This window comes from Xenorhabdus eapokensis (assembly GCF_001908105.1).
Window position 1 is genome coordinate 120,841 of record NZ_MKGQ01000001.1, and the last position, 45,883, is coordinate 166,723.

Here is a 45,883-nt window from a genome sequence, read left to right on the forward strand (position 1 = left end):
AACATTTTCGTGCAATAGCAACAAGATACGATAAGCTTGAACGGAATTACGCCAGTATGTTGGCTCTGGCGTTTATCATTGTCTGGTTGCCCATGTGGGTTGAATGAATTATGACCTTAAAACATCAACAGACCCTAGCAAAAAATCATAATTAAATGGTAAATAGTTTTCCTCTGTGCTAAAAACTTGTCAAAAGCCAATCAACGGATATGATGGCATTAGTTTCAGCACTAACTCAGTAAGAGCCTGCATCATAAGGCTCTGTAGTGTCGTAAAAAATAATGAATTTTTAGTGTTATCACGCTTGCTATTTCTGGTCTTGAAGTGCAAAATGCGTGCACTAAAAATAACTGGTGCGTAAATATGCACCAGTTATTTTTTTTGCTTTGAATTATTTTTTACAACACCAAGAGGCCGGATTCTGTTCCGGATCGATATTGACCACAAGCAACCATTATTGAAACAGGGTTGCTGTACTGAGGAATGCAAATATGGAGCAATTATTCTCTTTTGCACTTGTGCCAATCGGCGCTCGTTGCTGCAACGATGACTATGGAGCACGCTCTTCTGTCAATTCACCATTTTCCAATTCTTCTTTCTTTTCTGTTTATAGACAGATGCGAAGTCTGCCCAGTAACTATCGATTAAGTAGTTGTATCAGTACCCAGATCGAAGTTATGGGAGGTTTTGCTCATGTTGCATAATACCACCACCCCTACTGCACTTGGTATTAATCAAGCCAGTTCTGACAACCGCGTTCAACTGAGAAGAACATTGACTTTGTTCCAGGTAGTCATGATGGGGCTTGCCTATCTGCAGCCAATGACTATTTTTGATACATTTGGAATTGTTTCTGGTTTGACCGGTGGGCATGTTGCGACCTCTTATGCTATTGCATTGACCGCAATTTTATTTACAGCATTAAGTTATGGAAAATTAATAAAGCGTTTTCCATCGGCGGGTTCTGCTTATACCTACGTACAAAAATCAATGAACCCCCATCTTGGATTTATGGTAGGTTGGTCTTCTTTACTGGATTATATGTTGATGCCGATGATCAATGTGTTATTGGCAAAGATTTACCTACAGGCTTTGTTCCCTGGTATTGAACCATGGATCTTTGTGGTCATGCTGACTGTACTTATGACAATCATCAATCTGAGTGGCATCAATGTCGTTGCTAATATCAATAGCATCGTTGTGATTGTCCAGATTGCTGTTATGGTAATACTTGTTGGGCTAATGATCCGTGGTGTTTATAATGGAGAAGGTGCAGGAACGTTACTGAGTATTCAGCCATTTACATCAGAGGAAGCACAATTAATTCCGATGATTACTGGCGCGACAATACTTTGCTTCTCATTTCTTGGGTTTGATGGCATTAGCTCTTTGTCGGAAGAAACACCAAATGCAGGTAAAGTTGTCCCTAAAGCGATTTTCCTGACTGCATTAATTGGTGGTATGATCTTTATTGCAGTATCTTATTTCTTACAGCTCTATTTCCCTGATATTTCTCGGTTTAAAAACCCAGACGCTTCCCAGCCAGAAATTATTCTTTATGTTGCTGGTGCGTTATTCCAATATGTGATTCTCATATTCTCCAGTGTCACGGTAATGGCTTCAGGTATGGCTGCACATGCAGGTGTATCTCGTTTGCTCTATGTTATGGGACGTGACGGTGTACTGCCTGAAAAAATATTTGCCTATATTCACCCTAAATGGCGTACTCCGGCAATCAACGTGGTATTGGTTGGCATAATCGCCTTGTCAGCATGTTGGTTGGAGCTAGTGACGGCTACGGCACTAATCAATTTTGGTGCGTTGGTTGCCTTTACGTTCGTTAATTTATCAGTGATTTCTCAATTCTATATTCGTGAACGTCGTAATAATACCTTGAAAGACACCTTGAATTTCCTGATCTTGCCACTTCTTGGTGCTGCAACCGTGGGGGTTTTATGGGTGAATTTAGAATCAAATTCTATGGAGTTAGGCTTGATCTGGGGAGGCATTGGTCTTATTTACATGTTTTTCCTGACTCGTAGCTTTCGTCAACCCATGCCGCAGTTTACTGAATCATAATTAGAAAACATCTTAGGTTACTGCTATTACTAAAAAACAGCATCGTCAGGTGCTGTTTTTTTATTTGAAATAACAAAGGAGAGTGTAAATTATACAAATCTTGGCAAAAAGCATCATATAATAAAAAACTTTCCATGCCTGTTTTCATTAAAAGCTTGTCTGGCCTGAGTGAGGTAAGAGAACTATTATGAATGATGCTAGAAATTCCCAAAATCAGCGATTAATCACCACTCTCACGAATATTGTTGGATCTTCTCATATTCTCACTGAACCTCGAAAAACGGAACGTTATCGCAAAGGCTTCCGTTCTGGGCAAGGGGATGCTCTTGCAGTTGTATCTCCGGGTTCATTATTAGAACAGTGGAAAGTATTTAAAGCCTGTGTTGAAGCTGACAAAATTATTTTGATGCAGGCTGCTAATACTGGATTAACGGAAGGGTCAACACCGAGTGGCAATGATTATGACCGCGATATCATCATTATTAGTACCTTACGAATGGATAAAATTCAGGTTCTTCAATCAACGAACCAAGTTATTGCGTTCCCTGGTAGTACGTTGTGGCATTTGGAAAAAGTGTTAAAACCATTGGGACGTGAACCACACTCAGTGATTGGTTCGTCCTGTATTGGTGCATCCGTTATTGGGGGAATATGTAATAACTCAGGGGGCTCTTTGGTTCAGCGTGGGCCAGCTTATACTGAAATGGCGCTTTATGGCCGTGTTAATGAGAAAGGCGAAGCTGAATTGATTAACCACTTGGGAATATCGTTGGGTGATCAACCTGAAGATATTTTGACTTGTCTGGAAGAACAACGTTATCGAACCGAAGATATTCAGCATAATGACAGAGTTGCATCTGATCATGAATATTCACAGCGTGTACGGGATGTTGAGGCAGATACACCATCACGATTCAATGCGGATGAACGCAGACTGTTTGAAGCCTCTGGCTGTGCGGGTAAATTGGTTGTTTTTGCTGTTCGACTTGATACTTTTCCGGCAGAACCATCTTCGCAGGTTTTTTATATCGGCACGAATCAACCCGAAGTATTGACCGAATTGCGTCGTCATATCCTATCGAATTTTCAGCATTTGCCAGTTGCCGGGGAATATATGCATCGGGATATATTTGATATCGCAGAAATATATGGGAAAGACACTTTTGTCATGATTGATAAATTAGGCACAGATAAAATGCCAATGTTTTTTAATTTGAAAGGACGAATCGATGCCATATTAGGTAAGGTGCCATTTTTACCGGTACATTTAACAGATCGTGTTATGCAGGGAGTGAGTCGTTTATTACCCTCCCATTTACCCGCGCGCCTGAAAGAATATCGAGATCGTTTTGAACATCACTTAATGCTGAAAATGTCAGGCGAAGGTATAAAAGAGGCGAGTGAATGGCTGGAAAATGACTTTAGGCAGGTTGATGGGGAGTATTTTGTTTGTACCCCAGAAGAAGGGGCGAAAGCATTTTTGCACCGTTTTGCAGCCGCCGGAGCAGCTATTCGTTACCAGGCTGTTCATAGCGATGAAGTGGAAGATATTTTGGCATTGGATATTGCCTTGCGGCGTAATGATCGTGAATGGCTTGAAACCTTACCAGCCGACATCAATGAAGCATTAGTTCATAAATTATATTACGGGCACTTTATGTGCTATGTATTCCACCAGGACTATATTGTTAAAAAGGGCACAGATATCCATGCATTGAAAACAAAAATGCTGGAAATTTTGCATCAGCGCGGAGCTGAATACCCTGCCGAACATAACGTTGGTCACTTGTATAAAGCTAAACCCCAGCTTAAGCATTTCTATCAATTTATTGATCCCACTAATACCTTAAATCCGGGAATTGGGAAAACCTCCAAGCTAAAAAATTGGGGGGGAGAATGTGGTTGTCAAGTTGCTGACCATTCACATGATTAGTTTGCTTTGATTACGGAGTAAAAAGAGAAGAAGACAAAACATCGGTGCTCGTCTTCTTCTCTTTTATTGGACAGAGAATTTATATAAAAGCCTTATCCGGCTATTTGGATTGCATAATCAACCAATGCTTTTAACTGGCGGCATTTTTCTTCATCGGACTGATATTCAATAAAAAGTGCTTCAATAGCTGCAAGGTATTGACTGATATTTTCCGGTGTTAATGTATCCTGCCGATGACGTAACCAGCGTTGTTGTTCGTCATCATCTAAGGTTGCTGGATAATTTCTCGCCCGATAGCGGAATAACAGCGGCTTAATGCGTGCATCATGGAACGTTAAATCCAGGGCAGGCAAGTTCTGGGGAGATGTTTCCCTGATAATTTCCATTGCTGTTTTATCGGCATCGCTGAAAAAATCGCTGTATAGTTTAGTATCGACATTATCAGATTCTGGAAATGCTTCTGGATGGGAAAATAGTTCAACAATTTTCTCTCTGATTTGCGGATTATTGCGCAAGATAGCCAGATTTTGTGCACATCGGTTGCGATCTAATCCCACTCGCTCTGCATCTTTTGGCCGCAAGGTATTTTCTGGCGCAAGGATTGGGCATTTATTAATGTGCACGAGTTTAATTGGCACTGGGCTTTGATCTGGCTGTAATTCATCCCGTCGGGTATACAAGCGCTCGCGTAATTCATTGACGCTGAGTTCCAAAAGTGGAGTGATATCGCCAGCCAAATCGCACATGATAACCGCATTACGGTTACTCGGATGCCACGCCAAGGGAGCAACAAGGCTGACATTGCTGCGCAGACGCCCAAACATGCCTGATACATGCACTAAAGGTTTCATTTGTGGGATATCAATTTGATGACTGACTTTCTGTTTATTTCTTAACTGGAAAAAGTAATCAAACAGTTTAGGTTGAGCTTTTTTTACCAGCTTTGCCATTGCGATAGTGGCATAAACATCGGACATAGCGTCATGAGCATGAGTATGCTCAACTCCATTGGCTTTTGTCAGGTGTTCTAATCTGAAGCTAGGTAGCCCCTCCTCATTGTCTGGCCAGACAATACCTTCTGGACGCAATGCATAGCAGGCGCGTAATACATCGAGCAAATCCCAGCGAGAGTTGCCTTTTTGCCAGCTATAGGCATAAGGATCGTAAAAGTTACGATAGAAAATATTGCGGCTGACTTCGTCATCAAAACGGATGTTGTTATACCCAAGAATACATGTATTGGGTTTGCTGAATGCCTCGTGGATTTGTCGGGCGAATTCGGCTTCATTAACGCCTTTTTTCAAGGCCAACTGGGGGGTAATTCCTGTGATCATGACAGCTTCAGGATCGGGAAGATAATCGTCAGCGGGAGCACAATACACCACTAAAGGCTCTTCAATAATATTGAAATCATTGTCAGTGCGAACTCCTGCAAATTGTGCTGGGCGATCTAAGGCCGGATGTTTACCGAAAGTTTCATAATCATGAAAGTAGAAACTTTGGTTTTCTTTATTGGTATTCAAGGTTGTGTATTCTCCGCTATCGCCAATTTAATTACGATTAATCAATGAATTATTATTTCTATTGGTATCACATTTATCTAACTCTTTGCTAGGCTGCACACCAAAGACGCTCATTCTCGATGACGTTAACTTACGGTTATACATGGTAAACCATAATAAGATTTGAGCGAAACAGTTCGTATGGCTATCCAAACTCAAACTTACCGTTGCCGTGGCGGTTGTTGTTCACCGGATATATGGGAAAAGAAATTTGAGCCAGAAATGTATCTGAAAGGGAGTTTGTATCAATAAATTGTTGAAACTGACTTGTCTATGCGCTACTTGAAATTGTATTGTGTATATCGGTCTGATTAAAAAGGTGTAAAAAATGGACAACACAAATAAACCAACATTCCAAAATGTACTGGAATTTGTGCGTATATTTCGTCGCAAAAACAAATTACAGCGCGAAATTGTAGACAATGAGAAAAAGATCCGAGATAACCAAAAACGTGTACTTCTGCTTGATAACCTGAGTGACTACATAAAACCAGGAATGTCGATTGAAGATATTCAAGGAATTATTGCCCATATGCGCAGTGATTATGAAGAGCGCGTTGATGAATATATCATCAAAAATGCCGAGCTATCTAAAGAACGCCGTGAGTTATCCAAAAAACTTAAGGCAATGGATGGTGGAGTTAAGTAAGTTTTGTTGTTTAAAAGGTATTAACCACGCCTAATGGCGTGGTTATTTTTCTATATATAAAAAAATGGCTCCCCTGAATTGGGAGCCATTTGATTCAAATCACAGTATCCAATTATTCGAATGGCTGTGGTTTAGACATAGCAGAAGTTGCAATATTTGTTGCGGAATGTCCACCTGCGCCGCCTTTGCCTTTGAATGGGAAAGCAGGGCGTTGCCATTCAGTAATAATCACCGGCTTAGCCATCATATCTGGTGCTGGTGCCTTCGTCATTGGGGAATAAGCATGATGATATTTTTCCACGATAATCGAAGACTCAACAACTTTTTCCTTTTCCGTTTTAACTTCCTCTGCCTTAGAGCATGTTTCCGTTGCGACAGATGGCTGTTCTTCATGATGTTCCTGTTCAACAATCGACGTCATAACGATGGGAGCCGCAGTGTGAGGCATTTTTTCAGAATCAGGTGATATTAGAATCTGTGACTCTTCATCCCTTAAAATTTCTGACCAATGTTTCTCATCATGATTGATGGCAGCTTCCACGCTAGCAGGTTCCGCATTATTCTCAGTGATGTTGTCTTGTCGCTCTGCTACTTTCAGTTCTGCTGTTTCGACATGAGCCACTGTTGTAGTTGGCGCCGATTCTGTGACTGATGGCATCAGAATCGCTTTTTCCTGCTGTACAGGTAGTGTCTTTTCTTCAACCGTTTCGCTAATTACATCAACAGAAGCGGGGATTTCAGGTACATTAATTGTCACAGGAGTAACAGGATAACGAACCCATACTTTGCCTGATGCCAGTTCTGGCGATACAACAGCCATGTTCAATGGTACTGGTGATTGGGTCAGATTGCGTTCATCACGGTAGCGACGACGACGTTGACCGCTGACACGCAAGTGGCGTGGAGAACGGCGGGAACGACGAGGCATTGTGTTGTCTTGCTGTTCATTGTTTTGTGAGTTAATAGCTTGTGAATTAACCGCTTGTGAAACCGAAACTGCGGCTGATGATGCAGCATGTCGGGGATCTGCATGTTGTGGCATTTCAGCTTGGTTAGCTGCCTCAACATGAGTATCAATAACGGCTGGTACAGGCGCTTTTGCCTCTTTATGAACGTTTTCTGATACAGGTTCAGGCATCATAGCAGGTAAGGCCACAATGTTGGTTTCTTGTTTCAGTTCGTCAGTGATACGTACCTTTTGCTCAAGCTGGCGGCGTTGACGGCGAGGCATGACTGGCTGACGCTCTTCAATTTCTTCTTCGACAATGTCAGGTCGATTGATTGTTTGTTGAGCTTTAGCTTCCAGTTGTTGCTGCCGTTTTTCTTCTTGACGACGACGTTGACGTTCAGCACGTTGTTCACGGCGTTGCTGCTGCTGTGCTTCACGAGCTTCGTTATCCAGCACAGTGCTATCCTGAACATTATTTTTCTGTTGGATATTACGGCTCTTACGTTGTTCATCACGTTCACGGTTATTGCGTGTTTCACTTTCGCGACGCTGATTCTGACGGCGTGGGTTACGACGTTCTGATGAGCGGCGATTATCATTGCCAGCCGATTTTTTGCCCTTTTCTTGGGTTTGCTTCTCTTCTTCACCGCTGAACATCTTTTTCAGGGCACTTAAGAAGCGGCTGAACAAACCAGCTTTTTCTGTCTGTTTCTGGTTATTGGTAACGACCTTTTTCTCTTTTGTTTTTACTTTTGCTGCTGCCGGTGCTGTTTCTGCTGGCAGATCAAAAGTTGAAATGGCAGGTTGCTCTGGACGTTTGCGTTCATGCTGAACCTCGTCCTGAATATTTGTCATTTCCGCTTCATGCAATTGTGGAAGCAGATAGCTCAAAGCTGAAATTTCTTCGCCTTTACGTACACGTAAGACAGAGAAATGTGGAGTTTGCATTTGATCATTTGGAACAATGACAACGCCAACACCACCTTGACGATGCTCAATGGCACTGACTGCCTGACGTTTTTCATTCAGTAAGTAGGAAGCGATCTGTACAGGAACAATGGCATGAACCTGATGTGTGTTCTCTTTCAGCGCTTCTTCTTCGATTAAACGCAGAATTGACAGGGACAGTGATTCGTTATCACGAATAGTTCCGGTGCCGCTACAACGCGGGCAGACATGGTGGCTGGATTCACCCAAAGATGGGCTTAAACGTTGGCGCGACATCTCAAGTAAGCCAAAACGGGAAATTCGGCCGATTTGAATACGAGCACGATCTTGCCGCACAGCATCACGCAGCCGGTTTTCAACTTCGCGCTGATGACGCACTGGAGTCATATCAATGAAATCGATAACAATAAGACCACCGAGGTCACGCAGACGCAATTGGCGTGCAATTTCATCAGCCGCTTCCAGATTGGTATTAAATGCTGTTTCTTCAATATCACCACCGCGAGTTGAACGGGATGAGTTGATATCGATAGCCGTTAAAGCTTCAGTCGTATCAATGACCACAGAGCCGCCGGAAGGCAACCGAACTTCACGCTGGAAGGCCGATTCGATTTGCGATTCTATTTGATAATGGCTGAACAGGGGAACTTCACCACTGTACAGTTTGATTTTACTGGCAAAATCTGGGCGTCCCAGTGCAGTGATGTGCTGACGCGCCAAATCAAGGATTTTAGGGTTGTCGATCAAGATTTCCCCAATATCTGGGCGCAGATAATCACGGAATGCGCGCACGATAACATTGCTTTCCTGATGGATCAGGAAGGGCGCTGGGTGGCTGTCTGCGGCTTTTTTAATGGCTTCCCAGTGTCTCAGGCGAAAGTTTAAATCGCCCTGCAAAGATTCGGCAGATTTGCCAACGCCAGCAGTACGTACGATAAGCCCCATGCCTTCTGGAACCTCAAGAGAAGAAAGCGCTTCTTTTAATTCGATACGGTCATCACCCTCAATACGGCGAGAAATTCCGCCTGCCCTTGGGTTATTTGGCATCAAAACTAAGTAGCTGCCTGCTAAACTGATAAAGGTTGTTAAAGCGGCACCTTTGTTGCCTCGTTCTTCTTTATCAACCTGGACGATGACTTCCTGGCCTTCTTTAAGGATATCCTTAATATTAGGGCGACCATGAGAGTGATAATTACTTGGGAAATATTCGCGAGCAATTTCTTTTATGGGGAGGAAACCATGACGTTCCGCTCCGTAATCAACGAAAGCAGCTTCCAAGCTAGGTTCAATTCGAGTAATTTTACCTTTATAAATATTTGCCTTTTTCTGCTCGTGTCCAGGGCTTTCAATATCCAAATCATAAAGACGTTGCCCATCAACAAGGGCAACACGCAACTCTTCCTGCTGGGTTGCGTTGATTAACATTCTTTTCATTCAAACTTACTCATTATTTTTTACATTAATATAGAGCTGCGAGTAAAAAAGAGGTGAGCTACTAGTGACCGATGGCCTCGTGTCTTTTACAAAACCGTCAGCCTCACGGCTATCGTCTGTATAGAGGCGCCTATTTGTCGGCGAGTCCGAATTTCATTTGAATACAGTACTCTTTATTGGGATGCTGTAATAAATAGGTACAGATTTTGCCCAATCCAGTAAGCTGCCACCCGCAGCCCATAAATTATTTGATAGAACATTACGTCTTATGCCATTGCTGCGTTTTGCTCGATCAAACAGATAACAAACAATTTCAATCTTGCCATTCATAGTTTAGTAAACCGTGGGCAGAAAGCATTATTCCATTGCTATTGGGGTGATAGCAAGGTGACTTTATCGCTTTACGGTTTTTTTATTAGGAAATAGTGATAAGTTGTTAATATTTAGTCTTTATCCTAAGTCACTTGGAACAATAAAATAGGAATAATGAATATTATTTAGACATAGTTAAAAATGAGTGGCGCTCTGTTGGTTGGATTATTAGAATCTTGCCCATGAAAACAGATAATCAAATTGTACAGTTTGTCACGATTGATGACGAATATGCCGGTCAGCGAATTGATAACTTTTTACTGACCCGTTTAAAAGGTGTACCTAAAAGCTTGATCTATCGGATCTTGCGTAAAGGTGAAGTTCGAGTTAACAAAGGAAGAATCAAGCCTGAATATAAATTGACAGCAGGTGATGTCATCAGAATACCGCCGATCAGAGTTGCAGAAAAACAAGAAACAGCTATCTCTATCAAGCTGGATAAAGTTGCGATTCTGGCGGAGTGTATCTTGTATGAAGATGACCATATTTTAGTCATAAATAAACCTTCAGGAACCGCAGTACATGGCGGCAGTGGTCTGAGTTTTGGTGTAATAGAAGGGTTACGAGCTTTGCGTCCTGAAGCACGCTTTCTTGAACTAGTACATCGGCTTGATCGCGATACATCGGGTATTTTGTTGATTGCGAAAAAACGTTCTGCATTACGCGCACTGCATGAACAATTGCGCTTGAAACAGATGCAAAAAGACTATTTGGCGCTAGTGCGTGGGCAATGGCAATCCCATTGTAAAGTAGTAGAAGCCCCTTTATTGAAAAACACCCTGCAAAGTGGGGAAAGGGTGGTCAAAGTCAGTAAAGAAGGCAAACCGTCTGAAACACGTTTTAAAGTTGAAGAACGGTATGCGTTTGCGACATTGGTGCGAGCGAGCCCAGTGACGGGGCGAACCCACCAGATCCGCGTGCACACTTTACATACTGGTCATCCCATTGCGTTTGATGATCGTTATGGTGACAGAACATTTGATGCCCAGCTTGCAGAAACAGGGCTTAACCGATTGTTCTTGCATGCCAGCTCATTAAAGTTTACCCATCCATCCACGGGAGAAACACTACGTTTCGAAGCCCCAATGGACGATAGGTTGCGAAAATGTTTAACAAAATTGCGGCATAATAATCATTGAGAACATACCGTCAGTGGGTTTATCCCCTGACGGATAAGCATCGCTGTTAAAGTGATTAGTGGTAAGCCGATAAGTGTGTTTGGATCTTTGCCGTCAAGTTTTTCGAATAATGTAATACCTAAGCCTTCGCTTTTAAAACTACCAGCGCAATTGAAGGGCTTTTCTTTGTTTAGATAATGAATAATTTCTGTTTCTGTCAGATCTCTGAAATAGACATGGAATAGCTCACAACGAGTATCAACCCTCTCTGTTTTGCTATTGAATAAGGTAATGCCGGTATAAAAAGTGATACATTTTCCACTGGCTTTTTTCAATTGTAAGAAAGCATTCTCAAAATTATGGGGTTTGCCGGTAATCTTATCATCTAAAACACAAACTTGATCTGACGCTACAATTAGATGATTAGAGTACTCCTGCTGTAATGCGCGGGCTTTTGCATGTGACAGCCGCATAACTAATTGTTTTGCACTTTCATTTTCCAGTGGACTTTCATCAATATTGGGAGAAGCACAGGTAAAAGGTAATCCTAACTTTTCTAGTAATAGGCGGCGATATTCGGAAGTTGACGATAAAACAATCGGAAGCATCTTTTTTTCCATAAAATACGTAGAGAAATATTTGTAGGCATTTTAAACTATACGTCGCTTAATAAGCGAATATTTGACGGAAAGGCGCAGATGTGTGGCCTTTTTCTTTGACTATGTCTCATTACAAAGATAATATGCGCGCCTTATGCAAAAGGTAAAATTACCCCTGACCATCGATGCACTTCGAGCAGCCCAGAAAAGATTGGATTACTATGGTAGTTATTCTGCTGGGCAGGTTTCTCGTCTTACAGAGTCCGTGGTCAGTGTGGATAGTGATGTAGATAGCTCATTATCATTTGAAATTGATAATCAGCGTCTGGCAGTTGTAAAAGGGCATTCTGAAGTGGATGTTACGCTTACCTGTCAGCGTTGTGGCAGTAATTTCAGTCATCATGTTCACACAACGTATTGTTTTAGCCCGGTCGTCAATGATGAACAGGCTGAGGCATTACCGGAAGAGTATGAGCCAATAAACGTTAACGAATTTGGCGAAATAGATTTGCTGGCAATGATTGAAGATGAAATAATTCTATCTCTGCCGGTGGTTCCGGTACATGATTCTGAACACTGTGAAGTGTCCGACGCGGATATGGTGTTTGGTACACTGCCTCCTGAAGCAGAAAAACCAAACCCGTTTGCCGTATTAGCCAGTTTAAAGAAAAGTACTTAAGGAGTAAGGTCAATGGCCGTACAACAGAATAAACCAACTCGTTCCAAGCGTGGTATGCGTCGTTCTCATGACGCACTGACTGCAACACTTGTCTCTGTAGACAAAACTTCTGGTGAAACTCACCTGCGTCATCACGTGACTGCTGATGGCTACTACCGTGGCCGCAAGGTAATCAACAAGTAATTTCAGCTAACTATTAGCAAGTTGATATCTTGGCTAATCTAACCTTAGCGTTAGATGCTATGGGTGGGGACTTTGGTCCTCACGTTACAGTGCCTGCTGCATTGCAGGCACTGGCATCTAATCCACAACTGAAGCTATTGTTGGTCGGCAATCCCGAAACCATCTCTCCTTTGCTTGCAAATCAAAATGCCGAGCTGCTTAGCCGTTTACAAATTGTTCCGGCGGAACATGTCGTTTCCAACGATGCAAGGCCATCTCAGGCCATCCGTTCCAGTCACGGAACTTCGATGCGTATAGCACTAGACTTAGTTAAATCAGGCAAAGCACGGGCTTGTGTCAGTGCGGGAAATACAGGTGCTTTGATGGGATTGGCTAAATTGATGCTGAAATCCATTGAAGGCATTGAGCGGCCTGCTTTGATGACAGTGATACCTAATCTAAAACAGCAGAAGACAGTTGTATTAGATTTAGGCGCTAATATTAATTGTAATAGTCGCATGTTGGTTCAGTTTGCGATTATGGGTGCCGTCATGGCAGAGTATGTTGTTGGTGTGGCGAATCCGCGTGTTGCGTTACTCAATATTGGGGAAGAGGAATCCAAAGGGCTGGATAATATCCGCGAAGCCGCTATAACCTTGCGTAATATCCCAACGATTAATTATATCGGATATGTGGAAGGAAATGAGTTACTGACGGGAAAAACGGACGTACTCGTATGTGACGGCTTCGCAGGTAATGTTACGCTAAAGACGATGGAAGGTGCGATCAGAGTGATCCTTTCTCTGGTAAAGTCACCGGATGGTCAGCAGAAACAATCATCTTGGTTAATGAAACTCTTCAAGATGAAGATAGTTAAAAAATGGTTGTTAAGACAGATAACTAAACGATTTGGCCATCTCAACCCTGACCAGTATAACGGAGCAACGTTATTAGGTTTGCGTGGCATCGTCATAAAAAGTCACGGTGCTGCCAATGAACATGCTTTCAAAGCGGCTATTGATCAAGCCATTCAAGCTATAGAGAAGCAGGTTCCAGACAGAATTGCTGCCCGGCTGGATGCAGTATTACCCAAGAGTGAATAAACATAAATGTATACAAAGATCTTAGGTACGGGCAGTTATTTGCCTGCGCAGGTGCGTACAAACGCAGATTTAGAAAAAATGGTAGATACGTCTGACGAGTGGATTGTCACTCGCACGGGCATTCGTGAACGCCGTATTGCGGCTGAAGATGAAAACGTTGCAATTTTGGGCTTCAAGGCTGCTGAAAAGGCCATTGAAATGGCGGGCATCGATAAAGCACAAATTGACTTAATCGTTGTTGCCACAACAAGCTCAACTCACGCCTTTCCAAGTGCGGCTTGCCAAATTCAGCAATTATTGGGCATTCAAGGCATTGCGGCTTTTGACGTTGCGGCGGCATGTGCTGGTTTTACTTACGCATTGAGCGTTGTAGATAAATTTGTTAAAACGGGTGCAGCTAAACATGCACTGGTGATCGGTTCTGACATTATTTCAAGAGTTGTCGATCCTAAAGATCGCAGTACAGTGATTCTTTTCGGCGATGCCGCAGGAGCGATGGTAGTCGGGGCTTCAGAGGAACCTGGTATCCTATCCACCCATCTTCATGCTGATGGCCGTTATGGCGAATTGCTATCATTGCCTCATCAAAGTCGAGTGAAGTGTGATACACCAGAATATGTGACGATGGCTGGCAATGAAGTCTTTAAAGTTGCAGTGCGTGAATTAGCGAATATTGTTGATGAAACATTAGAAGCTAACCATCTGCCTCACTCCCAGCTTGATTGGCTAGTACCTCATCAGGCGAATTTGCGTATCATTGCGGCAACGGCCAAGAAATTAGATATGACAATGGATAAGGTGGTTGTGACTTTGGATCGTCATGGCAACACCTCGGCAGCATCTGTTCCGACTGCATTCGATGAAGCGGTACGTGATGGAAGAATCCAACGCGGCCAACTTATTTTACTTGAAGCATTTGGCGGTGGCTTTACCTGGGGCTCAGCGCTGGTACGTTTTTAATTTAACAGGAAAATAAACATGTCTGATTTTGCAATGGTGTTTCCCGGTCAAGGTTCTCAATCTCTGGGGATGTTGGCAGATTTAGCCGCAGAGTTTCCACTGGTTGAACAAACGTTCGCAGAGGCTTCTGCGGTTTTGGGATATGATTTATGGGCATTAGTTCAACAAGGACCCGTGGAAGAACTGAACAAAACCTGGAAAACTCAACCTGCATTGCTGGCTGCTTCAGTGGCGATTTGGCGTGTATGGCAGGAGAAAGGTGGTAAAACACCATCCATAATGGCAGGTCATAGCCTTGGCGAATACTCTGCGCTGGTTTGTGCTGGTGTGATTGAATTCCAGCAAGCCGTTAAACTTGTTGAGTTGCGTGGGAAGTTGATGCAGGAATCTGTACCAGAAGGGCTGGGAGCAATGTATGCCATTATCGGTTTAGATAATGAATCCATTGCAAAGGCATGTGCGGAATCAGCGCAAGGTCAGATTGTTTCGCCAGTTAATTTCAATTCTCCTGGGCAGGTGGTTATCGCAGGTGAAAAAGAAGCTGTAGAGCGTGCGGGAGCTGCATGTAAGGCCGCTGGGGCAAAACGCGCATTGCCATTATCCGTTAGTGTGCCTTCACACTGTGCGCTGATGAAACCTGCCGCTGAGCAACTGGCGGCTGCACTGCAAGACGTTGAGTTTAACCAGCCACAATTTCCTGTCGTGAATAACGTCGATGTAAAAGTAGAAAAATCTGCTGACGCGATGCGGGACGCGTTGGTGCGTCAGTTGTATAATCCAGTGCGTTGGACAGAATCAGTTGAATATATTGCAGAGCTTGGGGTTGAACAATTGGTGGAAATCGGACCAGGTAAGGTACTCACTGGGTTAACGAAACGTATTGTTGATACTTTAAGTGCTGTAGCAGTAAATGATGTATCATCACTCACAGTTGCTCTGAACAAATAACTGGGGAAAACATGAGCTTTGATGGAAAAATTGCACTGGTCACTGGTGCGAGCCGTGGCATAGGTCGCGCGATTGCAGAATTATTGCTTGAACGTGGTGCACGTGTTATTGGCACCGCAACCAGTGAGCAGGGAGCTGAAGCAATCAGTGCCTTCCTTGGTGATAAAGGCAAAGGTTTTGTACTAAATGTCACAGATTCAGAATCTATTGAAAATGCACTATCGAATATTCGTGCTGAATTTGGTGAAATAGACATTTTAGTTAATAATGCAGGCATCACTCGTGATAACTTGTTGATGCGCATGAAAGATGATGAGTGGCAAGATATTGTTAACACTAATCTTTCTTCAATTTTTCGTCTGTCAAAAGCAGTAATGCGCTCTATGATGAAAAAACGTTATGGACGTATTATTTCCATTGGCTCTGTTGTTGGAACAATGGGAAATGCGGGACAGGCAAATTACGCGGCAGCGAAAGCAGGGGTTATTGGTTTTAGTAAATCATTGGCTCGTGAAGTCGCTTCCCGTGGCATCACTGTTAACGTTGTTGCACCTGGTTTTATCGAAACTGATATGACCAAAGCGTTGACAGACGAACAACGTGCGGGTATTGCTGCTGGAATACCTGCTAATCGTCTTGGTGATGCAAAGGAAATTGCCAGTGCTGTAGCGTTTCTTGCTTCTGACGAGGCCGCTTACATCACGGGTGAAACATTACATGTCAATGGTGGCATGTACATGATCTAAAAATGAGCGAACCCACTGTTTTTGATGTATTTTTTATACAAAAAAAGCAGATTGTGGTTCGACCAGCCGGGATTTGGTTGCATCTTTTCCTGTATTTTATAAACTACGAAAACCATCGCAGAAGCGAGTTTTGATAGGAAATTTAATAGTATGAGCACTATCGACGAACGCGTTAAGAAAATCATCGTTGAACAACTGGGTGTTAAAGAGGAAGAAGTTGTGAACACAGCTTCATTTGTTGATGACTTGGGCGCTGATTCTCTTGACACAGTTGAACTGGTAATGGCTCTGGAAGAAGAGTTCGATATCGAGATCCCAGACGAAGAAGCTGAAAAAATCACTACAGTTCAAGCTGCTATTGACTACGTTGAAAACGCAGGTAAATAAGCATACATACCTAGGCGGTCGTTCGACCGCCTATGTTTTTCGTCCCAAATTTTTTCCCTCCCTGGAGGATAACCGTGTCTAAGCGTCGAGTAGTCGTGACCGGACTAGGCATGTTATCTCCTGTCGGCAATACAGTAGAGTCTTCTTGGAACGCTGTTTGTGCCGGACAGAGTGGTATCGGCCTTATCGAACATTTTGATACCTCTAACCATGCAACGAAGTTTGCAGGTTTAGTGAAGAATTTTAATCATGAAGATTTCAATATTTCGCGTAAAGAAGCACGAAAGATGGATCTCTTCATTCAGTATGGTATTGCTGCGGGCAAACAAGCCATTGAAGATGCAGGAATCGAAGTAACAGAAGCCAATGCTAGCCGCTTTGGTGCTGCTATTGGTTCTGGTATTGGTGGATTGGGTCTGATCGAAGAAAATCACAGTACACTGTTATCGGCAGGGCCTCGTAAGGTCAGCCCATTCTTTGTACCTTCAACCATCATTAATATGGTGGCAGGCCATTTGAGCATCCTTTATGGCCTGCGTGGTCCGAGCATTTCCATTGCAACTGCCTGTACTTCTGGCGTACATAATATAGGCCATGCAGCTCGCATTATTGCCTATAATGATGCTGATATTATGCTGGCAGGTGGTGCAGAAAAAGCGAGTACTGAGTTTGGCGTTGCTGGATTTGGTGCTGCCCGTGCATTGTCAACCCGTAATGATGATCCTGAAGGTGCAAGCCGTCCTTGGGATAAAGATCGTGACGGTTTTGTTCTGGGCGATGGTGCAGGGGTTGTTGTGCTTGAAGAGTATGAGCACGCAAAAAAACGTGGTGCAAAAATCTATGCTGAAGTTGTTGGCTTTGGCATGAGCAGTGACGCTTACCACATGACATCGCCTCCTGAAGATGGCGCAGGTGCTGCTTTAGCGATGCAAAATGCCCTGAAAGATGCGGGAATTTCACCAGAACAAGTGGGTTACATCAATGCTCATGGGACTTCAACCCAAGTTGGTGATATTGCGGAAGCGCGTGCAGTGGAATCTGTTTTTGGTGAAGGCACTAAAGTATTGGTGAGTTCCACCAAATCAATGACAGGCCATTTGTTGGGTGCAGCAGGGGCAATTGAATCTATTTTCACTGTTCTTTCTCTGCGTGATCAGATTATTCCTCCAACCATTAACCTGGAGAATCAGGATGACAATTGTCGTCTGGATTTAGTTCCAGGTAAAGCGCGCAACGTGGAAGGAATGGAATACGCATTGTGTAACTCTTTTGGTTTCGGTGGCACCAACGGGTCATTGATTTTCCGCAAGATCTAAAATCACTTTGTGTTCATGAAAAGTGTTTATGAAAAGCCCCAGCAAATGTTGGGGCTTTTTTATCAAAAATAAGAAGTTAACATGACGTATTGGATTAATGGTAATCAGTGCGATCATATCCCTGTTAATGATCGTGCGGTACAGTTTGGTGACGGCTGTTTTACCACAATAAGGGTTGAGCAAGGGTTGCCAGCTTTGCTACCTTTGCACATAAAACGATTGCAGAAAGGTGTTGAAAAACTCTTTATGCCAGCACTGGATTGGTTCCAACTTGAGAACCATATTAAACAGGTAGTGAAAGGGTGTGGATCCGGTGTGTTGAAAGTCATTCTTTCCAGAGGTTCGGGAAACCGTGGCTATGGTTTTACTGATACGATTGAGCCTACACGGATCTTGTCTCTGAGTTCATATCCTGAACGATATATTACTCAGCGTCAAACAGGTGTGTCATTGACCCTTAGTCCCGTTCCAATGGGAATTAATCCCTATCTGGCGGGTATTAAGCACTTAAATCGTTTGGAGCAGGTTTTAATTAAACGGTTCATTGAACAATCTGGAGCAGATGAAGCCCTGGTACTTGATAGTGATGGTTTATTGGTTGAATGCGGTACTGCCAATATTTTCTGGCGAAAAGGAAAAAATGTTTATACGCCTGACCTTAACCAGTGCGGGGTGGAAGGCATCATGCGACAGAAGATCATTGAATTGTTGGCGAAAAGTGATTATCACTTATTTTGTGTTATGCGTTATCCCGAAGCTTTGGCTTATGCAGATGAAGTGATTATCTGTAATTCCTTAATGCCAGTGGTACCAGTAAGCCAAATTCAAGCGCATAAAAATCAACCTGAGTGGAAATATCAATCAAGAGAGTTGCATGAATATTTATTACCTGAATGTTTAAAAGTTTAGTGAGTATTCAGAAGCACCAATAAAAGTGATTATCGAATGAAACTAAAAAAGCGCATTTTCATTCTGCCTGGATTGTTGATTGCGATTGTTGTGATGGTATTTTTTTCTTTTATGAAGAAAATCGAGAACTTTGCTGATCAAGAGATTAATCTTAGTCAAGAGCTGATATTTACTGTGCCGGCGGGAACTGGACGAGCTGGACTGGAAGCCTTACTGATTCAGGATAGATTGATTGAAGATAACCAATTACTGCCATGGTTATTTCGCGTTCAGCCAGATCTGGCGAAGTTTAAAGCCGGAACTTACCGCTTGCAAAAAGGCATGTCCTTAAAGGCTGTTCTGCAATTATTTTCCAGTGGCAAAGAAGCTCAATTTGCTATTCGCTTTGTTGAAGGTAGTCGTCTTTCTGATTGGTCAAAAATATTGCAGAGTGCGTCATACTTAAAACATGAAATAGAAAACAAGACATCGAAAGAGCTGCTTGATGCTTTAGGCATGAAAGAGGCTGAGTCACTGGAAGGCTGGTTTTATCCTGATACCTATCTGTATACAGCAGGCACGAGTGACGTGGAATTGCTTAAACGAGCCCATAACAAAATGAAAACAGTCGTCGGGCAGGAATGGGAAAACAGGGAAAAGAACCTACCATATAAAAGTGCCTATGAAATGTTGATCATGGCCTCCATTATTGAAAAAGAGACGGCAATTGAAGCTGAACGAACCAAAGTTGCCTCTGTTTTCGTGAATCGTCTACGGTTAAAGATGAGACTGCAAACTGATCCGACAGTGATTTATGGATTAGGGGAGAAATATACGGGGACGATTTTTCGCAGCAATCTCAACACACTTACACCATACAATACTTATATGATTGATGGGTTGCCACCAACACCTATCGCCATGCCTGGTTTGGCTTCCATTAAGGCAGCAGCGCATCCTGCTGTCACAGAATATTTATATTTTGTGGCGAATGGCGATGGGGGGCACACATTCACCACCAATCTGGTAGCACATAATAAGGCAGTAAGCCTTTATCGCCAAAGGTTAAAGCAGGATAAATGAGTAGCAAATTTATTGTCATTGAAGGGCTTGAGGGTGCTGGAAAAACAACAGCAATCCAAACAGTGGTTGAAACCTTGAAACAGCAGGGTATTTCTGATTTGGTTCTTACCCGTGAACCTGGCGGGACACCGTTAGCAGAAAAATTACGTGAGTTGATTAAGCAAGGGGTTGAAGGCGAATCCCTGACAGATAAAGCAGAACTATTAATGTTATATGCCGCCAGAGTTCAATTGGTGGAGAATATTATTAAGCCGGCTTTGGCAAAGGGAACCTGGGTCATTGGTGATCGTCATGATCTCTCTTCCCAGGCTTATCAGGGAGGCGGCCGAGGTATCGATCAGCACTTAATGGCATCACTACGCCAAGCGGCATTGGGCGATTTTTCTCCGGATTTAACCCTTTATCTTGATGTGCCTCCAGAAGTGGGCTTACAACGTGCTCTTGAGCGCGGAGAATTGGATCGGATTGAAAAGGAGTCCTTAGACTTCTTCCAGCGTACCCGTACAAGGTATCTCGAACTTATGGCGAAAGATGACAGTATCAAAAAGATTGATGCAACCCAACCGCTGGAAAGCGTACAGGATGATATTCGCCATACCTTACTTGCCTGGTTAAAGAACATTGGTTAAAGAACATTGACTAAAAGTACAGAAAATTCAGGTATGAATTGGTATCCGTGGCTTAATCATGCATACCGTCAGTTAGTTGAACTCCATCAACAAGGGCGTGGGCATCATGCTATTTTGTTTCATGCTTATGTGGGAATGGGCGCTGATGCATTATTGTATGGTCTGAGCCGTTGGCTAATGTGTCAGAATAAACAGGGCATTAAAAGCTGTGGCAAATGTCACGGCTGTCATTTGATGTTGGCGGAAACGCATTCGGACTGGCATGTTCTTGCTCCTGAAAAGGGGAAAAATGCCATTGGGGTCGATGCAGTACGTCAACTCAGCGAGAAGCTCTATGAATATTCTCAGCAAGGGGGCGCTAAAATTGCCTGGATCACATCCGCAGAATCCCTGACGGATGCTGCTTCTAACGCCCTATTAAAAACGTTGGAAGAGCCGCCGCAAAACACGTACTTTTTGTTGCAATGTCAAAGCCCTGTAAACTTGCTGGCAACATTACGCAGCCGCTGCTTTTACTATTTTATTCCGGTTCCTGAATCCTCAATGGGGCTTTATTGGCTACAAAAACAGCTTCCAACGCTATCCTCTTTGGATGCACAAACAGCATTAAGGCTTTCTCAGGGAGCGCCATTGGCAGCGGAGCAGCTACTCCAAACTGAAAAATGGCAGCAGAGGAGTTCACTTTGCCAGGCGATTGAACAGGCATTACCTAAGTGTGATACCCTGTCACTTTTACCATTATTGAATCGTGATGATGTGCAGCAATCTTTGCATTGGTTGATCAGCCTATTATCCGATGCAGTGAAATGGCGGCAGCAGTCGCAGAATTACTGTATTAACCAGGATCAGCAGTCTTTGATTCATTATCTGGCTTCTAGCCAAAGTATAGAAACATTATTAAATTCCGTTGATGATTGGGTACACTGCCGTCATCAATTATTATCTGTGGCGGGAGTCAATCGGGAATTGTTGCTAACGGAGCAATTACTCAATTGGGAAAGACAATTTTGCCCTGCACAGTCACTTAGTTAGATACGAGCAATATTATGTTTTTAGTTGATTCGCATTGTCATCTCGATTGCCTTGATTATGAAACGCTGCACCAAAGTGTAGATGATGTTGTGGCGAAAGCGGCTGAGCGGGATGTGAAATATATGTTGGCGGTGGCAACCACGTTGCCTGGTTTCCGGCAAATGAAGGAATTGATTGGCCAGCGGGAAAATGTCGCGTATTCCTGTGGCATCCACCCATTGAATTTGGATGAAGGTTACGATTTCGAAGAACTTGCCCGACTGGCTGCGGATGAAGAAGTTGTCGCAATGGGGGAAACGGGTCTGGATTATTATTATCAGCAAGAAAATGCTGAACTCCAGAGAACTTCATTTCGTGAACATATTCGCATTGGCCGTGAATTACATAAGCCAGTGATTGTGCATACCCGTGACGCAAGAGACGATACCTTGATGGTTTTGCGGGAAGAAAAAGTACAAGATTGTGGTGGTGTGTTGCACTGTTTCACGGAAGATAAAGAAACGGCAAGGGCTTTGCTGGATTTGGGTTTTTATATCTCTTTTTCTGGTATTGTCACCTTCCGTAATGCCGAACAGATCCGTGAGGCGGCAAGATTTGTGCCACTCGATCGCATTCTGGTAGAAACTGATTCACCTTATCTGGCACCGGTTCCCCATCGAGGTAAACAGAATCAGCCGGCTTATGTACGTGATGTTGCTGAATATATGGCAGTATTGAAAGGTGTCAGTATTGATGAATTGGCGGCGGTGACGACAAGAAATTTTTGTGAACTGTTTCATATCAATATTAAAGAAAACTAAGTGAGTCATGTCACACGGTGTTTTTAGGCCTCACAATAAACAGGAGAAGTAAAATGGCAGAAGAAACTATTTTTAGTAAAATCATCCGTCGAGAAATTCCTTCTGATATTATTTATCAGGATGATTTGGTCACTGCGTTCCGCGATATTTCCCCTCAGGCACCAACCCATATTTTGATCATACCTAATGTACTGATCCCAACGGTTAATGATGTTACCGCTGATCATGAACTTGCCTTGGGACGTCTGTTTACCGTAGCAGCAAAAATAGCAAAAGAAGAAGGCATTGCAGAAGATGGCTATCGCCTGATCATGAACTGTAATCGCCATTCTGGACAGGAAATTTTCCATATCCACATGCACTTAGTGGGTGGACGTCCATTGGGACCGCTATTAGCAAAATAATAACCTCATTTATGAATATCGGTACAAAGTAGTGATGTAACTGGAGTAGATTAATGAAAAGAATTCTCTTTGTTATGCTATCAGCAATGTTGCTGGCGAGTTGTGTCGTTACAGAAACACAGCCGCCTGCTCCTGTTACACCGGTGGAGCCAAAGAAAAAACCGGAACCGTCGGTAAGGCCATCAGAAAAAGTTCCTCAACCGCCTAAAATTCAATCTATTAATTGGGATAGTATCGTTCAGCCGTTAGCTGATCAGATGATTAATGCTAATGGTGTGGAAGCGGGGAAATTACTGCTTGTTGATTCGGTCAAGAACAACACTAATGGCTCATTGCGAACCCTGAAAGCCACAGATGTGATCACAAGTGTCATCAGCAATAAACAGGTTTTTCAGGTTGTACCGAAATCTCAGGTTCATTTAGCCAGACAGGCGTTAGGGTTATCATCGGAAGATAGTCTGGGATCGCGCAGTAAGTCCATTGGATTGGCACGTTATTTAAACGCCGATTATGTTCTCTATTCTGCTGTCTCCAATAATCATGGTCAGCGTGAACTGGAGATGCAGTTAATGCTGGTTAAAACGGGTGAAATACTTTGGTCAGGTCGTGGTGACGTTAACTAACAGTCATATTTTAACTAACGACGATGCTTTGCTCAGGATGCTATGTCAGTTATGGCCTGATATGCCCGTAGGCTCTTGGGAAATTAGGCCATTAACGGGTTTGACACAGGGAAGTTACTATATTGCTAATACCACCACAAATGAAGTGCGCCAGATGGTTGGACGCGCGCAAACACCGCAGAATGAAATGCTCGGTGTGGATCGCCAACGAGAAAATCAGATCTTGCGGCGGTTATCTTCCAGCGGTATTGCGCCTAAGGTAGTGGCTATGCACGGAAACTGGCTGTTGCTTGAGTGGTTCACTGGGACAAAAGTAAAACCAGGCACATTGAATCAGCCAGCTTTACAGCAACCCTTGGCTCAAACTCTTGCTATTCTTCATAGTCACTCTCCATTGGGTTATCCCCTTCAATTAAAAAAACAAATTGCATTTCAGTGGCAGCAGATTGACAGAAGACGCTTATCTCCTCGTTGGTTACGCCTGCACAAATCTTTTATGGCAGCCAGATTACCCACCGTACTAAAAATAGCGCCTGCCCATATGGATGTTCACTCGGATAATCTATTACTGACTGAAAAAGGGTTAAAATTGATTGATTGGGAGTATGCTGCGGATATCGATATCGGCTTTTCACTGGCTGTACTATTCAAGGGAAATCAATGGGATGAGGTACAGCAAAACACTTTTTTGGATTATTATTGTACCCAGGCATCAGGATATTCAGATATCCAATTATTACAGCAACAAATTAAGCGATGGGAGCCTTGGGTCATCTATATGATGTTGATGTGGTATGAAGTGCGCTGGCAGCAGACGAGAGACCAACAATTTTTGTCGCTGGCACATCCCTTACGCCAGGCTTTTAACCTGTCGTAATGAATCTAATAACCAATATAAAGAGAAGTGAGGAAGGCTATGGGGCCAGTAATGTTGGATGTTGTTGGCTATGAATTGGATAACGAAGAGCGCGAAATTCTACAGCACCCATCAGTGGGTGGCTTAATTTTGTTTACCCGCAACTTCCACGATCCAGAGCAATTACGTGAACTGGTGCGCCAAATTCGCACAGCTTCCCGCCACCGTCTGGTGGTGGCGGTTGATCAGGAAGGCGGACGTGTTCAGCGTTTTCATGAGGGTTTTACGCGTTTACCTGCGGCACAATCTTTTGCTTGTGTACATGACATGTTGATGGGGGCACATCTGGCAAAAGAATCTGGCTGGTTAATGGCATCAGAAATGATCGCTATGGATATCGATATCAGCTTTGCGCCAGTATTGGACTTAGGACATCAATGTACAGCAATTGGTGAACGTTCATTCCATGAAGAGCCTGAGCCAGCGATGATAATGGCCGAAAAATTCATCCAAGGAATGCACTCTGCGGGCATGAAATCGACGGGAAAACACTTTCCAGGACATGGCGCCGTGACGGCTGATTCCCATAAAGAAACACCAAGGGATAACCGTTCTATGGATGCCATTAGCTGCCATGATATGGTGATTTTCCGCGATTTTATCCAGCGTAACTTGCTGGATGCCATTATGCCTGCGCACGTTATTTATCCTCAGATAGATCACCGTCCTGCCAGTGGTTCACCCTATTGGTTAAAATCCATCCTGCGTGAACAATTAGGATTTAAAGGCATTATTTTTTCCGATGATTTGTCGATGGAAGGCGCAGCAGTGATGGGCAGTTATGCTGAACGGGCTACAGCATCATTAGAGGCCGGTTGTGACATGATCTTAGTGTGCAACAATCGAGAAGGCGCGGTCAGTGTGCTGGACAACCTGCCGATAATTGAATCATCCAAGGTTAAACGGTTATACCATCAAGGCAAACAACTTAGTCTGGAAGATTTACAGAAATCTGAACGTTGGCAAAAGGCTAACCAGGCGTTACAGAGTTTGTGTGAACAATTTTTGTGATTGATGTCTAATTAATCAAAAGAGTTTGGTTGTGATTATTTTTGGTATGACCAACAGACCTGCCATGATATTCTGGAGATATTTGCAATATGAAATTTGTTTAGCTTGAAGTTATTTAAGGACGTTATTTAAGGTTTTTTACTCAAAGAAACGAACTTAGCGCCTTACATAACATTATGTTGTATTTTCAGTGGGGTATTCATGACAACGCCAAAGACAAGAATTGTCATCATTGGTGGGGGCGCTGGTGGTTTAGAGCTAGCAACGCGTTTGGGACACAAATTAGGGCGTAAGAAAAAAGCCGAAATTACTTTGGTGGATCGTAATAATAGCCATTTATGGAAACCACTATTGCATGAAGTGGCAACGGGATCTCTCGATGATGGTGTTGATGCATTGAGTTATTTGGCCCATGCAAGTAACCATTATTTCAATTTCCAGCTAGGTACACTCACGAATATCAATCGTGAAGGGAAGAAAATTACTCTGGCTGGGATCAGTGATGAAGATGGTGATTTGTTAGTACCAGAGCGTGAACTGGCTTACGACATTCTTGTCATGGCATTGGGCAGCCGATCTAACGATTTTGGCACGGTTGGTGTGAAGGAAAATTGTATTTTCCTTGATAACCCGCAACAGGCACATCGTTTCCACAATGAAATGTTGAACCTGTTCCTGAAATATTCTGCCAATCACTGCGCAGAAGAAAAAGTGAATATCGCGATTGTTGGCGGTGGGGCGACTGGCGTAGAGCTTTCCGCGGAACTCTACAATGCAGTTAAGCAATTTAACAGTTATGGCTTTGAAAGCTTGAATTCAGACGCCCTTAACGTGACTTTGGTTGAGGCAGGGGAGCGTATCCTGCCTGCATTGCCGACCCGCATTTCCAGTGCAGCCCATCAGGAGTTGACTAAGCTGGGTGTTAAGGTATTAACCAAGACAATGGTCACCAGTGCTGATGAGCATGGGTTGAATACCAAAGAGGGCGAGCAGATCAAAGCGTCCTTGATGGTTTGGGCTGCGGGAATTAAAGCCCCTGACTTTATGAAAGATATTGGTGGATTGGAAACAAACCGTATCAACCAATTGGTTGTAAAGCCAACTTTGCAAACCACACGGGATGATCATATTTTTGCTATTGGGGATTGCGCATCATGTCCGAAAAAAGAAGGTGGTTTTGTTCCTCCTCGTGCGCAATCCGCTCATCAGATGGCAAGCCGTTGCTATGACAATATCTTGGCACTGTTGAATGAAAAACCATTGAAAGAGTATGTTTACAAAGATCATGGTTCATTGGTTTCATTATCCAAGTTCAGTACTGTCGGTAGTCTGATGGGGAACTTGATGCGTGGTTCAATGATGGTTGAAGGCCGTATTGCTCGTATGGTTTATATCTCTTTGTATCGTATGCATCAGGTAGCTCTGCATGGATATATTAAAACAGGTTTAATGATGCTGGTCGGTGGAATTAACCGCGTTATTCGTCCACGCCTGAAATTGCATTAATTAGCCGAAAAATGGCTCATCTTGAGTAATTTATTGAGATGAGTCATTTAACTACTCATTATGTTTATTATTATACATATCATAATTATTCTTCTCTAAATTTGTCTTGGTTATTTACTATATTGAATAAACCTGTATTTGAATCAAGTTCAGGCCTTATTTTAATAAATTAATTATTGTTATATGTGATAACTTTTTAAAATAATGACCAATAATTATATTGATATGTTAACAAAATACATTTAATTGACTTAGTTATGCATACCTATCTAATAGGCAATCAAATAATTTATCAGTAGATTTAATTAATCGTTATAATAGAGCCTGTTTTAGTGAGGTTACCTTGGCATTATAAATTTGCTACAGTCTGTAGGATCAGAACATTAGGATAGATAACTTATATTTTTTATGTTGTATGTGCTTTTTATATAGCAACCTTTATTGTGATAAATCCCCATGTATTAACGCTTAATGAAATAGGATTTTTCTCAATAATGAATTTAGCGCATTTTTAGCTTACTTAAAATCGTGGTGAAATATTCTTTTAATAAAATCGTGTGGAAAACTATTAATATATCAAGGTGCTATGTGGTTAAGCTAACGATAAGACAGTATATAATGAGTTCTATAATAACTATTATCACTATTGCTATCATCGGTGCATCTGCAACGTTTTATTTTGAATCCCCACGCCCCAGCGTTGCGCATGTATTATCTGCGGAACCCATCAGGTCAACGGTTGTTTTTCGTCAATCCTATTGTCATATCGCAGTATTTCCCATTCCTGATATAGGAAAAAATATGGCCCATCATCATTTGATTAAAAATGAATATCGTATTTTAATTCTCATTAACCAATTGAAAATTAATAGAAACTATCCCGCTTTAATCCACTCGACGTTAAAAAACTGCATAGAACTTCATTTTAAAAAACCCCGTGTCGTTGCCTATGACGTAAATTATGTCATTGGCGAACAACCAGGAAAAATCAGGATGGCGTACAAACCTGATGACACTATCCCTTTAAATGAGAAAGGCCAATTGATCCTGGGATCGTATTCACAACAATGAGTTTCTCTTAACTATTAGTCGAAGGTTAAAGGTAAAAGTGATTGCACTATTTCGCTTGTCGTTCGCATAAAGTTGTATATTGGCGAACTGGGCAAACAAAATAGTGCAATCATGGTATTGCTTTTTTATCGCTTAAGTGGCTCGATTAGGCATCGCTCTGGTGCAGATCGAAATTTTCTAATAATTGCTGGATAAACGATAAACGAGTAGCTCGCTCAGTTAATTCAGTAATAAATTTCAATTTATAGGAACCATCCAATCGGTAAACATTGGGCTGCGTTTGCAACAAACCAATGAGATAATTCGGTTCGACTTTATTATGACTACCAAACTCAATGAAACCGCCTTTTTCATGTGCTTCAATGCGTTTGATACCGAGTTGTTGGGCAAGCAGGCGAATAGCAGCAGATTGCAGCAGTTGGCGTCCTGAATCGGGTAGAATACCAAATCGGTCAATAAGTTCGACTTTCAATTCATCCAATTCGAGATGATTCCGTGCGCTGGCAATGCGCTTATAGAAAGACAAGCGCATGTTGACATCAGGGATATAGTCATCCGGTAACAGCACAGGCATACGCAATTCTATCTCAGTCTGGTTGTTAGTAAGATCTTCCAGCGAAGGCTCCCGCCCATTTTTAAGGGCATCAACGGCGCTTTCCAATAATTCCATATAAAGAGTGAAACCGATGCTGGTCATCTGTCCACTTTGGTCTTCACCCAATAATTCGCCAGCTCCCCTAATTTCCAAATCGTGGGTAGCCAATGCAAAACCAGCGCCCAAATCTTCGAGAGAGGCAATGGCTTCCAGCCGTTTTTGCGCATCACTGGTCATAGCTTTTGGATGGGGTGTTAACAAATAGGCATAGGCTTGATGATGAGAGCGCCCGACCCGTCCGCGTAATTGGTGTAATTGGGCTAAACCAAAATGATCGGCACGTTCGATGATGATGGTATTGGCACTGGGAATATCAATACCCGTTTCGATAATAGTGGTACACACCAAAACATTAAAACGTTGGCGATGGAAATCCGTCATCACGCGTTCCAGATCACGCTCACGCATTTGCCCATGCCCCACAACAATTCTGGCTTCGGGAACCAACTCTTCCAGTCGGGCTTTTGCCTTTTCAATGTTTTCAACATCGTTATATAGGTAGTAAACCTGCCCGCCGCGCAAAATTTCGCGCAGGATAGATTCACGTACCACGAGGCTATCATATTCGCGTACAAACGTTTTCACTGCCAGACGGCGGGCAGGGGGAGTGGCGATAATGGAGAGATCGCGTATGCCACTCATTGCCATATTGAGTGTACGAGGGATTGGGGTTGCGGTCAGTGTCAGAACATCAACATCAGCCCGAATAGCTTTGATACGCTCTTTATGGCGAACCCCGAAGCGATGTTCCTCATCAACGATCAACAAACCGAGATCTTTCCAGCGCAGATCACTTTGCAGGAGTTTATGAGTACCAATAATGATATCCACTTTACCTTCTGCTGCCATATCAATGACCTGCTGTTGTTCTTTTGCACTACGAAAGCGTGACATCACTTCAATGTGCACAGGCCAATTTGCAAAGCGATCGCGGAAATTATCATAATGCTGCTGCGCTAATAAGGTTGTTGGCACAAGGACTGCCACTTGCTTCGTGTTGATGACGGACAGGAACGCGGCACGCATCGCTACTTCTGTTTTCCCAAACCCGACATCGCCACATACCAGCCTATCCATAGCGATAGGTTTGCACATATCATCAAGTACTGCATTGATGGCCTGTTCTTGATCGGGCGTTGTATCAAATGGAAAACTTTGGCAGAACAGTTGGTACTGTTCGCGATCGTTCTTGAAAGCAAAACCTGGTTTGACGGCACGTTGGGCGTAAACATCCAGGAGTTCGGCAGCAACATCACGCACCTTTTCAGCCGCTTTCTGGCGTGCTTTGTTCCATGCCTCCCCTCCCAATTTATGCAAGGGAGCACTCTCCTCAGCACCACCCGCATAGCGGCTGATGAGATGAAGAGAAGAGACAGGCACATACAATTTATCTTCTCCGGCATAAGTCAGGATAAGGTACTCTGCCTTAATGCCACCTGCTTCTAACGTTATTAGCCCCTGATAGCGCCCAACGCCATGTTCAAGGTGAACAACCGGTTGTCCATGTCGTAATTCAGCGAGATTACGGATCAATGTCTCGGTATTGATAGTACGCCGATTATCTTGACGACGACGGCTGACACGTTCGCCAAGCATGTCACTTTCACAAATCAGGGCAAGATTGTTGTCTGCATCAATAAAACCATGCTCTGCGGCTCCAACCATCAAGTAATGGCCTGGATTATTGGCGTCAGCTAACTGGGTTATTTTTTGGGGTTTGATTTTGATGCGAGATAATAACTCTTGTATGGATTCTCGGCGTCCTTCGCTTTCCACTGAAAACACTACCTTACCCTCGCCGCTGAATTGCTCTATGAAACGGCGTAATTTATCCAATGGCGCTTTTTGCTGGGCAGCAACCGATAAATCAGGCAGGGGATGATAGGCTAAGTTGGTATTCCTTGCTTTTTGGGGCAAGGGTTCATTATCAACTTCAATACGAGGCCAATTTTTCAATTCCGCGAAGAGATGATTGACAGGCAACCAGAGTTGTTCAGGAGCGAGCAACGGGCGCATGGGATCAACTTTGCGGCTTTCAAAGCGAAGTTTGGTATCTTGCCAGAAACGCTCCGCCGCACTGACCAAATTCTGAGTAATCAACAGGGTATTTGCAGGCAGATATTCAAAGATGGCAGGCAAGGGACGTTCAAAGAACAACGGCTGCCAATATTCAATGCCAGCAGGGAGCATTTTTTTGCTGACTTGCTGATAAATATGTTCAGCATCACGACGGACTTCGAACTGTTCGCGCCATTGACTGCGAAACAGCTCAATCGCATCTTGATCGGTTGGGAATTCGTGTGCTGGTAATAAACTGATCTTTTCCACCTCAGCCAATGTGCGTTGGCTATCCACATCAAAAGTGCGCAGGCTGTCGATCTCATCATCAAAAAAATCAATACGATAAGGATACTCACTGCCCATCGGGAAGAGATCAAACAAGGCACCGCGTGTCGCAAATTCGCCATGTTCAAGTACCTGTTCAACACTGCGGTAACCCGCTTGTTCCAATTCTGCCCGCAGTTTATTACGTGAAAGACGTTGCCCCTTGTGCATGACCAACGCATGTCCTTTGAGATAATCGTGTGGGCAGACACGTTGCATCAACGTATTGACGGGAAGGATTAATGCACCTTTCGCCATAAATGGTAAGTGATAAAGCGTGGACAGGCGGTTGGAGATGATTTCTTGGTGAGGAGAAAAACTATCGTAAGGCAAAGTTTCCCAATCTGACATGATATTTATTGGTGCGTCGGTGAACTGTTGAATTTCATCACGCAATCGTAGAGCATTTTGCATATCTTTGGTCACCAGCAGAATTATTCCTGGGTGACGTTCAATGATTTCAGCACATTCAACGGCACAGGCTGCACCCGTTAAATGGCCTAAGTAGCGGGTATCACCGCGGCTTTCAGGAAGTTGATAACGATATTTTGCTGACATAAGCGTTTGATGTGTTCTCTAAGATTCAGTCCATTCCCAACACATTTTTGCCCCAGTGGCCTTACAATAAATACGCTGGCAGGTTGAGAGAAAGTAAAAAAAACCACAGAACCGGGATACGGGTGGTTCCATAAAGTATTGCTACCCTTTATTATCCTCGAACACTTTGCTTTGGCAACAGGGGCGTAACAGATTTCATGTTTCAATCTGTCTCATTATTTATAGGATTGCGCTATATGCGCGGGCGGGCGGTCGATAAATTTGGCCGTTTTGTTTCATGGTTGTCAGCGATTGGCATTACGCTAGGCGTGGCGGCATTGATCACAGTATTGTCAGTCATGAACGGTTTTGAGCGTTCATTAGAAAATAGCATTCTGGGCTTTATGCCGCAGGCTATCATTACATCGGAAAAAAGCTCTATTAACCCCGTTGAACACCCAAGTCATCAGCTTGCTGGGCTAAAAGGCGTGAGCCGCATAACGCCGATTGTACAAGGAGATGTGGTACTACAGAGTCACCACAATGTTGGTGTTGGTGTCATGCTCGGTATTAACCGTGATGAATATGTGCCGTTGGCGGAACATCTTGTCAATGTTGATCGCAGCCAACTACAACCCGGACGTTATTTTGTCATTCTGGGCGAAAAATTGGCGGCCAAATTAGGGGTAAAACGGGGTGATCAAATCCGTATTATCGTGCCGAGTGCCAGCCAGTTAACGCCAATGGGCAGAATTCCCAGCCAGCGTTTATTCACTGTCGCGGGCACATTTTTCGCCAACAGTGAAGCTGATAGTACAGAAATGCTGGTTAATCAACAGGATGCAGCCAGATTGTTGCGCTATCCCGTTGGTAATATTACGGGCTGGCGTTTGTTTCTTGATCAGCCTCTATTAGTAGATGAGTTGAGCCAGCAAACCCTGCCAAAAGGGCTGATATGGAAAGATTGGCGCGAACGCAAAGGGGAATTCTTTCAGGCGGTTCGCATGGAGAAAAACATGATGGGATTATTACTGAGCCTAATCATTGCCGTCGCTGCTTTTAACATTATAACCTCTCTCTCCTTGTTGGTGATGGAAAAACAGGGTGAAATCGCTATCTTGCAGACACAAGGGCTGACCCGCCGTCAGGTCATGACTATTTTTATGATCCAGGGAGTGGGAGCCGGCATTATTGGCGCTGTATTGGGAACGGGATTAGGAATATTGCTCTCCAGTCAGTTAAATAACCTCATGCCAATTATCGGTTTGCTGGCTGAGGGCATGCAATTACCGGTTGCGATTGATACTACGCAAGTCATATTGATCGCTATCAGTGCCATGCTGATCTCCTTAATATCGACGCTATACCCTTCCTGGCGCGCGGCTGCCACCCAACCTGCTGAGGCTTTACGTTATGAGTAATCACCCTTTATTACTGTGTCATCAACTGTGCAAAAAATATCAGGAAGGAAAAATTTCTACAGAAGTACTCAAGGATGTCACTTTTTCCATGCAACAAGGAGAAATCATGGCCATTGTCGGTAGTTCTGGCTCTGGTAAAAGTACGCTTTTGCACTTGCTTGGAGGCCTGGATTCACCGACGTCTGGTGAAGTCCTTTTCAAAGGGCAATCACTCAACCAAATGTCTTCATCGGCACGGGCAGAATTACGTAACAGAGAAATTGGTTTTATTTATCAGTTTCACCATTTGTTGCCTGATTTTACGGCATTGGAAAATGTGGCGATGCCACTCCTGATTGGTGGTCAGAAACGTCGTGCTCAACCAAAAGCATTGGATATGCTGGCGGCGGTTGGGCTGGAAAATCGGGCGCATCATCGGCCATCTGAACTGTCAGGGGGAGAACGCCAACGTGTCGCAATTGCCCGCGCATTGGTAAACGAACCTTCTTTGGTATTGGCGGATGAGCCAACGGGTAACCTTGACCAACGAAATGCTGACAGTGTGTTTCGGCTTTTACAAGAATTGAACCAACAGCAAGGCACTGCCTTTCTTGTTGTCACCCATGATCTGAAATTAGCCAATCAACTGGCACGTCAGGTAGAAATGCATGATGGATATTTACAGGATAAATTAACCCTGACGGCGGGGGAGATGTAATGGTAAATCTGCCTCTTGCATTATTTACCGCATTACGATTTAGTCGTGGCCGACGTCGTTCAGGCATGGTTTCTCTGATCTCTGTCATTTCGACGCTGGGCATCATGCTGGGTGTTGCGGTGCTGATTATTGGCCTGAGTGCCATGAACGGTTTTGAACGAGAACTGCAAAATCGGATACTTTCCGTTGTTCCGCATGGGCAGATTTATGCTGTGGAGCAGCCTTTTCAGGATTGGGAAACCGCCCTCAGGCAGGTAAAACAGACACCAGGTATTGCAGGAGCTTCTCCCTATATTGAGTTTACTGGCCTGATGGAACGTGGTGAAAAACTGCATGCTATACAGGTACGTGGGGTCGATCTGGATACCGAGATGAGTGTGAGTACTCTGCCGCAGTTTGTGCGTCATGGGGCATGGAAAACGTTCAGGGCAGGAAAGAATCAGGTGATTTTAGGCCAGGGAGTGGCTGATTCACTGCACGTGAAACAGGGTGATTGGGTGACTGTCATGATCCCCAATAATGAGGCAAGCCTGAAACTTTTGCAGCCTAAACGTATTCGTTTACAAATTGCGGGTATTTTCCAGTTAAGCGGCATGTTAGATCACAGTCTGGCTCTTGTTCCTTTGGCTGATGCACAGAACTATCTGGATTACGGTAGTGCAATCACAGGTATTGCCATTAAAGCGGATAATGTTTTTGCCGCAGAGCAACGTGTTTGGGACGCAGGTAACGCGACAGGAAAATATGTGTATATCAGCACATGGATAAAAGATTACGGTTATATGTACAACGATATCCAGATGGTACGTAGCATCATGTACTTGGCGATGGTTCTGGTGATTGGTGTTGCTTGCTTTAATATTATTTCAACATTGATTATGGCCGTGAAGGATAAAAGCAGTGATATCGCTATTTTGCGCACGCTGGGAGCCAAGGATAGCCATATCAGGGCAATTTTTTTATGGTATGGATTACTGACAGGCATGATAGGTAGCATAATCGGTGCCGTTGTTGGAATTTTCATATCATTAAATTTGACGACTATCATTAAAGGGATAGAAAAGCTGCTTGGACACCAACTCCTTTCAGGAGATATCTATTTTATCGATTTTCTACCGTCAGAATTGCATGTTATGGATGTGTTTTATGTTCTGTTAACGGCACTGGTATTAAGCTTGTTGGCGAGTTGGTATCCTGCTCGTCGAGCCAGTAAACTTGATCCAGCGCGAATTTTGAGTGGGCAATAGTATATCGGGGTATCAATGCGGGTTCTTCATCGGCACAGTAAATTTTACCGAATGAGGCGATTACGGCGTCAACGATCACATAGACAAAATTTTTACAGGGATATCCGATTGGCAAATAAAATAGAAAAACCTTATGTGGTGGTACTGACGGGAGCAGGCATTTCTGCTGAGTCAGGTATCCAAACATTTCGCTCTTCTGATGGCTTGTGGGAAGAACATCGTGTCGAAGATGTTGCGACGCCGGAAGGTTTTCAGCGTGATCCCGATCTGGTGCAGGCGTTTTATAATGCACGTCGAAAGCAACTACAGCAACCGGATATCCAGCCTAATGCTGCACATTATGCTTTGGCCGAACTCGAACAGGAACTTGGCGACCATTTTTTATTGGTGACACAGAATATTGATGATCTGCATGAGCGTGCGGGAAGTCATCGTGTTCTGCATATGCACGGTGAATTACTGAAAGCTCGGTGTTGCCAATCTGGACAAGTCGTTGAGTGGAAAACTGATCTAACAATGGAAGATCGTTGTCATTGTTGCCAGTTCCCATCTCCATTGCGTCCTCATGTCGTGTGGTTTGGCGAAATGCCATTGGGGATGGAACAGATTTATTCTGCTTTAGCTGATGCTGATATCTTTATTGCTATCGGAACATCGGGCCACGTTTATCCGGCAGCCGGTTTCGTACATGAAGCTAAATTGTCTGGCGCACATACTGTTGAGTTGAATCTTGAACCTAGCCAGGTCGAAAATCTGTTTGATGAAAAACATTATGGTCATGCCAGTAAAATAGTTACGCAATATGTTCAATCCTTAATTCAGCAGATGAAGGCAAACAAAAGCTGACTTGACGCAATGTCTACGCTATCCATCTTTCTCATAATGCATTTACCTGAATTAGGGAGGAGAAGATGGATAGATTATTAGAGCGTTTTTTTAAATATATTGCATTTAATACCCAATCAAAATTATCCGCAAAAGCCATTCCTAGTAGTAACGGTCAGTTGGATCTTGCGAAGGTATTATACGAGGAGCTGAACCAGCTTGGTTTTGCCGATGTCACTCTCAATGAACGGGGATGTGTTATGGCAACATTGCCAGCAAATGTGGCAACGCCTGTTCCTGTCATTGGTTTTATTGCCCATCTCGATACCTCACCGGATTTTTCTGGTAAGCATGTGAATCCCCAGATTGTGGAAAACTATCGTGGCGGTGATATTGCGTTAGGGATGGGAGACGAAGTGTTGTCGCCAGTCATGTTTCCTGTATTACATAGCTTATTGGGAAAAACATTAATTACAACCGATGGGAAGACACTGTTGGGTGCCGATGATAAAGCCGGTATCGCTGAAATCATTACCGCAATGGTGCGCTTGAAACAGGGAAATATTCCACATGGTGATATTCGGATTGCGTTTACGCCAGATGAAGAAATTGGCAGGGGAGCGCACTATTTTGATGTAGAGGCTTTCGGCGCAGAATGGGGCTATACCGTTGATGGCGGTGGCGTGGGGGAATTGGAATTTGAAAATTTCAATGCGGCATCTGTGGTCATCAAGATTGTGGGTAATATGGCTCATCCGGGCAGTGCTAAAGGCGTTATGGTTAACGCATTGACATTAGCTATGCGCATTCACCATGCTTTGCCTGTTGAAGAGACACCAGAACAGACAGAAGGCTATGAAGGTTTTTATCATTTGTATAGCATGAAAGGGACTGTTGAGCGTGCCGAGATGCACTACATTATCCGGGATTTTGACAGAGCTAATTTTGAAAAGCGCAAAAAAAACCTTATTGCCATTGCGGAAAACGTCGGAGAAGGAGTGCATCCAGACTGCTACATTGAGCTGGCGATTGAAGATGATTATTACAACATGCATAGCGAAGTGCTTAAATATCCCCATGTTATTGCCATTGCTAAACAAGCAATACTGGATTGTCACATTGAGCCGATAATCCAGCCGATCCGTGGTGGGACTGATGGCGCAGGGTTATCTTATCGTGGCCTTCCTTGCCCGAATATTTTCACAGGCGGATATAATTACCATAGCAAGCACGAATTTATTTCACTGGAAGGTATGGAACTGGCAGTTAACGTAATTATGCGGATTGCTGAATTGACGGTAAGTCATGGGAGTTATGAGTAACTGTTAGCTCAAGTTGCGGCTAGTACACCTAAATAAACCTAACAGAGATCGATAAATAAAATATCTCTGTTAGATTAATGGTCATAATAAATAATGTATTATTAACAAGTTATGACATAATAAATAGTTTGATTCTCTCGATTATTTTGATTCTCTCGATTATTTTGATTCTCTAGGGAATCCCATGATTAAATATAATTTAATTGGTGCTTTTCTAATAAATATGCGAGTAGATATGTAAAATCATGCCATCCTTAAGCGATCTGAATGATATAGTGAAAATCCGCTAAAGAAATCTCGATTATACTCTTCAACCTTCGTCAGCTCTTAGCAAGGTTCACTTGCAAAACGCTATCTTTTTGAAAATACGTTGAAATGTATGACAGAATCATTGGGTATTATTTGAAATACTTATCAAGATCAATAAATTGGGATCATAACCTGATTTTTCAGTAAAAAATAATACAAAAAACAAAAATAATAATAAATCGCCAATAAAAAAGCGAATACATATACCATAAAATGGTTTTTTTAAAAGAAAATTATATTTTTAATGTATATATTGCATTTATAATTTTAATCTAAGATACTGTCAAAAAATAAACAAATAGATTTTAAACTAAAAGTTAGGGGTAAGGTAATTACTCATTGAGATGATAACATAAAAATAAAAATCAACCAATGTGATGGGTAAAAAATACAATTGACTGTGGAAAGTAACGTTATGATAAAGTAAACATCTATTCTATTTTGATGGGAATATTATGAAGTTTGTTGTTGATAGTGATATTTTAAAAATCAAAATATAAACCACGTTGATAAGAAGGAAAATTAAAAAATGCCATCTAACAATCAAAAAATAACAGTAACAACAGATAAGGGAACAGACCTATCTAAAAATCCAACATTAATTTCTGATCAAGATTTGAAATTAACAATTAATTTATCAGGAGGAGCGAAAGATTTTAAAGATACAGATACGATAACGCTTAATCCAACTGATGATTGGATAACAGTTATTAGAGAAGGTCAAGTTACAATTATGCCTACACATGCTAGTGTTGAGGTTTTTATTAAAGTTAGTAAAGACAAAAAATTTTTCAATACTTCACAATCTTTTACGGTAAAAACATCAAATACAGGCTATAAACCTCAGAGTTTCAGTTATAAAGTCTCAGATATAAATTCGGATACTTTATCATTAACAACAGATAAATTTTATATCGAAACACCTTCTGGCGAAAACAAACCAGATCTAACAAATCCTAATAAAGTAAAAATAACAACGACTGTGAAAAACAGTTCAGGAGCAGCAATTCCAAATTTAAGTGTTAATATATCAGCAAATAGTCTAGATAGTTTATTAACAATTGCTTTAATGGATGCTAAAGGTCATCCATTACAGATTAATACTAATAATTTTGAAAAACATCAACAAGTTACTTTAATCACGGATTCTCAGGGTAATTTGGAATTTTATGCATTTCCTCAAAAAGGTCAGTCAGCTGTATTAGCTTTCTATAGTTCGATAGAAGGTTTATCTATTGAACGTAAATCTAAAAATCCTTTATTTATTTTAGACTTAGTAGGTGCTGAGTTTGAAGAGCATCTGACAGCTCCCGATATAGGAGAACTATTAGGTGATGCCTTAAAGCCATTAGATAATGAAGAAGATTTTCATATAAAAATCCCTTCTTATGATGGTATAAAAACAACAGATTTTATCTTGTATCTTGTTAATGGTAACGTAGTAGGAAGCTATGTTACCATTTCGGATTTATCAAACTTAGATAATTATTCTTATCAGTTGCCATACTCAATATTCTCTGTGTCAAAGGAAAATGAATTTAGTTATATTATTGCAAGAGAAAATTCAAATATTAGATATTCAGATAGTCTTATTGTTAATTATGTTGGTTATCAGTATGGTCCACCAGACTCCGATAAAAATAGAGTTTTTGATCTTCCTAAAATATATTCAAGCTATGGAATTAATCCAGAATCTATTTTAAACCCAGGATATGGGATTAATTTCACTACAATTAATCAATATAGATTTAATGGGGGAGATACCCTTTATGTGGAAATTGAAGCTGACTCAGCAGATAACCAGAAAGTAAATCCTGGAGATACTGTTGCGATTGAGGTATTCATTAAGTCCTCAAATAGAGGTGATATATCCTATAATAAGACAATTCAATTACCTAAAGCAACTTCTCCTGCTACAACATCGAAAGGGCATATACCTATCCCTATTTCTATAACAGGAGATGTTGATTCAAGGATATCCGGCGGGAGCGCTGTTATTTATATTTTATATTATAAAGTGGATGTAGATAATGTTAAATACAGTCATAATTGGCAGGGATATATAGACACTGTTCTGCCTGGAGGAGGAATTAATTAACATTTAAATATAAATTATTCTTTTTAATTATAAACCAGGCCATCACTCATTTTTAATAAATATAGACGGCTAATAAAATACTTTCAATAACTGAAAAAAAGGGTGAATGCTGAAAATTATGAGAAAATTCATATAAATGGGATGCATTTACATACTAAATATGACATATGAATATAAATTAAATCCACCCTCCTATCCACAAGCATTAGGAGGTGTGATTGATATAGATGCTCAAAAATCTGAAGGGGCTAGATACATAACAATGCTAATTCCAGGTTATGGTGATGAAAAATCTGGTGACAGAATTGTTGGTTGCTTTACAGACAACAAAGGTAATACTATACCTTCATTTCCTTATTCTGTTAATATTAATATTATTCCCTCTAATTTCTTTGAAGTTGTATTTTCTATAGATGATTTTTCAACAGATGGAGAATATATAGGACATTATACTGTAACAAAACTATCGGGTAATACGGCACAATCTAAAATAGCAGCGGTAAATATTGAAACTGTGTTATCCAGTTTGCCTGATTATTTTCCTGCCGTTCCAGAAGCCACAGGTAATCATGGGACACTATTAACAAAAAGCGATTATTATAGGTTGGATAATTTAAAGGTAATTGTACCAATCTATACCGGCATGGCTTTAGGACAAACTGTTCAAGTTTTATGGCAAGGTCGTAATAATATACCGCCTTACTCAACGCCATCACAAGAAATAAATGAAATTATGCCGATGATATTTCATATTTCCCGGATGGAATTTATTAATAGTATTGGTAGTACAGCAAAAATCCGGTTTAAAGTTGGCGGATTAAACCCAAGTGCCTCTGTATACTCAGGAACTTTATCTCTAGATATTGCAGGGCAAAAACTTAATTTACCTCCCCCCAGACTTTTCTATCGAGGTGATGGAACTATTCACGTAATCATTGAATATCCTAATATGACATCAGATCAATCAGTAGAAATACGTGCAGTTGGAAAAACAATGATACAAACTCCTTATAAACCCGTTGATGATGTACAACAAATGGGGGCACGGCTTTCAACTGATTGGGTAGAAGAAAATCGGGGACAAATTGTACTAGTTGATTATGCGGTAGGAAGCATGCACCCAGGAGTCGAGTTTGATTTTTCTGAGGTATTAAGGCAAGTTTTATAACAAGTAATATACTTTTAAAAAATAATATTTTTAATAAGACGTTGGTGCATAATAAAGGAAATATTGGGATTGATAGACATAATTATTGTTTTAATTGTCTATATTCCTATGCGACAATGTCTTTTTAAAATATTGACTTATTTCATCAGAATTGAAAAAACATAGGTGAATGTTATGGAAAGAGTAAAGTTAATTATTAAATTATTTCTGTATATGGCATTTTTTATACCTGTCGCTAATGCTAACTCAGATACAGGGTACGACGTTGCGAAAAAAATAACTCAAAGGTATTTTGATAATCAAATATATTGCGGGGATGATGGGCTTCCAGTATTTTTATGCTCAGGAGTATTAATAAGGGGAACTGTTTCATCAGATAAATATCACTCATGGAACCCTAGCCAGACTTCTCAAAGAAAGGGAAGTGTTTCATTTTCTTATCTAAGATCTGACGTTAAAATCATTGAATTAGAAGTTAATCATCATAATGGTTATATTTTTTCTCCCTATCTTGAAAGTTTTGATAATACAGGTAACCCTAAAATTAATCCTGAAATCCTCTGTTATTTTCCTATCGATGGAGGCACCGATGCTAGAAATGATAAAGGATGTGGTTCTTATTCAGGGTATCTTAATAGTGGATCTTGTCAACAACAAAATATCACTACAGCAGAACAATGGGTTAATAATTACATAAATGTTAATCATTTTGATCGTAATGCTCAATGTGGTTTTGATGTGACTGGTGATAACAGTGCAGATATATTTATGCAGGCTATTAAAGTTAGCTCACTTATTGATTTGCCATTAAACAATGAATTACTTTTGGCTGTCTGGGACCAAGATATTCCTGAAAAATTACCTATAGAAGCTTTTTTTTATCAAAATGATGGATTACAAGATGCACAGCATGATCAAAAAGATTATTATCAATCTACCGGTATACTGCTACCTATCATAAAAATAATCTTCCCCAGGGATAAGAGTGAAGATGTTCGTTTTACTTATGACCAAGATGATCAGGTTAATATAAATTAATGACAGATTCTACAGTATTAAAGATAGATATATTTAGCTTTTGTTGCACTAATGATATGTTTCATTAGTGCAACAAACTATCAACATTACTTAACTACACAAAGTAGGTATCCTCCTCCTAATCTAACCGGATTTGTACTATGATCCAACGAGTTATAGATTAGATAATTATTATCATCATCCAAAACTAAAAAGAATGTAGTATGACTACCCGTAGGACTATTAATGTCATCACTCGTTAGTAGCAAATTCCATATACTAATATCTGGAAATTCTGTCGATAACACTGTGGCGTCATTATTATTAAAAATGTCTGCTTTTAAGTTTGGTGTAACAAGGCCACTATCTTCACAGTTTTTCCTACCATTCCATTGTAAACCCATATTATTTGGATCTTGTTCGAAATATCTTTTAACTTTTGTCGTATAAATATATAATTCTTTTATGCCACTGCTTTTGTTTGTTATTTTCGCAGACAATGTCGCGTTACCTGGCTTATAAAAAGATATTTCACCAGTATCTGCATCAATAGAGGTTATATCAGGATTGGTTGAAGAAAAAATAACTGAGTGATTGTTTGATTTGGTAATTTTTTCCCCATTCGAATTTCTTAATACCCCACTTAAAGAACTAAAGGCATTAACAGGTGCAGGTGAATTAGAAAAGATTATGTTTTCATTATCACTATTAACCGAGGGATTCTGGTTATTATATAGAAATATTTCTGCTTTTTTGGGAACAGGATTAAAAGTTCTTTTATCGCTAGTTTTGCTTATTTTTTTATTGAGGGTCAACGTTACGCTAAAATCATCAATACCTACATCACTTTTTACCCTTGCAACTAAATTCCCTTGTATATCAGTAACGTCTGAATCTTTAGTTACAGTCATATCTGCTATATTTTCTGGCACAGCCCATTCTACTGAATCAAACGTATAATTTGATACGTTACTATTTGTTTTCTTATTAGTAATTGTAGCTGTATAAGTATACGTATCAGAATTATTAGCCATTAATGATCCTGTCGGAGATATGCTAATATTTATATCTAAATCTTGTATATCTGGTATAAAAGAAACCGCCTTGGCTTCCTTGGGTGTTTCTTGTCCTTCCACCGCCAGCGAAACGACGACATCCTTCACCGCGTCGATACTGTCCAGTGTGGCAGTCAGTGTGCCGCCTTTTTCGGCAGTATTCCCTTTGGCTTTGAATTCAAGGTTTTTATTGCCCTTATTCTTATCGTCTAGGCTCCAGCGAATACTGGAAATTTCCTGGCCTTCGAGAACGGCCTTTCCATCCTGATCTACGATATAGGCCGTGTAGGTGTAGGCATTTTCTCCATTGGCTATCAGCGGTCCTGGCTTATCAATTGCGATTTGGCTGACATAGAACCTTTTCGGATCAGCCACAAAAGAAACCGCCTTGGCTTCCTTGGGTGTTTTTTGCCCTTCCACCGCCAGCGAAACGACGACATCCTTCACCACGTCGATACTGCCCAGTGTGGCAGTCAGTGTGCCGCCTTTTCCGGCAGTATTCCCTTTGGCTTTGAACTCAAGGTTTTTATTGTCCTTATTCTTATCGTCCAGGCTCCAGCGAATACTGGAAATTTCCTGGCCTTCGGGGACGGCTTTCCCATCCTGATCTACGATATAGGCCGTGTAGGTATAGGTATTTTCTCCATTGGCTATCAACGGGCCTGGCTTATCAATTGCAATTTGGCTGACATAGAACCTTTTCGGATCAGCCACAAAAGAAACCGCCTTGGCTGAGGCTGATTCCTTATTTTCAATAGAAAGTGTTACCACGACATCAGTTAATTGAATTTTGCTGCTTAATGTTGCTTCTAATTTCCCTTGATTCGTCTTAACCGTACCGGTTGGGCCATCGACAAAAATATCTTTCATTTCATTTCCCATAGAATCTTTGCCAACCGCGTTCCACTTCACATGATTAATATTCACTTCCCCCACCGGTAAATTGTTACTGAACGTGATCTCTGCCGTGTAAGTGAACTTTTGAACACCATCAGAAATCAATGGTTTTTTAGGATCGGGCATCACATTCAGTGCGTTGCCTTTTATTTTATAGTCACTAAATGTCACCTTACCTATTTTCTGCCGTGGAGCACCATCTAGCTGTATGTAAACAACGACCTCTTGGTGTATTTTTTTACTGACTAAAATGTTGGGCACTAATTGCCCTTCTTTATTTGTTAATTCTCCTTTTTCATTCGTTTGGGCAGGCTTATCATTCCATTTGAAACTTAAGCCAGATTCATCGCCTAAAGCGGGTTCAGTTGTCCAAGTTACTTTATCAATTTTAGCATTCTTGACAAACTTTCCAGCGGGTAAACCCTGATAAGTAATAATGGGATCGCTGAATGTATACCCATTTTCTTCATGGCCTGTTGTTGCCGGATATTCAGGTGGAATAATGTTTATTTTTCCATCGATCAAAAAAGGAAGGATTTTTATAGGAACCTGAATAACTTTGGTTCCTCCTTGATTATAGGTGATTAATATATCCAATTTGTAATCGCTTTTATGTGTTTCCTGATAACTGGGAAGTGTAATAACAATGCTTTTTCCTGAGTCAGAAGAGAGTTTCCCGTGATTATTTGTAAATGCTTTATCTGTCACAATCCAACGAATGTGTTTAATATCTGCATCAGATTGGATAGGTGCATTAACGGGTATCTCTTGCTGTCCATATCCAACAATAGGCTCTAACGCGATCAACACTTCTTGCTCTTTTTTTAAGTGATCTAAAATAATATGGTTATTTCTTTCCACCAGATCATAACGGCTACCCACTAATGTCCGCATTGAAGCGACATTAACGGGTGATAATTGAGTACTAAAGGGAACCCCAAATTTATAATTTAAGTTTGCCAAAAACTGTGTTTCAGTATGGCCACTTTTCCCTTGTTTATAGTCCACACCCATAGTGAATAATGGAATCGGGGTATAAGTTAGGCCTAATTTAGCCAGGATGGGGTTTTTCTGTTTGGTGTCACGATTAAATAAAGTTACGTTATCACCAAGATATTGCTCATATGTCAGTTTCATTCCCAGATTAGGGTAAGCAGGTAAAAAAAACTCTCCATTAATATCATAACCGTTGGCGGGGCGTTCATAATAATCTTGAAAATTTCGTGATTTTTGCCAGTCACTTAAACGATAATAGGTATTAGCGGAAAGTTTAATATAGTCGCCCCAAATTTCTCCTCCCAGCCCCAAACGTTGATTTTTTCCAGTAAAGTCATGATCATAAAAAGTATTTAAACCATACATCCAATTCTGATAAAAATAGCGACCACCTAAACCCAGATTTATGGTATTTCGGCTATCTTTATTACGATAACCCAATTGGGAAAAGAACAACCAATCTGTTTTGTTATCGTAAAGTGGTAATAGTATATCGAGTGAGTAATCTTTCAGCGTCCATCTTCTATCTAGCCCAAGGTTAATTCTGGCAGTACCAAACTGCGATAACCATTTTTGAGTTTCTGAAGATAGGGTGCTATTAAATTTACCCAAAGCATAGGATTTTGCTTGTTCTGCAAGGTTTGAAGGTGATGATAAAACATTTCCAAATGTTTGGATATGACCAGCAATGATATGTGATATATCAGTTTCAGCGGTATTATGCGTTTGTTTTAAATGTGCATTCGGCTTCTCTGGATTTATATTATGCACTTCGGAAGCATTACTCATTGAGATAATCATAAATAATGTGTAAAAAACAATGATTTTTCTTACATATGAAAACATTTATAAATACCTCATAAGGATTCATACCAGTTGTTAACTCAGTATCACTTATCCCAATATATTGATTAATAATAGCTGTAACTGCTCGAATTTAAAAATATTTATGCTCATGTTAAGTGATAATGAAATTTGGATCCTACAGTTTGTCTGTTATTCCGTATGGGTTCATACTATTAGAACTCACCTTGAACTATTTCGATAATTTTTTGGAAAAAGGTTAAATCAGAAGAAAACCATGTAGTCAATGCACCAAAGTCGGATACAAATTCTTAAAACTGATGAAATCGATGAGCTGTATCTCCGTCCAGATTTCAGTCAGATAGAACGCGAAAAATATTCACCCATATCAGAAATGACTTAAGAATAGCAAAAATTAATTATTGTGCTGCTTTTTTTATTGGCTAAATAAGCTTTCAAAATAGTAGATCACTTGGAGGGAACTCAGTCCAATTTTTGCGATCTGATTAATCGCCAAATCAAAAAAAATCCCAAAATGGACTG

At 41.6% G+C, this 45,883-nt stretch carries 36 protein-coding genes and 1 pseudogene; 32 read left to right on the plus strand and 5 right to left on the minus strand.

Annotated features, from left to right (window positions below):
* The 3 genes and pseudogenes from Xedl_RS23880 to dld all read left to right on the plus strand — a co-directional run.
* Window positions 1-107: pseudogene (locus Xedl_RS23880) on the plus strand (IS5/IS1182 family transposase); the annotation flags it as partial.
* A gap of 586 nt (window positions 108-693) precedes the next feature.
* The gene (locus Xedl_RS00500; RefSeq protein ID WP_074022116.1) at window positions 694-2,079 is read left to right on the plus strand and encodes an APC family permease; all 1,386 of its coding nucleotides are present in this window, start codon (window positions 694-696) and stop codon (window positions 2,077-2,079) included.
* Window positions 2,080-2,266: 187 nt separating this feature from the next.
* The gene (gene dld / locus Xedl_RS00505) at window positions 2,267-4,012 is read left to right on the plus strand and encodes a D-lactate dehydrogenase (protein ID WP_074022117.1); all 1,746 of its coding nucleotides are present in this window, start codon (window positions 2,267-2,269) and stop codon (window positions 4,010-4,012) included.
* 92 nt (window positions 4,013-4,104) lie between these two features.
* On the opposite strand, the gene sbcB is transcribed toward dld, so the two are convergent.
* Entirely contained in the window at window positions 4,105-5,535 is a 1,431-nt protein-coding gene (gene sbcB, locus Xedl_RS00510) for an exodeoxyribonuclease I (protein WP_074022118.1), read from the minus strand.
* Window positions 5,536-5,902: 367 nt separating this feature from the next.
* Here sbcB and tmaR point away from each other — a divergent pair, with 367 nt between their 5' ends.
* Entirely contained in the window at window positions 5,903-6,223 is a 321-nt protein-coding gene (gene tmaR, locus Xedl_RS00515) for a PTS system regulator TmaR (RefSeq protein WP_074018717.1), read from the plus strand.
* A gap of 112 nt (window positions 6,224-6,335) precedes the next feature.
* Here the strand turns inward: tmaR and rne are convergent, their stop codons facing one another.
* Entirely contained in the window at window positions 6,336-9,554 is a 3,219-nt protein-coding gene (gene rne, locus Xedl_RS00520) for a ribonuclease E (protein ID WP_074022119.1), read from the minus strand.
* 554 nt (window positions 9,555-10,108) lie between these two features.
* Here rne and rluC point away from each other — a divergent pair.
* Window positions 10,109-11,065, plus strand: coding sequence for a 23S rRNA pseudouridine(955/2504/2580) synthase RluC (rluC, locus tag Xedl_RS00525; RefSeq protein ID WP_074022120.1), 957 nt, complete (start codon window positions 10,109-10,111; stop codon window positions 11,063-11,065).
* Here the strand turns inward: rluC and Xedl_RS00530 are convergent.
* The gene (locus Xedl_RS00530) at window positions 11,059-11,652 is read right to left on the minus strand and encodes a Maf family protein (RefSeq protein ID WP_074022121.1); all 594 of its coding nucleotides are present in this window, start codon (window positions 11,650-11,652) and stop codon (window positions 11,059-11,061) included. The two genes, rluC and Xedl_RS00530, sit on opposite strands and share 7 nt — an antisense overlap.
* Before the next feature lie 145 nt (window positions 11,653-11,797).
* Between Xedl_RS00530 and yceD the strand changes: the two genes are divergently transcribed.
* From yceD to umoD, 19 genes are all read left to right on the plus strand, one after another.
* Entirely contained in the window at window positions 11,798-12,322 is a 525-nt protein-coding gene (gene yceD, locus Xedl_RS00535) for a 23S rRNA accumulation protein YceD (protein ID WP_074022122.1), read from the plus strand.
* Between the two features lie 12 nt (window positions 12,323-12,334).
* Window positions 12,335-12,505 (plus strand): 50S ribosomal protein L32, encoded by a 171-nt coding sequence (gene rpmF, locus Xedl_RS00540; protein ID WP_004253223.1) that lies wholly within the window; start codon window positions 12,335-12,337, stop codon window positions 12,503-12,505.
* Between the two features lie 29 nt (window positions 12,506-12,534).
* Window positions 12,535-13,587, plus strand: a complete 1,053-nt coding sequence (gene plsX / locus Xedl_RS00545) for a phosphate acyltransferase PlsX (protein WP_074022123.1) — start codon at window positions 12,535-12,537, stop codon at window positions 13,585-13,587.
* A gap of 6 nt (window positions 13,588-13,593) precedes the next feature.
* Window positions 13,594-14,547 (plus strand): beta-ketoacyl-ACP synthase III, encoded by a 954-nt coding sequence (locus Xedl_RS00550; RefSeq protein WP_074022124.1) that lies wholly within the window; start codon window positions 13,594-13,596, stop codon window positions 14,545-14,547.
* Between the two features lie 18 nt (window positions 14,548-14,565).
* Window positions 14,566-15,495, plus strand: a complete 930-nt coding sequence (gene fabD, locus Xedl_RS00555) for an ACP S-malonyltransferase (protein WP_074022125.1) — start codon at window positions 14,566-14,568, stop codon at window positions 15,493-15,495.
* 11 nt (window positions 15,496-15,506) lie between these two features.
* A complete protein-coding gene (gene fabG / locus Xedl_RS00560) occupies window positions 15,507-16,241 on the plus strand; it encodes a 3-oxoacyl-ACP reductase FabG (RefSeq protein WP_074022126.1) in 735 nt (244 codons plus the stop codon).
* Window positions 16,242-16,391: 150 nt separating this feature from the next.
* Window positions 16,392-16,628, plus strand: coding sequence for an acyl carrier protein (gene acpP, locus Xedl_RS00565; RefSeq protein ID WP_012989255.1), 237 nt, complete (start codon window positions 16,392-16,394; stop codon window positions 16,626-16,628).
* Between the two features lie 74 nt (window positions 16,629-16,702).
* Window positions 16,703-17,944, plus strand: coding sequence for a beta-ketoacyl-ACP synthase II (fabF, locus tag Xedl_RS00570; RefSeq protein ID WP_074022127.1), 1,242 nt, complete (start codon window positions 16,703-16,705; stop codon window positions 17,942-17,944).
* Between the two features lie 81 nt (window positions 17,945-18,025).
* The gene (pabC, locus tag Xedl_RS00575; protein ID WP_074022128.1) at window positions 18,026-18,853 is read left to right on the plus strand and encodes an aminodeoxychorismate lyase; all 828 of its coding nucleotides are present in this window, start codon (window positions 18,026-18,028) and stop codon (window positions 18,851-18,853) included.
* 36 nt (window positions 18,854-18,889) lie between these two features.
* Entirely contained in the window at window positions 18,890-19,915 is a 1,026-nt protein-coding gene (gene mltG / locus Xedl_RS00580) for an endolytic transglycosylase MltG (protein WP_074022129.1), read from the plus strand.
* Window positions 19,912-20,544 carry a dTMP kinase gene (tmk, locus tag Xedl_RS00585; protein ID WP_074022130.1) on the plus strand — a complete coding sequence of 211 codons (633 nt, stop codon included), beginning with the start codon at window positions 19,912-19,914 and terminating at the stop codon, window positions 20,542-20,544. The genes mltG and tmk overlap by 4 nt, the downstream gene beginning before the upstream one ends.
* Window positions 20,545-20,577: 33 nt before the next feature.
* Window positions 20,578-21,576, plus strand: coding sequence for a DNA polymerase III subunit delta' (holB, locus tag Xedl_RS00590; RefSeq protein WP_074022131.1), 999 nt, complete (start codon window positions 20,578-20,580; stop codon window positions 21,574-21,576).
* 14 nt (window positions 21,577-21,590) lie between these two features.
* A complete protein-coding gene (locus Xedl_RS00595; protein ID WP_074022132.1) occupies window positions 21,591-22,376 on the plus strand; it encodes a metal-dependent hydrolase in 786 nt (261 codons plus the stop codon).
* A 53-nt stretch (window positions 22,377-22,429) separates the two neighbouring features.
* Complete coding sequence (hinT, locus tag Xedl_RS00600; RefSeq protein ID WP_074022133.1) at window positions 22,430-22,780, plus strand: purine nucleoside phosphoramidase; 351 nt, start codon at window positions 22,430-22,432, stop codon at window positions 22,778-22,780.
* A 53-nt stretch (window positions 22,781-22,833) separates the two neighbouring features.
* Entirely contained in the window at window positions 22,834-23,403 is a 570-nt protein-coding gene (lpoB, locus tag Xedl_RS00605; protein WP_074022134.1) for a penicillin-binding protein activator LpoB, read from the plus strand.
* Window positions 23,366-24,280: a phosphotransferase gene (locus Xedl_RS00610; RefSeq protein ID WP_244149647.1), complete on the plus strand. Its 915-nt coding sequence runs from the start codon at window positions 23,366-23,368 to the stop codon at window positions 24,278-24,280. Before lpoB ends, Xedl_RS00610 begins: the two co-directional genes overlap by 38 nt.
* 39 nt (window positions 24,281-24,319) lie before the next feature.
* Window positions 24,320-25,330, plus strand: a complete 1,011-nt coding sequence (nagZ, locus tag Xedl_RS00615; RefSeq protein ID WP_074022135.1) for a beta-N-acetylhexosaminidase — start codon at window positions 24,320-24,322, stop codon at window positions 25,328-25,330.
* A 201-nt stretch (window positions 25,331-25,531) separates the two neighbouring features.
* The gene (locus Xedl_RS00620; protein ID WP_074022136.1) at window positions 25,532-26,836 is read left to right on the plus strand and encodes an NAD(P)/FAD-dependent oxidoreductase; all 1,305 of its coding nucleotides are present in this window, start codon (window positions 25,532-25,534) and stop codon (window positions 26,834-26,836) included.
* A gap of 588 nt (window positions 26,837-27,424) precedes the next feature.
* The gene (gene umoD / locus Xedl_RS00625) at window positions 27,425-27,907 is read left to right on the plus strand and encodes a UmoD family flagellar biogenesis regulator (protein ID WP_074022137.1); all 483 of its coding nucleotides are present in this window, start codon (window positions 27,425-27,427) and stop codon (window positions 27,905-27,907) included.
* Window positions 27,908-28,052: 145 nt separating this feature from the next.
* On the opposite strand, the gene mfd is transcribed toward umoD, so the two are convergent.
* Window positions 28,053-31,505 (minus strand): transcription-repair coupling factor, encoded by a 3,453-nt coding sequence (gene mfd / locus Xedl_RS00630; RefSeq protein ID WP_074022138.1) that lies wholly within the window; start codon window positions 31,503-31,505, stop codon window positions 28,053-28,055.
* Window positions 31,506-31,702: 197 nt separating this feature from the next.
* Between mfd and lolC the strand changes: the two genes are divergently transcribed.
* The 8 genes from lolC to Xedl_RS00670 all read left to right on the plus strand — a co-directional run bounded on the left by lolC (window position 31,703) and on the right by Xedl_RS00670 (window position 41,609).
* Window positions 31,703-32,905, plus strand: coding sequence for a lipoprotein-releasing ABC transporter permease subunit LolC (gene lolC / locus Xedl_RS00635; RefSeq protein WP_074022139.1), 1,203 nt, complete (start codon window positions 31,703-31,705; stop codon window positions 32,903-32,905).
* Window positions 32,898-33,602, plus strand: coding sequence for a lipoprotein-releasing ABC transporter ATP-binding protein LolD (gene lolD / locus Xedl_RS00640; RefSeq protein ID WP_074022140.1), 705 nt, complete (start codon window positions 32,898-32,900; stop codon window positions 33,600-33,602). The genes lolC and lolD overlap by 8 nt, the downstream gene beginning before the upstream one ends.
* Complete coding sequence (lolE, locus tag Xedl_RS00645; RefSeq protein ID WP_074022141.1) at window positions 33,602-34,849, plus strand: lipoprotein-releasing ABC transporter permease subunit LolE; 1,248 nt, start codon at window positions 33,602-33,604, stop codon at window positions 34,847-34,849. Before lolD ends, lolE begins: the two co-directional genes overlap by 1 nt.
* A 15-nt stretch (window positions 34,850-34,864) precedes the next feature.
* Window positions 34,865-35,695: a Sir2 family NAD+-dependent deacetylase gene (gene cobB, locus Xedl_RS00650; protein WP_074022142.1), complete on the plus strand. Its 831-nt coding sequence runs from the start codon at window positions 34,865-34,867 to the stop codon at window positions 35,693-35,695.
* Between the two features lie 65 nt (window positions 35,696-35,760).
* Entirely contained in the window at window positions 35,761-36,996 is a 1,236-nt protein-coding gene (pepT, locus tag Xedl_RS00655; protein WP_074022143.1) for a peptidase T, read from the plus strand.
* 838 nt (window positions 36,997-37,834) lie between these two features.
* Window positions 37,835-39,403: a hypothetical protein gene (locus Xedl_RS00660; protein ID WP_074022144.1), complete on the plus strand. Its 1,569-nt coding sequence runs from the start codon at window positions 37,835-37,837 to the stop codon at window positions 39,401-39,403.
* A 160-nt stretch (window positions 39,404-39,563) separates the two neighbouring features.
* A complete protein-coding gene (locus tag Xedl_RS00665) occupies window positions 39,564-40,571 on the plus strand; it encodes a hypothetical protein (RefSeq protein ID WP_074022145.1) in 1,008 nt (335 codons plus the stop codon).
* 174 nt (window positions 40,572-40,745) lie between these two features.
* Window positions 40,746-41,609 (plus strand): hypothetical protein, encoded by an 864-nt coding sequence (locus tag Xedl_RS00670; protein ID WP_074022146.1) that lies wholly within the window; start codon window positions 40,746-40,748, stop codon window positions 41,607-41,609.
* Between the two features lie 86 nt (window positions 41,610-41,695).
* Here the strand turns inward: Xedl_RS00670 and Xedl_RS00675 are convergent, their stop codons facing one another.
* Window positions 41,696-45,382, minus strand: a complete 3,687-nt coding sequence (locus Xedl_RS00675; protein ID WP_074022147.1) for an inverse autotransporter beta domain-containing protein — start codon at window positions 45,380-45,382, stop codon at window positions 41,696-41,698.
* Window positions 45,383-45,883: the final 501 nt, after the last annotated feature.

What these genes read in the sequence shown, in the direction of transcription:
- Xedl_RS00500 (WP_074022116.1), top strand. Translation starts at nt 694, where the DNA reads ATGTTGCATAATACCACCACCCCTACTGCACTTGGTATTAATCAAGCC.
- dld (WP_074022117.1), top strand. Translation starts at nt 2,267, where the DNA reads ATGAATGATGCTAGAAATTCCCAAAATCAGCGATTAATCACCACTCTC.
- tmaR (WP_074018717.1), top strand. Translation starts at nt 5,903, where the DNA reads ATGGACAACACAAATAAACCAACATTCCAAAATGTACTGGAATTTGTG.
- rne (WP_074022119.1), bottom strand. Translation starts at nt 9,554, where the DNA reads ATGAAAAGAATGTTAATCAACGCAACCCAGCAGGAAGAGTTGCGTGTT.
- rluC (WP_074022120.1), top strand. Translation starts at nt 10,109, where the DNA reads ATGAAAACAGATAATCAAATTGTACAGTTTGTCACGATTGATGACGAA.
- Xedl_RS00530 (WP_074022121.1), bottom strand. Translation starts at nt 11,652, where the DNA reads ATGCTTCCGATTGTTTTATCGTCAACTTCCGAATATCGCCGCCTATTA.
- yceD (WP_074022122.1), top strand. Translation starts at nt 11,798, where the DNA reads ATGCAAAAGGTAAAATTACCCCTGACCATCGATGCACTTCGAGCAGCC.
- rpmF (WP_004253223.1), top strand. Translation starts at nt 12,335, where the DNA reads ATGGCCGTACAACAGAATAAACCAACTCGTTCCAAGCGTGGTATGCGT.
- Xedl_RS00550 (WP_074022124.1), top strand. Translation starts at nt 13,594, where the DNA reads ATGTATACAAAGATCTTAGGTACGGGCAGTTATTTGCCTGCGCAGGTG.
- fabD (WP_074022125.1), top strand. Translation starts at nt 14,566, where the DNA reads ATGTCTGATTTTGCAATGGTGTTTCCCGGTCAAGGTTCTCAATCTCTG.
- fabG (WP_074022126.1), top strand. Translation starts at nt 15,507, where the DNA reads ATGAGCTTTGATGGAAAAATTGCACTGGTCACTGGTGCGAGCCGTGGC.
- acpP (WP_012989255.1), top strand. Translation starts at nt 16,392, where the DNA reads ATGAGCACTATCGACGAACGCGTTAAGAAAATCATCGTTGAACAACTG.
- pabC (WP_074022128.1), top strand. Translation starts at nt 18,026, where the DNA reads ATGACGTATTGGATTAATGGTAATCAGTGCGATCATATCCCTGTTAAT.
- mltG (WP_074022129.1), top strand. Translation starts at nt 18,890, where the DNA reads ATGAAACTAAAAAAGCGCATTTTCATTCTGCCTGGATTGTTGATTGCG.
- tmk (WP_074022130.1), top strand. Translation starts at nt 19,912, where the DNA reads ATGAGTAGCAAATTTATTGTCATTGAAGGGCTTGAGGGTGCTGGAAAA.
- holB (WP_074022131.1), top strand. Translation starts at nt 20,578, where the DNA reads ATGAATTGGTATCCGTGGCTTAATCATGCATACCGTCAGTTAGTTGAA.
- Xedl_RS00595 (WP_074022132.1), top strand. Translation starts at nt 21,591, where the DNA reads ATGTTTTTAGTTGATTCGCATTGTCATCTCGATTGCCTTGATTATGAA.
- hinT (WP_074022133.1), top strand. Translation starts at nt 22,430, where the DNA reads ATGGCAGAAGAAACTATTTTTAGTAAAATCATCCGTCGAGAAATTCCT.
- lpoB (WP_074022134.1), top strand. Translation starts at nt 22,834, where the DNA reads ATGAAAAGAATTCTCTTTGTTATGCTATCAGCAATGTTGCTGGCGAGT.
- nagZ (WP_074022135.1), top strand. Translation starts at nt 24,320, where the DNA reads ATGGGGCCAGTAATGTTGGATGTTGTTGGCTATGAATTGGATAACGAA.
- Xedl_RS00620 (WP_074022136.1), top strand. Translation starts at nt 25,532, where the DNA reads ATGACAACGCCAAAGACAAGAATTGTCATCATTGGTGGGGGCGCTGGT.
- mfd (WP_074022138.1), bottom strand. Translation starts at nt 31,505, where the DNA reads ATGTCAGCAAAATATCGTTATCAACTTCCTGAAAGCCGCGGTGATACC.
- lolC (WP_074022139.1), top strand. Translation starts at nt 31,703, where the DNA reads ATGTTTCAATCTGTCTCATTATTTATAGGATTGCGCTATATGCGCGGG.
- lolD (WP_074022140.1), top strand. Translation starts at nt 32,898, where the DNA reads ATGAGTAATCACCCTTTATTACTGTGTCATCAACTGTGCAAAAAATAT.
- lolE (WP_074022141.1), top strand. Translation starts at nt 33,602, where the DNA reads ATGGTAAATCTGCCTCTTGCATTATTTACCGCATTACGATTTAGTCGT.
- cobB (WP_074022142.1), top strand. Translation starts at nt 34,865, where the DNA reads ATGCGGGTTCTTCATCGGCACAGTAAATTTTACCGAATGAGGCGATTA.
- pepT (WP_074022143.1), top strand. Translation starts at nt 35,761, where the DNA reads ATGGATAGATTATTAGAGCGTTTTTTTAAATATATTGCATTTAATACC.
- Xedl_RS00660 (WP_074022144.1), top strand. Translation starts at nt 37,835, where the DNA reads ATGCCATCTAACAATCAAAAAATAACAGTAACAACAGATAAGGGAACA.
- Xedl_RS00665 (WP_074022145.1), top strand. Translation starts at nt 39,564, where the DNA reads ATGACATATGAATATAAATTAAATCCACCCTCCTATCCACAAGCATTA.
- Xedl_RS00670 (WP_074022146.1), top strand. Translation starts at nt 40,746, where the DNA reads ATGGAAAGAGTAAAGTTAATTATTAAATTATTTCTGTATATGGCATTT.
- Xedl_RS00675 (WP_074022147.1), bottom strand. Translation starts at nt 45,382, where the DNA reads ATGTTTTCATATGTAAGAAAAATCATTGTTTTTTACACATTATTTATG.